Source organism: Frateuria sp. YIM B11624, assembly GCF_049727805.1.
In the GTDB taxonomy this organism is placed as follows: domain Bacteria; phylum Pseudomonadota; class Gammaproteobacteria; order Xanthomonadales; family Rhodanobacteraceae; genus Frateuria_A.
In genome coordinates, this window is sequence record NZ_JBCNYA010000011.1 from 56156 (window position 1) to 113826 (window position 57671).

At 69.6% G+C, this 57671-nt stretch carries 44 protein-coding genes and 1 tRNA gene (1 of these 45 cut by a window edge); 15 read left to right on the plus strand and 30 right to left on the minus strand.

Translation table 11 applies throughout. From position 1 onward, the window contains the following. Window positions 1-93 precede the first annotated feature (93 nt). The 3 genes from AAIL17_RS07470 to rpiA are packed head-to-tail and all read left to right on the plus strand — an operon-like array spanning window position 94 to window position 1848. Window positions 94-696 (plus strand): 5-formyltetrahydrofolate cyclo-ligase, encoded by a 603-nt coding sequence (locus AAIL17_RS07470; RefSeq protein WP_424682201.1) that lies wholly within the window; start codon window positions 94-96, stop codon window positions 694-696. Next, window positions 693-1160 carry an EVE domain-containing protein gene (locus AAIL17_RS07475; protein WP_424682202.1) on the plus strand — a complete coding sequence of 156 codons (468 nt, stop codon included), beginning with the start codon at window positions 693-695 and terminating at the stop codon, window positions 1158-1160. Before AAIL17_RS07470 ends, AAIL17_RS07475 begins: the two co-directional genes overlap by 4 nt. Window positions 1161-1212: 52 nt before the next feature. Further along, window positions 1213-1848 carry a ribose-5-phosphate isomerase RpiA gene (rpiA, locus tag AAIL17_RS07480; protein WP_424682203.1) on the plus strand — a complete coding sequence of 212 codons (636 nt, stop codon included), beginning with the start codon at window positions 1213-1215 and terminating at the stop codon, window positions 1846-1848. A gap of 73 nt (window positions 1849-1921) precedes the next feature. Here the strand turns inward: rpiA and AAIL17_RS07485 are convergent, their stop codons facing one another. Then, window positions 1922-3808 carry a chloride channel protein gene (locus AAIL17_RS07485; RefSeq protein WP_424682204.1) on the minus strand — a complete coding sequence of 629 codons (1887 nt, stop codon included), beginning with the start codon at window positions 3806-3808 and terminating at the stop codon, window positions 1922-1924. Between the two features lie 389 nt (window positions 3809-4197). On the opposite strand from AAIL17_RS07485, the gene AAIL17_RS07490 reads away from it, so the two are divergent. After that, the gene (locus tag AAIL17_RS07490) at window positions 4198-4569 is read left to right on the plus strand and encodes a hypothetical protein (RefSeq protein WP_424682205.1); all 372 of its coding nucleotides are present in this window, start codon (window positions 4198-4200) and stop codon (window positions 4567-4569) included. 93 nt (window positions 4570-4662) lie between these two features. On the opposite strand, the gene AAIL17_RS07495 is transcribed toward AAIL17_RS07490, so the two are convergent. From AAIL17_RS07495 to rplM, 4 genes are all read right to left on the minus strand, one after another. Beyond that, complete coding sequence (locus AAIL17_RS07495) at window positions 4663-6240, minus strand: MASE1 domain-containing protein (RefSeq protein ID WP_424682206.1); 1578 nt, start codon at window positions 6238-6240, stop codon at window positions 4663-4665. Between the two features lie 299 nt (window positions 6241-6539). Beyond that, a tRNA-Gln gene (locus tag AAIL17_RS07500) sits at window positions 6540-6613 on the minus strand. 54 nt (window positions 6614-6667) lie between these two features. Then, window positions 6668-7060, minus strand: coding sequence for a 30S ribosomal protein S9 (gene rpsI, locus AAIL17_RS07505; protein WP_327472728.1), 393 nt, complete (start codon window positions 7058-7060; stop codon window positions 6668-6670). Between the two features lie 65 nt (window positions 7061-7125). Next, a complete protein-coding gene (gene rplM / locus AAIL17_RS07510; protein WP_291193219.1) occupies window positions 7126-7554 on the minus strand; it encodes a 50S ribosomal protein L13 in 429 nt (142 codons plus the stop codon). Between the two features lie 142 nt (window positions 7555-7696). Here rplM and AAIL17_RS07515 point away from each other — a divergent pair, with 142 nt between their 5' ends. Next, a complete protein-coding gene (locus AAIL17_RS07515) occupies window positions 7697-8896 on the plus strand; it encodes a (Fe-S)-binding protein (RefSeq protein WP_424682207.1) in 1200 nt (399 codons plus the stop codon). Beyond that, window positions 8893-9534 (plus strand): 2-polyprenyl-3-methyl-6-methoxy-1,4-benzoquinone monooxygenase, encoded by a 642-nt coding sequence (gene coq7 / locus AAIL17_RS07520; RefSeq protein WP_424682208.1) that lies wholly within the window; start codon window positions 8893-8895, stop codon window positions 9532-9534. The genes AAIL17_RS07515 and coq7 overlap by 4 nt, the downstream gene beginning before the upstream one ends. Before the next feature lie 40 nt (window positions 9535-9574). Here coq7 and AAIL17_RS07525 read toward each other — a convergent pair whose 3' ends face one another. Next, window positions 9575-10264, minus strand: a complete 690-nt coding sequence (locus AAIL17_RS07525) for an extensin family protein (RefSeq protein ID WP_424682209.1) — start codon at window positions 10262-10264, stop codon at window positions 9575-9577. A 93-nt stretch (window positions 10265-10357) separates the two neighbouring features. After that, complete coding sequence (gene speD / locus AAIL17_RS07530) at window positions 10358-11143, minus strand: adenosylmethionine decarboxylase (RefSeq protein WP_091334588.1); 786 nt, start codon at window positions 11141-11143, stop codon at window positions 10358-10360. Between the two features lie 275 nt (window positions 11144-11418). Here speD and crp point away from each other — a divergent pair, with 275 nt between their 5' ends. Continuing rightward, on the plus strand, window positions 11419-12114 hold the full coding sequence (gene crp, locus AAIL17_RS07535) for a cAMP-activated global transcriptional regulator CRP (RefSeq protein ID WP_336806268.1): 696 nt from the start codon (window positions 11419-11421) through the stop codon (window positions 12112-12114). Between the two features lie 93 nt (window positions 12115-12207). Here the strand turns inward: crp and AAIL17_RS07540 are convergent, their stop codons facing one another. The 12 genes from AAIL17_RS07540 to AAIL17_RS07595 all read right to left on the minus strand — a co-directional run bounded on the left by AAIL17_RS07540 (window position 12208) and on the right by AAIL17_RS07595 (window position 24742). After that, window positions 12208-13161: a bifunctional helix-turn-helix transcriptional regulator/GNAT family N-acetyltransferase gene (locus AAIL17_RS07540; protein ID WP_424682210.1), complete on the minus strand. Its 954-nt coding sequence runs from the start codon at window positions 13159-13161 to the stop codon at window positions 12208-12210. 104 nt (window positions 13162-13265) lie between these two features. Further along, window positions 13266-13925: a haloacid dehalogenase-like hydrolase gene (locus AAIL17_RS07545; protein ID WP_424682211.1), complete on the minus strand. Its 660-nt coding sequence runs from the start codon at window positions 13923-13925 to the stop codon at window positions 13266-13268. A gap of 19 nt (window positions 13926-13944) precedes the next feature. Beyond that, window positions 13945-14739 carry an indole-3-glycerol phosphate synthase TrpC gene (gene trpC, locus AAIL17_RS07550; protein ID WP_424682212.1) on the minus strand — a complete coding sequence of 265 codons (795 nt, stop codon included), beginning with the start codon at window positions 14737-14739 and terminating at the stop codon, window positions 13945-13947. Between the two features lie 81 nt (window positions 14740-14820). Beyond that, entirely contained in the window at window positions 14821-15873 is a 1053-nt protein-coding gene (gene trpD / locus AAIL17_RS07555; RefSeq protein ID WP_424682213.1) for an anthranilate phosphoribosyltransferase, read from the minus strand. Further along, window positions 15870-16469, minus strand: coding sequence for an anthranilate synthase component II (locus tag AAIL17_RS07560; protein ID WP_424682249.1), 600 nt, complete (start codon window positions 16467-16469; stop codon window positions 15870-15872). Before AAIL17_RS07560 ends, trpD begins: the two co-directional genes overlap by 4 nt. A 328-nt stretch (window positions 16470-16797) precedes the next feature. Continuing rightward, window positions 16798-17928: an NAD(P)/FAD-dependent oxidoreductase gene (locus tag AAIL17_RS07565; RefSeq protein ID WP_424682214.1), complete on the minus strand. Its 1131-nt coding sequence runs from the start codon at window positions 17926-17928 to the stop codon at window positions 16798-16800. Window positions 17929-17997: 69 nt separating this feature from the next. Next, complete coding sequence (locus AAIL17_RS07570) at window positions 17998-19257, minus strand: dicarboxylate/amino acid:cation symporter (protein ID WP_424682215.1); 1260 nt, start codon at window positions 19255-19257, stop codon at window positions 17998-18000. Continuing rightward, the gene (locus AAIL17_RS07575; protein ID WP_424682216.1) at window positions 19254-20018 is read right to left on the minus strand and encodes a L,D-transpeptidase family protein; all 765 of its coding nucleotides are present in this window, start codon (window positions 20016-20018) and stop codon (window positions 19254-19256) included. The genes AAIL17_RS07570 and AAIL17_RS07575 overlap by 4 nt, the downstream gene beginning before the upstream one ends. Window positions 20019-20127: 109 nt before the next feature. Further along, a complete protein-coding gene (locus tag AAIL17_RS07580) occupies window positions 20128-20979 on the minus strand; it encodes a MurR/RpiR family transcriptional regulator (RefSeq protein ID WP_424682217.1) in 852 nt (283 codons plus the stop codon). Continuing rightward, a complete protein-coding gene (locus AAIL17_RS07585; protein WP_424682218.1) occupies window positions 20979-22076 on the minus strand; it encodes a dipeptide epimerase in 1098 nt (365 codons plus the stop codon). Before AAIL17_RS07585 ends, AAIL17_RS07580 begins: the two co-directional genes overlap by 1 nt. Window positions 22077-22172: 96 nt before the next feature. Then, window positions 22173-23573: an SH3 domain-containing protein gene (locus tag AAIL17_RS07590; RefSeq protein WP_424682219.1), complete on the minus strand. Its 1401-nt coding sequence runs from the start codon at window positions 23571-23573 to the stop codon at window positions 22173-22175. 17 nt (window positions 23574-23590) lie between these two features. Further along, window positions 23591-24742: a DUF819 domain-containing protein gene (locus tag AAIL17_RS07595; protein ID WP_424682220.1), complete on the minus strand. Its 1152-nt coding sequence runs from the start codon at window positions 24740-24742 to the stop codon at window positions 23591-23593. A 262-nt stretch (window positions 24743-25004) separates the two neighbouring features. On the opposite strand from AAIL17_RS07595, the gene AAIL17_RS07600 reads away from it, so the two are divergent. The 7 genes from AAIL17_RS07600 to AAIL17_RS07630 all read left to right on the plus strand — a co-directional run bounded on the left by AAIL17_RS07600 (window position 25005) and on the right by AAIL17_RS07630 (window position 35753). Further along, entirely contained in the window at window positions 25005-26513 is a 1509-nt protein-coding gene (locus tag AAIL17_RS07600) for a transglutaminase-like domain-containing protein (RefSeq protein ID WP_424682221.1), read from the plus strand. A 63-nt stretch (window positions 26514-26576) separates the two neighbouring features. Continuing rightward, window positions 26577-29579, plus strand: coding sequence for a TonB-dependent receptor (locus AAIL17_RS07605; RefSeq protein ID WP_424682222.1), 3003 nt, complete (start codon window positions 26577-26579; stop codon window positions 29577-29579). 69 nt (window positions 29580-29648) lie between these two features. Then, window positions 29649-30935 (plus strand): diaminopimelate decarboxylase, encoded by a 1287-nt coding sequence (gene lysA / locus AAIL17_RS07610; protein ID WP_424682223.1) that lies wholly within the window; start codon window positions 29649-29651, stop codon window positions 30933-30935. 14 nt (window positions 30936-30949) lie between these two features. Beyond that, the gene (locus tag AAIL17_RS07615) at window positions 30950-32164 is read left to right on the plus strand and encodes a dipeptidase (protein WP_424682224.1); all 1215 of its coding nucleotides are present in this window, start codon (window positions 30950-30952) and stop codon (window positions 32162-32164) included. Then, on the plus strand, window positions 32151-33755 hold the full coding sequence (locus AAIL17_RS07620; RefSeq protein WP_424682225.1) for a serine hydrolase domain-containing protein: 1605 nt from the start codon (window positions 32151-32153) through the stop codon (window positions 33753-33755). The genes AAIL17_RS07615 and AAIL17_RS07620 overlap by 14 nt, the downstream gene beginning before the upstream one ends. A gap of 233 nt (window positions 33756-33988) precedes the next feature. Continuing rightward, window positions 33989-34654, plus strand: coding sequence for a M15 family metallopeptidase (locus tag AAIL17_RS07625; protein ID WP_424682226.1), 666 nt, complete (start codon window positions 33989-33991; stop codon window positions 34652-34654). 52 nt (window positions 34655-34706) lie between these two features. After that, entirely contained in the window at window positions 34707-35753 is a 1047-nt protein-coding gene (locus AAIL17_RS07630; RefSeq protein ID WP_424682227.1) for a serine hydrolase domain-containing protein, read from the plus strand. A 176-nt stretch (window positions 35754-35929) separates the two neighbouring features. On the opposite strand, the gene recD is transcribed toward AAIL17_RS07630, so the two are convergent. From recD to trpE, 9 genes are all read right to left on the minus strand, one after another. Then, window positions 35930-37762, minus strand: coding sequence for an exodeoxyribonuclease V subunit alpha (recD, locus tag AAIL17_RS07635; RefSeq protein WP_424682228.1), 1833 nt, complete (start codon window positions 37760-37762; stop codon window positions 35930-35932). Further along, window positions 37759-41319, minus strand: coding sequence for a UvrD-helicase domain-containing protein (locus tag AAIL17_RS07640; protein WP_424682229.1), 3561 nt, complete (start codon window positions 41317-41319; stop codon window positions 37759-37761). The genes recD and AAIL17_RS07640 overlap by 4 nt, the downstream gene beginning before the upstream one ends. Beyond that, a complete protein-coding gene (gene recC, locus AAIL17_RS07645; RefSeq protein WP_424682230.1) occupies window positions 41316-44780 on the minus strand; it encodes an exodeoxyribonuclease V subunit gamma in 3465 nt (1154 codons plus the stop codon). Before recC ends, AAIL17_RS07640 begins: the two co-directional genes overlap by 4 nt. 62 nt (window positions 44781-44842) lie before the next feature. Further along, entirely contained in the window at window positions 44843-45145 is a 303-nt protein-coding gene (locus AAIL17_RS07650; RefSeq protein ID WP_424682231.1) for a hypothetical protein, read from the minus strand. Continuing rightward, complete coding sequence (locus AAIL17_RS07655) at window positions 45142-46398, minus strand: hypothetical protein (RefSeq protein WP_424682232.1); 1257 nt, start codon at window positions 46396-46398, stop codon at window positions 45142-45144. The genes AAIL17_RS07650 and AAIL17_RS07655 overlap by 4 nt, the downstream gene beginning before the upstream one ends. 41 nt (window positions 46399-46439) lie before the next feature. Beyond that, a complete protein-coding gene (locus AAIL17_RS07660) occupies window positions 46440-49559 on the minus strand; it encodes an efflux RND transporter permease subunit (protein WP_424682233.1) in 3120 nt (1039 codons plus the stop codon). Then, window positions 49556-50725 (minus strand): efflux RND transporter periplasmic adaptor subunit, encoded by a 1170-nt coding sequence (locus tag AAIL17_RS07665; protein WP_424682234.1) that lies wholly within the window; start codon window positions 50723-50725, stop codon window positions 49556-49558. Before AAIL17_RS07665 ends, AAIL17_RS07660 begins: the two co-directional genes overlap by 4 nt. Further along, window positions 50715-52238 (minus strand): efflux transporter outer membrane subunit, encoded by a 1524-nt coding sequence (locus AAIL17_RS07670; protein WP_424682235.1) that lies wholly within the window; start codon window positions 52236-52238, stop codon window positions 50715-50717. Before AAIL17_RS07670 ends, AAIL17_RS07665 begins: the two co-directional genes overlap by 11 nt. Before the next feature lie 282 nt (window positions 52239-52520). Continuing rightward, entirely contained in the window at window positions 52521-53996 is a 1476-nt protein-coding gene (gene trpE / locus AAIL17_RS07675; RefSeq protein ID WP_424682236.1) for an anthranilate synthase component I, read from the minus strand. Between the two features lie 378 nt (window positions 53997-54374). Here trpE and AAIL17_RS07680 point away from each other — a divergent pair, with 378 nt between their 5' ends. Further along, on the plus strand, window positions 54375-55559 hold the full coding sequence (locus tag AAIL17_RS07680) for a pilin (protein ID WP_424682237.1): 1185 nt from the start codon (window positions 54375-54377) through the stop codon (window positions 55557-55559). Window positions 55560-55610: 51 nt separating this feature from the next. On the opposite strand, the gene AAIL17_RS07685 is transcribed toward AAIL17_RS07680, so the two are convergent. Continuing rightward, the gene (locus AAIL17_RS07685; RefSeq protein ID WP_424682238.1) at window positions 55611-57635 is read right to left on the minus strand and encodes an ATP-binding protein; all 2025 of its coding nucleotides are present in this window, start codon (window positions 57633-57635) and stop codon (window positions 55611-55613) included. Window positions 57636-57667: 32 nt separating this feature from the next. Continuing rightward, window positions 57668-57671 carry the 3' end of a hypothetical protein gene (locus tag AAIL17_RS07690; protein ID WP_424682239.1) on the minus strand. It continues 587 nt past the right edge of the window, so only the last 4 of its 591 coding nucleotides appear in the window; its start codon lies beyond the right edge, outside the window; the stop codon is at window positions 57668-57670.

A 57671-nucleotide genomic window follows, 5' to 3' on the forward strand; every position in this document is an offset into this window, starting at 1 on the left:
ACCCCTTTCCCCGCCCCGGCCGACGTTGACGCAACGCCGGCCGGGCGCGCGAGCGGCGCCGGTCGCGCCGTCCTGAGCAGGAGATGCGCGATCGTGGACACCGCCCAACGCCGCGAACTGCGCCAGCATCTCTCCGCCCAGCGCCGCGCGCTGACGCCGGCCCAGCGCATCGCCGCCGCACAGGGCCTGCGCCACAGCCTCGAGCAGCTTCCCGAATACCACACCGACACGCGCGTGGCCGGCTACTGGGCCTGCGACGGCGAGCTGCCGCTCAACCTGGTGATCCCGCCGCTGGCCGGTCGCGGCCAGCGCTTTCTGCTGCCGGTGCTGGGCGAGGACCGCCAGCTGCGGTTCGCGCCGTGGAACGCCGGCGACGAAGTGCAGCCAAACCGTTACGGCATCCCCGAGCCGGTCGCGCCGCGCGAATGGTTCGCGCCGTTCCAGCTCGACCTGGTGCTGGTGCCGCTGCTGGGCTTCGACCGCCACGGGCATCGGCTGGGTTACGGCGGCGGCTGGTACGACCGCAGCTTCGCCTTCCTCAACGACCAGGCGCGACCCACCGAACCCCTGCTGGTCGGCATCGCCTACGATTTCCAGGAACTGCCGGCGATCAAGCCCGAGCCTTGGGACGTGCCGCTGGACTACATCGCGACCGACCGCGAACTGATCGACTGCCACCCGGAAGCCTCCCGATGAGCGAGCGTCCCTACACGCACTGGCTGATGAAGTCCGAGCCGGACACCTTCTCCATCGACGACCTCAAGCAGCGCAAGCGCGAGCCGTGGGACGGCGTGCGCAACTACCAGGCGCGCAACTTCATGCGCGACGGCATGCGCAAGGGCGACAAGGTGTTCTTCTACCATTCCAACTGCGCCGAGCCCGGTATCGCCGGCATCGCGCAGGTGGCCAGCGAGGCCTACCCCGATCCGAGCCAGTTCGATCCGAAGAGCAAGTACTTCGATCCGGCCAGCTCGCGCGACAATCCGCGCTGGATGCTGGTGGACGTCAAGTACGTGCGCAAGCTCAAGCGCGTGATCACGCTCGACGAGCTCAAGAACCAACCGGCGCTGGCCGACATGGCGCTGGTGCGCAAGGGCAACCGGTTGTCGGTGATGCCGGTGAGCGCGCAGGACTGGGAGTTCGTCCTGGCGCTGGAATGACCGATACAACGCCCGCTCCGCCGGAGCGGGAGCCCAAGCTCGAGGAACCTGCATGAGCAACGAAAAACGCCTGGCCGGCGAGGCCGCCATCCGCTACGTCGAGGATGGCGCCGTCGTCGGCGTCGGCACCGGCTCGACCGTGGCCTTCTTCATCGAGGCTCTGGCCGGCATCAAGCACCGCATCCACGGCGCGGTCTCCAGCTCCGAGCAATCGACCGCGCTGCTCCGGCAGCACGGCATCGAGGTGCTCGACCTCAACGCGACCGGGCCGCTGTCGATCTACGTCGACGGCGCCGACGAATGCGATCCGCACAAGCGGTTGATCAAGGGCGGCGGTGCCGCGCTGACCCGCGAGAAGATCATCGCCGAAGCCAGCACGCAGTTCGTGTGCATCATCGACTCAGCCAAGCGGGTGGACCTGCTGGGCCGCTTCCCGCTGCCGATCGAAGTCATCCCGATGGCGCGCAGCCTGGTCGGGCGCGAGATCGTCAAGCGTGGCGGCCACCCGGTGTGGCGCGACGGCGTGGTCACCGACAACGGCAACTGGGTGATCGACGTGCACGGCTGGCAGATCACCGATCCGGTCTCGCTCGAATCCGAACTCAACCAGATTCCCGGCGTGGTCACCGTCGGCCTGTTCGCCCGACGCCCGGCCGATATCGTGCTGGTCGGCGACAAGGAAATGTGACCCGCGACGCGGGGTAGGTTCGCCCCCTCTGAACACCCTGGCGGTAGGCCGAAGCCCACCGTCAGGCGTCGTATCAGGCCGTGCGCATGCCGTTCCTGCCGAAGCGCAGGTGACGGCTGGCCTGACGTGCCTCCTGCAAGCGGCGCTTGTGCGCGCTCAGCAGGTCGCCCCGGGTGATGATGCCGACCATGCGGTGCGGCGCATCCTTGCTGACCACGATCAGCCGGCCGACCTGCTCGGCGACCATGTGGTCGGCGGCTTCGCGCAGCGAGTGGTCTTCCTTCACCATCATCGGCGGACGGGTCACCAGGTCGGCCAACGGCAGCGAATAGGACCATTGCGGGTCGAGCAGGCTGCGCCGGGTCAGCACGCCCACCACCTGCTCACGCTCGTCGATCACCGGGAAGCCCTGGTGCTGCGCTTCCGGCGAGCCCTCGCCAAGCCAGTGGCGCACCTCGCCCAGCGTCTGCGTCGTGCGCAAGGTCACCACGCCGCGCGAGCAGGCGTCGCCCACCGCCACCTGGTCGAGATAATCGGCGGCGTACTCGGAAGGCACGCGCACGCCGCGGCGGGCGATCTTCTCGGTCATGATGGTGTTGCGCATCATCAGCGCCGAAATCAGGTAGGCCGCGGTGCAGCCGCCCAGCAGCGGCAGCAGGCCGGCCGGCTGCCCCGTGGTCTCGAAGGCGAACACCACCGCCGTCAGCAGCGCGCGCGAGGCGCCGGCGAAGATCGCTGCCATGCCGACCAGCGCGGCGATGCGCGGATCGATGCCGAATTGCGGCAGCATCGCCGCCAGCGCCAGGCCGATCAGCGCGCCCAAGGCGCCGCCGATGGTGAACAACGGCGCCAGCGTTCCGCCGGAGGTGCCGCTGCCCAGCGCGATCGACCAGGAGATGAACTTCATCAGGCACAGGAAGAACAGCGTGTGCAGGGTGAACTGCCCGCTGACGATGCCCTCGATGTTGGTGTAGCCCACGCCCAGGGTCAGCGGCGCGAAGTAACCGACCACGCCGACCGCGATGCCGCCCAGCGCCGGCCACCACATCCAGTGGATCGGCAGCCGCTCGAACGCGTCCTCGATGCCGTAGACGATGCGCGTGACACCCACGCTGATCAGGCCCAGCAACGCGCCGACGCCCACGTAACAGGCCAGCGCGACGGCGCCGGGCTCGGCCAGGTGCGGCATGGCGAATACCGGCGCGGTGCCCTGGAACGCGTAGCGCACGGAAGTGGCCGCCACGGTCGCCAGCGCGACGGGGATGAGTGAGCGCGGGCGCAGCTCGAACAGCAGCAGCTCGACCGCCAGCACCACCGCCGCCACCGGCGAGGCGAACACCGCCGCCATGCCGGCCGCGGCGCCCGCCGCCAGCAGCACCTTGCGCTCGCCGCCGGTCACGCGCAGCAACTGGCCGATGAACGAGCCCAGCGCGCCGCCAGTGGCGATGATCGGGCCTTCGGCGCCGAACGGCCCGCCGGTACCGATGGCGATCGCCGAGGACACCGGCTTGAGGAAGGTGATCCGCGGCGGGATCTTCGATTCGTTGAGCAGCACCTGCTCCATCGCCTCGGGAATGCCATGGCCGCGGATCGCACGCGAACCCCAGCGTGCCATCGCGCCCACCAGCAGACCGCCGATCACCGGCACCACGATCACCCATGCGCCGAGGTGGTGGCCGGCCGGCGAGGAAAAGGCGGTCGACACGCGGCCATAGAAGGCCAGGTTGGTGACCAGGCCGATCAGGCCGGTCAGCAGTTGCGCAATGAACGCCGCCGCCACGCCGAGGACGACCGACACCGCAGTAATGCGCAGCACGCGCCGGTCGACCAGGGTGGACCGCCTCGGCATGCGGGTCGCATCGAGACTGACGCCCAGCGCAGGGGAAAGGGGCAAGGCATCCGTGCTGCCTTCCAGGCGCACGGCCGGCGGATAGGCCGGCTTGTCGATCGGGGGACTCATGGGTGTACCGCGAAGGAAAACGGGAATTTTACGCCGACTGGCTACAGAACCGAAGCGGAAGCCTGCAGCCCACGCCGGCGGCGTTCGCCCGCGCCCGGCGTCTTCGGCTCGCCGTAGCGGGCACCCGACCCTCGCCCAACCGGCGAACCAGAAACCTTAACTGGCGCTCAGATTCGGCGGTTGCCTTCGCAAAAGCATCACTTTTCCTGCTGGTAGAGTGCGGTGGCTCAATCAGTGGGCACTCCAATTAAGGGGACATGGCTATGATCAAATTCCTGCCGCGCCGCGCCCTTTGCGCCGGCTTGGTCGTCATGGGTCTCTCGGCTTCCGCTATGGCGGCGACACCCCGCGGCACCGGCTTGGGTCAGGCATGGCCCAACGCCCGGGACGTGAGCGCGAGTACGCATTGGCATGTCTATGTGTTCGGCAACGATGGCGTGCAGTACGTCCAGGTGAACGACCGTTACGGCAACGTGCGCGTCGCCTTCGCCAACGTCGACGGCCAGTTGCTGGTGCTGCCGATGGGTCGCGATGCCCGGCGTATCTCCACCCCGCAGCAGACCGCCGTAATCAGCTCCGTGGCGGTACCGCTCACCTCCTACACCGAGACGGTCTATCGCGACGGCACGCTGCAACTGAGCGCGGTGCCGATGAGTGACGGCACCACGGTTTTCAACGCCACCACCACGACGACGACCACCTCCAGTCCTACCGTCACGCCGTGCGACGACCCGGAGGAGTGCAGCAGCCACTCGCCGTGAGCGGGAGAGACAGGAACAGAAAAACCGCCCTCAAGGGCGGTTTTTTTTATGGCAGGAACCGGAGGGAAACCGTCCGAAGGACGGCCCTGGCGCTCAGGCGAGTTCGGGATCGAACAGGATCATGCTGATGCGGTTGCCGTTGCCGCGCGCACGCGCGTGGACCTTGCCCTCGAAGATGCCCGCCCGATCCTTGAGTGCGCCCAAGCCCATGCCGGTTCCGCCGAGCGCCGACAGCAGGTCGTCCCAACGCACCCGTGCCAGCCGGTCGTAGTCGACGTCGCTGTCCACGCACAGCACTGCCCAGCGGCGGCCGCGGGAGCGACCAGCGCGCAGGCTCACACGGATCTTGCTGACGTTGCGCCTGGAGCAGGCAACGCCGATGGCCTCCGACGCCAAGCGATAAAGCGCCATGTGGACGCTGCCCGACAACTGCTCGACATCGCCCTGGATGTCGCACCAGTAGATGATGCCGCCTTCGTCCAGCGCGCGCGGAATGGATCCCTCGCGCAGCGCCGTCGGCAGCCCGCGGTCGCGCCACGTGAGCGGATACAGCGAATCGGCCAGACGGTACATCTGGTGCTGCGCCACCGCTGCCTGGCGATAGTAGCTGCGCTCGTCGCTGCCCGGCAGCAGGGAGCGCATCCGTCCCAGCAACTGGTTGTAGGAACTCTGGATCGCTCCGCTCATCTGCTCCAGCGCGTACGAGGTCTGCCGCAACTGCAACTCACCCAGGTAGACGTTCCGCTGCGCCATGGCCAGGGCCAGGCGCGAATCCATCCGCTCCTGCCGCTCACGCTCGTGCAGCAGCGCGATGCGCGCGCCGAGCATCAGCATGGTGGTGATGGTGAAGGCGATGAAGACCTGGGCCTGCACGGTTTCATGGTCGTGCCGGACGGGCATCGTCAGGATCACCGCGATGCTGGCCGCCGTGCCGCCCACGGCGGCGCCGCGCCAGCCGTGACGCAGCGACAGCCACGCCACCGGCAGGAACATGGCCATCCGCGCGGCCTGCGTCGCATCGCCGGCGACGCCCGAGGCCAGCCAGACCAGCAGGGCCAGGGCCGGCAGCAACAGCGACACGGTTTCGAGTACCAGGCGGCTTTCCGGCACGTCGGCCAGGATCTGCCTGAGCGGCTTTTCGGCCAGTTCCTCGCGCACCGCCAGTACCAGCGGCACCACGGTGAGGATGCCGATGTAGCAGCCGAGGAAATAGCGGCCGGCGGCCGCGCGGTAGTCGTAAGGGGTGTGCAGGGTGGCCAGTATCAGCGCCACGGTATCGGCAAACGCCCAGACGACCGAAACAAGCAGCGAACAAAGCAACAGGACGTTGATGCTGGTGATCGAGCGCGTAGGGAACAGGCGCCGCTGCTCGCGGCAGAAATGCACGATCGGCATGGCCAAGCCGATCGGAGGCACGAGCATCGCCGCCGACCACATCCAGCCGAACTCGTCCAGGCAGGCCAGGCTGATGTAGCCGAGCGGCACCAGCTCGCCCACCAGCAGCGCAGGCCAGTAGCGGTAGGGCATCAGCATCAGGACGCCCAGCCGCAGGCCCGCGAACAGCACCCAGTGGGAAAAGGAGATCTCGCGAAGCAGGACGTACCCGGCGGCATAACCTGCCGCGACGGCCAGGTGCCGGAACCAGATGTATTCCCAGATCCTCGTAAGCATCGTCCCTCCCCCTTGGCACAGTGGCCTGGGTCACCCCAACCCGGCGACGCGCCAGCGTGGGCGCGATATTCCGTCAATCCAACAATTTTCTGCGTGAAAAACCAGTGAAACCAATAACCTACCAGCCCCTTTCCGGTCCTGCCATCGTAGCGCAAGCGAGCCCGGATGCCGTGCTGGCAGCCGCCTGCCGATGTGCCGTGCGTCGCAGGATTCGCTTCCAGTGCGTCGGCGCCCGCCAGTCTTCCGCCGCCTCCGATCGACAAGCAAAAAAGAGGCCCGCCAATGGCGGGCCTCTTGGTTGGCTGGGAGACTAGGATTCGAACCTAGATAAACGGAGTCAGAGTCCGTTGTCCTACCGTTAGACGATCTCCCAAAAAAACCTTCGGAACGATGCGCTCTGACCGGATGCATCGCCCCTCGAAGCGAATTAGCGCTTCGAGAACTGGGTAGCGCGACGGGCCTTGTGCAGACCGACCTTCTTGCGCTCGACCTCGCGGGCGTCGCGGGTCACGAAGCCGGCCTTGCGCAGCGGCGACTTCAGGGTTTCGTCGTACTCGATCAGCGCGCGGGCGATGCCCAGGCGGATCGCGCCGGCCTGGCCGGTGATGCCGCCACCGGCGACGGTGACCTTGATGTCGAACTTGTCGGCGCTCTGGGTCAGCTCGAGCGGCTGGCGCACGATCATGCGCGAGGTCTCGCGGCCGAAGAACTGGTCGAGCGGCTTGCCGTTGACTTCGATCGCGCCGCTGCCCTTGCGCAGGAACACGCGGGCGGCGGAGGTCTTGCGGCGGCCGGTGCCGTAATTCTGCTGGATTGCCATAAGTGTCCGGGTCTTATTCGTAAGTGCGGCCACGGGTGACCGCTTTTGCACGCAGTGACTGCGTATTACAGCTCCAGCGCCTGCGGCTGCTGGGCGGTATGCGGATGTTCGGCGCCGCCGTACACCTTGAGCTTGCGGTACATCGCGCGGCCCAGCGGGTTCTTCGGCAGCATGCCCTTGACGGCGATCTCGATCACGCGCTCCGGGTGCGTGGCCAGCATGTCCTTCAGGTTCATGCTCTTGAGGTTGCCGACGTAGCCGGTGAAGCGGTGGTACATCTTGTCGTCCAGCTTGGCGCCGGTGACCGCGACCTTCTCGGCGTTGACCACGACGATGTAGTCGCCGGTGTCGACGTGCGGAGTGAATTCCGGCTTGTGCTTGCCGCGCAGGCGACGGGCGATCTCGGTGGAGAGACGGCCGAGCGTCTTGCCCGTGGCGTCGACCACGTACCAGTCGCGCTTGACGCTTTCCGGCTTGGCGCTGAACGTTTTCATTTGAAGAATACCTGTCTGCCGCCACGGAGGCGGTTAGCGGAATCGATGGAACAAAGGCGCGAGATGATAGCGGAGCCGTCATCGATCGCGCAAGCCTGCCGGGTCGGCTCGGCTGCGAGCTGGCAATGATAGCATGCCGGTCATGCCCGAGAACAAGTCCGAGCGCCTCGCCGCGCTGGCCGACCAGTGCGTGCAATGCGGTCTGTGCCTGCCGGTGTGCCCGACCTATGCGCTGGACGGCAACGAGGCCGAGTCGCCGCGCGGGCGCATCGCCATTGCCGCGGCGCTGGCGAAGGGACAGGTGCCGGTCACCGACGACCTGCGCGAGCCGCTCGATCATTGCCTGGGCTGCCTGAGCTGCGAACGGGTCTGCCCCGCCCAGGTGCGCTTCGGCGAACTGCTGGTGGAAACCCGCGCGCTGCTCGGTCCCGCGCCGCGGCGGCCGCGTGTGCTGCTCGCGCTGGCCACACGCCCTGCCTGGCTGCGTGCAGCCCGCCGCCTGGCCGGCTGGATCGGCCTGTCGCGTCGGCAAGCGTGGCTCGCGGGCCGGCTGCCCGAACGCTCCGCCTGGGGGGCCGCCCTGTCGCTGGCGGCAACGCCGCTGCCATCGACGCCGTCCGGCTTCTCCGCCGTATCACGAGAGGCGCCCACGCTCGCGCCGGTCGCGCTCTTTCCCGGATGCGTCGGCAGCGTGGACGACGAAGACGCGCAGCAGGCCGCCACCGTCCTGCTGGAAGCGGCCGGCCACCCGGTGATCCGGCTGCCGGCTTTCTGCTGCGGGGCATTGGACGCCCACGGCGGCCGGACGGCGGCGGCCGCCCGTGCCATGCAACGCGTGCGCAACGCCGTGCAGGCCAGTGGCGCGTCCATGCTGGTGACAGTCACGCCCGGCTGCCTCGGCCAGCTTCGCGCTGCCCTGCCCGGCGTGCGGGTGAGCGATCCCTATGCATTGCTTGCCGACCGGGCCGGAGAGCTTGGGTTCCGCCCGTTGCGCCAGCGCGTCGCGCTGCACCTGCCATGCACCCAGCTCAACGTGGCACGCAGCGGCGAGGCCTTGCAGACGTTGCTCGCACGCGTGCCGGAGCTCGAGATCGTGCCGTTGCCGCCGCGCTGCTGCGGCGCCGCCGGCAGCCACCTGCTGGAGTTCCCCGAGCGCGCCGCCGCATTGCGCGTGCCCACGCTCGAGGCCATCGACACGCTGGCACCGCAGGCGCTGCTGTCGTCCAATATCGGCTGCCGGCTGCACCTGGCCGCGGGCCTCGCCGAACGTGGCAAGGCCGTGCCGACCCTGCATCCGCTGGTGCTGCTGGCGCAGCAACTCGTCTCTGGAAGCCCGCCATGAACGTACGCACGCTCTCTCCGCTCGACCGCCTGCTGGCGGGCATCGAGCGCGCCCTGGAAACCGTCGCCGGCGCACCGGAAGCCGCGCGTCCGTCGCCCGCCGCGGCATTGGACGAAGCCCCGCTCGACGCACAGGAACGCCGCCACGCTGCCGGCCTGATGCGCATCAACCACACCGGCGAAGTCTGCGCGCAGGCGCTGTATGACGGCCAGGCCGCACTGGCGCGCGACGAAGCCACCCGCACCCACCTGCAGCACGCCGCCGCGGAGGAAACCGACCACCTGGCCTGGTGCGCGCAGCGCCTGCGCGAACTGGAAAGCCGCCCGAGTCTGCTCAATCCGCTGTGGTATGCCGGCAGCTACGCCATCGGCGCCGCGGCCGCGCTGGTCGGGGACAAGGTGAGCCTGGGCTTCGTGGTGGAGACCGAGCGCCAGGTGGAGGCGCACCTGGAGGACCACCTGGAACGTCTGCCGCCGCAGGACGAGCGCTCGCGCGCGGTACTCGCACAGATGCAGGCCGACGAGGTACGCCACGCCGAGAACGCCAAGGCGCGCGGCGGCATCGACCTGCCTTTCCCGATCCCCGGCCTGATGCACCTGAGCTCGCTTGTGATGAAGGGCGTCGCCTACCGCGTCTGACGCCGGCCATCCGGCGCGTGGTCGCGGCACCCGCCACGCGCTACCGGCAATAGCCCCAGCCGCCCGCCTCCACATGGAAATGGCTGCGGTGTTCGGCGTTGTAGTCCGGCCCCAGCACCATCCCGGACACCTTGCAGGCACGGTTGTGCACGCGATGCAGGAAATCACCCGCCCTGCCTTGCGTGCGCCAGTCGCGGGCGATGTCCAGCTCTTGCCCGTCCGCCAGCCGGAAGCCGGTCAGGTCGATCGCCGCCGCCCGCGCGTGGCGGCTCAGCGGCGCGGCCGGGCGGCCATAGACATTGCGGCAGGCGTAGCTGCCCACGTGGTCGATCCGCGCGACGCTGCTGCGGTAGAGCTCGCGCGACGCCGGTTGCAGCACCTGGCGGTCCAGTAGCACCAGGGTGGCCGCGAGCGGGCAGGTGACGATGGCCGGACGCTGCAGCACCGCCTGGCCGGTGCCACGCAGGCGCACCGCGTCGGTCCAGCCGCACGCGCCCGGGCCCGCGCGATCCGGCAAGGGATCGAAGCGTGCGCCGGCCTGCGCCAGCGCCGCCTTGCAGGCTGCCGGCTCGCGGGCGAGCCGGTCGAGCTTGTAGCGGAAGAACAGGTCCGGCGGCGCACGCAGGTCCAGCGGCGCCCACGGGTCGTAGCGGTCCGGCGGCCGCCAGCCGCGCGACCACACCAGCGCCAGCAACGCGAGCAGCAGCAGGAACAGCAGGAAGGCGCGCATGCGGCGAACCTAGCCGCGCCCGCGTGCGCACTACGAAAAACCCCGCCTGGCGGCGGGGCTTTTCCATCGCACGTGCTCAATCGGGCGTGGCGATTACATCAGGTTGCGGCCGTGGAACAGTTCCTCGATCTCGCGCTTGAGCAGCGATTCGATGCGCTGGCGCTCCTTGAACGAGAGGTCGTCCGCGTGCGCCTCGAACAGGTAGGTGTCCAGGTCGAAGTCCTTGATGTGCATCTTCGTGTGGAAAATATTTTCCTGGTACACGTTGACGTCGAACATCTCGTACTTCTGGCGGATGTGCCGCGCCAGGTAGTCCTGCACCGAGTTGATCTTGTGATCGATGAAGTGCTTCTTGCCCTTCACGTCGCGGGTGAAGCCGCGCACGCGGTAGTCGCACACCACGATGTCTGACTCGAAGCTGTCGATCAGGTAGTTCAGGGCCTTCAGCGGCGAGATCACGCCGCAGGTGGCCACGTCGATGTCCGCGCGGAAGGTCGCGATGCCGTTGTGCGGATGCGTTTCCGGATAGGTGTGGACGGTGATGTGGCTCTTGTCCATGTGCGCCACCACGGCACCGGAGATGGTGTCGCGGCCGAGCTTCTCCACCACCGGTTCCTCGGAGATGAGGATGGTGACCGAGGCGCCCTGCGGGTCGTAGTCCTGGCGTGCGATGTTGAGGATGTTCGCGCCGATGATCTCCGCCACGTCGGTGAGGATCTGCGTGAGGCGGTCGGCGTCGTACTGTTCGTCGATGTACTCGATGTAGCGCTGGCGCTGGTCTTCGGACACCGCGTAGCAGATGTCGTAGATGTTGAAGCTCAGGGCCTTGGTCAGGTTGTTGAAGCCCTGCAGGCGCAGGCGCGGGAGCGGTTTCACCACGGCGACTCTCCATGGCCCCGGACGGGCCAGCAGATGAGGCGGGTTAGCAGCAAGGGTCCCCGCGAAAAGAAAAAGACGCGCCAGGACCCTTATCCTGCGCGACCCGAGGATTCCGACCGATGGACAGCCTGGCGGAAAGACTGCGAAGTATGCGGCAAAACCCCGGAAAACAGAACTCACGAGGATCGGCGCGCGTCATCTCTTGATCAGGCGAGACGCGTGTTGCATGGTAACGCCTTGGCGGCAGCGCCGTGGCTCACCAGCGGATACTCCTCGTGGCGCAACTCAAATACCAATTGCAGCAGGCATTCGAACGGTCCCAGGCGCCCTTGAGCTTCGCGCCCGACCCGGCATCGATGGAGCGCTTCCTGGCGCTGTGCCACCGCCGGCGCTATCCCGGCAAGACCGCGATCATCCGTCCGGGCGATCCGGCCAACACGCTCTACTACATCATCGAGGGCTCGCTCGCCGTCTGCACCGAGGACGAGCAGGGCCGCGAGCTGATCCTGGCCTACTTGAACCGCGGCCAGTTCATCGGCGAGATGGGCCTGTTCGTGGAGCAGGCGCAGCGCGAGTCGATCGTGCGCAGCCGCACGCCCTGCGAAATGGCCGAGATCAGCTACGAGCGGCTGTTCCAGCTGATGGAAGGCCCGCTGCGCGAGGAGTGCCCGAAGATCCTCTTCGCGATCGGCTCGCAGCTGACCAACCGCCTGCTGCGCACCTCGCGCCAGGTCAGCCGCATGGCCTTCATGGACGTCACCAACCGCATCTCGCGCACGCTGCTGGACCTGTGCCAGGAGCCGGACGCGATGACCCATCCGGACGGCACCCAGATCCGCATCTCGCGGCAGGAAGTCAGCCGCATCGTCGGTTGCTCGCGCGAGATGGTCGGCCGCGTGCTCAAGCAGCTCGAGGAGCAGGGCATGATCAACGTGTCCGGCAAGACCATCGTGGTGCGCGGCACGCGTTGATGCTTCATCCGTCTCCCGCATGGCGGGAGACGGGGCGTTCGCTTCGGATTCCCGAGCCAACGCCTGGCCTCGTTGCCGTCACGAACGAACGGCTTACCCGTCCTGCCGATAGATCATGTACACGTCCGCCCGCTCGTAATGCGAGCCGGGCCGGATGGTTGGCTGCATCACGAAACCGGCCTTCTCGTACATCCGCACCGCGGTCGTGAGGCGACTGTTCGATTCCAGGAACAGCGTGTGCCCGCCGCGCCGATGGAACTCGGCGATGCATGCATCGAGCAGGCGCCGGCCGGCACCGAGTCCGCGAAAGGTTTCGTCCACGCCCATCTTGGTCAGCTCGAACACGCCCGGCGATTCCTGCAGCAAGGCGCACGTGCCGATCACCTCCTCGCCCAGGCGCGCGAAGAAGATCGCACCGCCCGGTCGCAGGATGTGGCGCTCAGGGTCGCTCAGCACGGCGCGGTCGATGTCCTCGATGCGGAAGTGGCGCTCCAGCCACTGCGCGTTCAAGCGATAGAAGTGTTCGCGCAACGCAGGGGCGAAAGGCACGATCTCCAATGGCGTCGCCTTGATCGCGGCGTGCTCGGCCAGGATCGCCGCGGCGACTGGACGCTCCTGCAGCGCTCGCTCGCAGGCCGCGACGGCATCGAGCAGGCGCGCGGCATGCTCGTCCAGCGAGGCGTCCACGCCACGCCGCACGGCGCACCAGATCGGGCCAAGCCCGGCGAGTGCGTCATGCGCCCTGCCCGTCAGCGTCAGCACCGTGCGCCGTCCGTCCGCCGGATCGCGCAGGCGTCGGACCATGCCGGCACGCACCAGCTTGTTGGTGAGCTGGCTCACGGCAGAGTGGGTCTGGCCGATCGCGCCGGCCACGTCCGTCACCGTGCCGGGGCCGGAATCCCACAGGTAGCGCAGCACCGGCAGCCAGCGCGATTCGATCGGGGCGCCGAGGGTTCGATAGACCTCGTCCGCCGCGCCGTAGAAGTGATCGCTGAGCGCCTTCAGGCGGCTGCCGAGGGCCAGTTTGCCGAGGGAAGCGATATACACGGGGCCGCTCCGGAGAAAATACGTAAGCACTAACGTATTTCGGAAAATGGCTGCTCCGCAAGTCCCGACCGACTCATGCGCGGGCGCCGGGCCCACCATCGCCCTCAGCGCCAGGCCACCCGCTCGAGCGTCCGCCCCAGGGCCCGCTCCATCCGCTTGCACAGCTTGGGCGTGCCGTTGACCAGCACCGGCTCCGCCGCGGCCTTGAGCGTGTACAGGTCATGCAGCGAGTCGCCATAGGCGCGCCGCCATGCCGGCACGCCATGCGTGGCGAGCGCCTTGAGCTTGCCTGCGCCGACGTTGTGGTGGGCGACCCGCAGGCCCAGCGGGCCGGGCTTGAGCCTGGATGCGACCAGCTCGACATCCACCAGCCCGAGCTGCGCCAGCAGGCTCTCCACCAGCGTGTGCTCGCAACCGGTGACCACGATCACCCGCTCGCCCGCCGCCTGATGGCGGCGCAACGCCCGCACGCCGTCGCGGCAGAAATGGCCAGGGCGGCGTACCAGTTCCGCGGCGAAGGTCTCCACCGCCGCCCGATAGCGCTTCTCGTCCAGCCCCAGCAGCGCGATGTGCACCAGCGAACGCTGCAGCCGGCGCGTGAGCGGCCACAGCACCAGCAGCCAGGGCAACGCCAGCAAGGCGAGCAGCTTGCGCCAGGCCGAGCGCGCGTAACGCTCACGCACGAACAGCTCGAACGTATCGGCGTGGGTCAGCACGCCATCGAAATCGAACAGCACCACCGCAGGCGCATCGGCGGCGGACATCCCCTGGCCTTCCATGGCATCAGGCCGCGAACAGCCGGTCGAGCGCCTGGCCCGGATCGTCGGCACGCATGAACGCCTCGCCGACCAGGAAGGCGTGGATATCGGCCGCGCGCAGCCGTGCCACGTCCTCGCGCGTGTGGATGCCCGACTCGGCCACCAGGATGCGGTCGTCGTCCGCCATGCGCGGCTTGAGCGCGAGCGAGGTGTCCAGCGTGGTCTCGAAGGTGCGCAGGTTGCGGTTGTTCACGCCGATCAGCGGCACCGGCAGGGCCAGCGCGCGCTCCAGCTCCTCGCCGTCGTGTACCTCGCACAGCACGTCCAGGTCGAGCTCGGCCGCCAGCAGCGAGAGCTCGAGCAGCGCCGCATCGTCCAGCGCGGCGACGATCAGCAGGATGCAGTCGGCACCGATCGCGCGCGCCTCGTAGACCTGGTAGGGGTCGATCACGAAGTCCTTGCGCAGCACGGGCAGCGCACAGGCCTCGCGCGCCTGCTCGAGGTACGCCTCGCTGCCCTGGAAGAAGTCGCGGTCGGTCAGCACCGACAGGCACGCCGCGCCGCCCGCCTGGTAGCTGCGTGCGATCGCGGCCGGATCGAAGTCGGCGCGGATCACGCCCTTGCTGGGGCTGGCCTTCTTCACCTCGGCGATCACCGCCGGCAGGCCGGCGGCGAGCTTGTCCTCGATGGCGGCGGCGAAACCGCGGGTGGGCGGCAGGTCCTCGATGCACGAGGCAAGTGCGGCCAGCGGCTGCGCGGCGCTGCGCTCGGCGACCTCCTCGGCCTTGCGGGCCAGGATGCGTTGAAGAATGTCGGTCATGGCGTCGAACGGTAGGAGCGCACCTGTGCGCGGAAAGCCAACGGAGCGGCAAGCGGAATCGCCGCGCGCGAAATACGCCCCTTACGGCGAACCGGCGAGCCTGCACGTCGCGGCGACGAATTCCGTCATTTTCGCATGGGCAGCGCCGCTGGCGATCGTCTGGCGCGCCAGCGCGATGCCTTCGTCGATGTCGCCCGCGATGCCCGCGGTATAGAGCGCCGCGCCGGCATTGAGGCAGACGATGTCGTGCGCCACGCCATGGCGGCCACCCAGCGCGTCGAGCAGCATGGCGCGCGACTCGTCCACGCTCTCCACCCTGAGGTTGCGGCTGGAAGCCATCGCCAGGCCGAAATCCTCCGGCTCGATCTCGTACTCGCGCACTTCGCCGCCGCGCAGCTCGCCGACCAGCGTGGCGGCACCCAGCGAGATCTCGTCCATGCCGTCGCGCCCCCACACCACCATCGCGTGGCGCGCGCCCAGCGCCTGCAGCACGCGCACCTGGATGCCGACCAGGTCCGGATGGAACACGCCCATCAGGATGTTCGGCGCGCCGGCCGGGTTGGTCAGCGGACCTAAGATGTTGAACAGCGTGCGCACGCCCATCTCCCTGCGCACGGGCTGGACCACCTTCATCGCCGGATGGTGGTTGGGCGCGAACATGAAGCCGATGCCGGTCTCCGCCATGCACCGCGCCACCTGTGCGGGCCCGAGGTCGATCGAGGCACCGAGCGCCTCAAGCACGTCGGCACTGCCGGACTTGGACGACACGCTGCGCCCGCCGTGCTTGGCCACGCGTGCGCCGGCGGCCGCGGCGACGAACATCGAGGCGGTGGAGATGTTGAAGCTGGAAGCGCCGTCGCCGCCGGTGCCGACGATGTCCAGGAAATGCGGATGCGCCGGTGCCTCGACCTTGGCCGACAGCTCGCGCATCACCCGCGCCGCGCCGGTGATCTCGCCGATCGTTTCCTTCTTCACGCGCAGGCCGGTGATGATCGCCGCGGTCATCAGCGGGCTCACCTCGCCGCGCATGATCTGGCGCATCAGCGCGATCATCTCGTCATGGAAGATCTCGCGGTGCTCGATGGTGCGCTGGAGCGCCTCCTGCGGCGTGATCGAAATCTCCCGCGGGCTCATGCCGCCAGCTTCCGCCGCGGCAGGCCCAGGAAGTTGGCCAGCATGTCGTGGCCGTACTGGGTCAGGATCGACTCCGGATGGAACTGCACACCCTCGACCGGCAGCGTCTTGTGGCGCAGCCCCATGATCTCGTCGAGCGAGCCGTCCGGATGCTCGGTCCAGGCCGTCACCTCGAGGCACTCCGGCAGCGAGCCCTGCTCGACCACCAGCGAGTGGTAGCGCGTGGCCTCGAACGGATCGGGCAGCCCGGCAAACACGCCCTGCCCACGATGGCGCACCGGCGAGGTCTTGCCATGCATGATCTGCTTGGCGCGGATCACCCTGCCGCCGAACGCCTGGCCGATCGCCTGGTGTCCGAGGCAAACACCGAACACCGGAACCTCGCCGGAAAGCTCGCGCAGCACGTCCAGCGACACGCCCGCGTCATCCGGCGTACCCGGCCCCGGCGAAATCATGATGTGCGAGGGCTTCAGCGCGCGGATGCCGGCCACGTCGAGCGCATCGTTGCGCACCACCTTCACCTCCTGCCCCAGTTCGCCCAGGTACTGGACGAGGTTGAAGGTGAAGCTGTCGTAATTGTCGATCATCAAAAGCATGGCGGACACGCGGGTGGCTCTGGGCGAATCGGCATGATAGCGGGCCAGGGCAACCTGCGCCTCAGGACGATCCGGAGCAAAGACCTGGACGTCCATACGTCCCGGCGCCCGGCAGGCGCGCGGCCAGTCTGGCCACGGCGTGCCCGTGCAAATGCCGATAGCGCCGCGCGTGGACCCAGAGCAGACAGGCGACCAGCGCCAGCGCGCCCGGCAACAGCAGGGCGCTGAGGCCGCCGATGGCGAGCGCCGAACATCCATTCCGCATGGGCCGTTCCGGAAGGTGACGATGACTCCTTCCTGATCGGCCGCCGGGCCGGAATCTGGAGCGTCAGCGCAAGCGGTCGGGGGCCAGCATCCGCGCCTCGATGCCCGCGTCCTGCAGGTGGCCGGGCAAGGCACGGCCGAGCGCCAGGTTCGCGCAGGCCTCGCCCATCGCGGCGCTGGTCTGGATGCCGTAGCCGCCCTGGGCGGCGACCCAGAAGAAGCCGGGGGCGTCGGGGGCGAAGCCGCCGACCAGGTCGCCGTCGGCGACGAAGGAGCGCAGGCCGGCCCAGGTGCGGGTCGGGCGGCGGATCTCCATGGTGGTCGCCTGCTCGATGTTGTGGATGCCCAGCGCGATGTCGTACTCCTCCGGCTGCACGTCGTGCGGGTCGACCGGGTCGGCGTTGGCGGCCGAGCCCAGCAGCAGGCCGGCGTCGGGCTTGAAGTAGAACGTCTCGGCGATATCGCAGACGAACGGCCAGCGGTGCACGTCCACGCCAGCGGGCGGCTCGAACACGAATGCCGAGCGGCGCTTGGGTTGCAGGCCCAGCGGCACGACGCCGGCCAGCCGCGCGACATGGTCGGCCCAGGCGCCGGCGGCATCGAGCAGCAGCGGTGCGTGGTAGACCGCATCGCCGGCATCGACCTCCCAGCCGGTGGCGGTGCGCGAGATCGCGCGGATCGCCACGTCCAGGCGCAACTGGCCGCCGCGCGCGCGCAGGCCGCGCAGGAAGCCCTGGTGCAGTTCGTTGACGTCGATGTCCGCGGCGCCGGGCTCGTGCATGCCGATGACGGCCGCCTCCGGCCGCAGCACCGGCACCGCCGCGCGCAGCCGCGCGGCATCGTGCAGCTCGAGATCGCGCGTGTAGGGCAGGATCGCCTCGTATTCGGCACGCACGCGGTCGGCATCCGCGGCGGTACCGATCACGGTGGCACCGCGCGGCGTCAGGATGGGTGCGCTGGCGAAACCTTCCGGCGGATGGTCCAGGAACGGCCGCGTCGCGCGGGTCAGCGCGCGCACCTGCGGCGAGCCGTAGGTCTCGCTGAACAGCGCCGCCGAACGGCCGGTGGAATGCATGCCGGCGTAGGCCTCGCGCTCGAGCACCAGCACGCGCGCGTGCGGCGCGAGGAAGTAGGCCACCGAGGCGCCGGCCATGCCGGCGCCGATCACGATCACATCGGTTTCGATCGATTGCATGCGCAGACTCGTCTCAAAGGTTCCCTCTCCTGTTGCAGGAGAGGTCGGGGAAAATTGTGCGGGCGAGAGTTATCCCTTGCTCGCTTCTTGCGCTGCGGCCACGTCGCGCGATTGCCGCGCCACCACGCTGGTGGCGGTGACGTCGGCGGTGACGTTGCCCAGGGTGGCGAAGGCGTCAGGCAGCGTGTCGACCGCAAGCATCAGGCCCAGCGGCCCGACCGGCAGGCCCATCGACTGCGCCACCGGCAGGTTGGTCGCGATGAAGGTGACCGCGCCGGGCAGGCCTACCGAGCCCAGGCTGATCACCACCGCCAGCACCGCGCCGGCAATGAGCTGGGTGGCGGAGAGGTCCACCCCATAGGCCCAGGCGATGAACGCGGCCGAGGTCAGGTACTGCACCGGGCTGGTCAGGCGGCACAGCGTCACCGCCATCGGCAGCACTAGCGCGTTGACCTGCTTCGGGTAGCCCAGCCGCTGCTCGGCGCTTTCCAGCATCGCCGGCAGCGACGCGAGCGAGGATTGCGTGCTGATCGCCACCGCCTGCGGCGGCAGCAGCGCGGCGACGAAGCGGGTGAACTTCTCGCCGCCCCAGATCACGGCCACGCCGTACATCATCGCGGTGACCGCCAGGTACAGCAGGATCTCCGCCAGCACGTACACGCCCAGCGCGCTCAGCATGCTCAGGCCCGAGCGCGCGCAGACGCCCAGGATCAGCGCGAACACGCCCAGCGGCGCCACCCACAGCACCCAGCGCACCACCACGATCATCGCGTCGGCGATCGCCTGGAAGAACTCCACCAGCATCGCGCGCCGTGCCGGCGCGATGCGCGTCAGCGCGAAGCCGAGGAACAGCGCGAACACCACCAGCGGCACCATGGCGCTCTGCGCGGCCGCCATGATGGCGTTGCTGGGAATCATCGCGATCAACGACGCCGACCAGCTCACCGGACCGGCCTCCGCGGCGCCGCTCACCACGGCGTGGTCCAGCGCGCTGCGCAGCGCCGGGTTGTGCGGGAACAGCGAGAAAAGCGCGGGCGCGGCCGCGGCGGTGAACAGCGCCCCGAGCAGCAGCAACAGGATGAACACCACGATCGCGCGCCGCGCAATACGGCCCGAAGCGGCCGCGTCGCTGGCGGTGTTGACGCCGACGACTACCAGCGCCAGCACCAGCGGCACCACGGTCATCTGCAGCGCGTTCAGCCAGAGCTTGCCGACCGGTTGCACCACGTCCGCCACGTGCGCGGCGGCAAGCGGATTCCACGCTGCCAGGCCCAGGCCGAGGATGGCGCCGGCGGCCAGGCCGCCGAGCACGCGCGCGGTCGGGCTCATCGCGCGGCCTCGCTCAACGCGGGCAAATGCCACTCGCCCTGCAGCTTCTCGTAGGCGGGTCGGGGCAGCAGCACGAACACCGGGTGCTCGTCCGGACGCAGCCACGCCAGCAGGCGGTGCATCAACGAGGGATCCATCGCGGTGCAGCCGGTGGTGGCGTCGACCGGCGACTTCCACAGGTGGGCGAAGATGCAGCTGCCGCCCTGGGCACGCTGCTGCGGGTTGTGCTCGATCACGAAGCCCTGCCGGTAGCGCTGGTCGCCGTTGACGTGGATGTCGCGGCGCATCGGCTCGGTGGAACCCTCGACCGCCTGCTCGCCCACCACCTTCGCATCGACGATGCGGTTGTATTGCGGCGAGCCGCTGACGTCGACGCAGTAGTCGGTGGCGCTCAACGCGCGATACGGCATCGCCGTGTCGGCCTTGGCCGCATAGCCGAACGCCTCGCCGATGTCGAACACGCCGGCCGGGCTGCGCAGGTCGCCCTCGCGCTTGACCGGGCCGTCGTGGCGCGGTGCGTTGAGCCCCAGCCCCCAGCCGGCGCCGGCCTTGCCGATGGTGACCGCGGCGGGCTGGCCGATCTCCTTCCAGCCGTCGGCGCTGCGCGCATAGGTGCGCAGGGTGCCGTGGTTGACGTTCCAGCCGGACGTGGTGACCACGACCATCTGGCGGGCATCGGACCAGGCGTTGGCTTCGCCGGCGAGGGCAGTGCCTGCACCGGCAAGGAGCAGCATCAGGGACAGGAGCAGGCGAAGCGACATCGGAACCTCACGCGAAGCGGTGCGTAGGGTGGGGGTCAGCCCACCGTGGTGGATCCGGCGGACCGGGCCTGGCGGGTTGAAGCCCGCCTACGGGGCGATCGGCGCGCATTCACGGCTCCAGCATCAACTGGATGCGGTCGAGGTTGGCCAGCAGTTGCGCATGGCGGTCGTCATGGCTTTCGCACAGCAGCACGAACACGCAGTCGAGCAGGTGCTGCAGGGCCGACTGGTAGAGCAGCGGCTGGATGTACGGCCGCTCGTCGTGCGCGCTGACCAGCAACTGGATGTCCGCCAGCGCGCGCATCGGGTTGGCGGTGTGCCGGGTGACGCTGATCACCTTGCCGCGCCGCTCGCGGAAGTAGCGCGCGATCTTGCACAGCGCCGGATGGTTGCCGTGCTCGGAGAACACCACCAGCACGTCGCCGGCACCCGCGGCCGAGACGTTGGCGGTCATCCGCGCGGTGTCGAAGTTGTGCACGGTGAGGATGCCCAAGAGCGACAACCGCAGCGCGAAGTTGCGCGCGTAGATGTCGTCCTCGCCCAGGCCGATGATGAACACCTTGCCCGCGCGCCCCGCCTGCTCGATGGCCGCGGCGATGGCGTGGATCACTTCCGGCGGGTTGATCAGCCGGGTAGCCTCCTCCGCCTCGGACTTGCGCCGCCACAGCGCGCCGGGGCCTTCCTCCTCACCCTCGCCGGCGTGCGCCAGCGCCGGCGCGTCGCCGTTGTCGGCGCGCGCGATCGCCTCGCTGACGGAGTACTTGAGGTCCGGATAGCCCTTGAAGCCCAGCTTCTGGGTGAACTTGACCACGCTGGACTGGCTGATCCCCAGCGCGTTGGCCAGTTGCTGCGAGGAGTAGTCGCGCAGCAGGTGCGCGTTTTCCAGGATGAAGTCGGCCACGCGCCGCTCGACCGCGGACATCTGGTCGCGTTCCGAGCGGATTTTGACCAGCGGCGACATCAGTCGTCGATCCTCTCCAGGCCCCTGATCTCGCGGATGCCGAGGCCCGGGGCGTCGGTCACGGAGATTTCCGATTCGTTGAAGATTACCCCACCGTCGACCGGGTTGAACTGGGCCAGCGACGGGCCGTCCAGGTCGATCTTGCTGATCGCCTCGGCGCGCGCCACCGCCACGTGCACCGCGGCCGCCACGCTGATCGAGGACTCCAGCATGCAGCCGATCATGCAGTCGATGCCGTGCAGTTGCGCGATGTCGGCGATCTTGATCGCGTTGGAGATGCCGCCGGTCTTCATCAGCTTGATGTTGATGATGTCGGCCGCGCGCATGCGGATCAGCTCGATCACCTCCATCGGACCGAACACGCTCTCGTCGGCCATCACCGGCGTGTGCACGCGCTCGGTGACGTAGCGCATGCCTTCCAGGTCGCGCGCCTTGACCGGTTGCTCGACCAGCTCCAGCTTGATGCCGGCCTCTTCCAGCGTCTGCAGCGCGTAGACCGCCTGCTTGGCGGTCCAGCCCTGGTTGGCGTCCAGGCGCAGCAGCGCACGCCCTTCGACCGCCGCGTAGATCGCCTTCACGCGCTCGATGTCGACGCCGATGTCCTTGCCGACCTTGATCTTGAGCGACTCGAAGCCGCGCTCCACAGCGGCCACCGAGTCGGCCACCATCTTGTCGATGTAGTCCACGCTGATGGTGATGTCCGTGGTGATCACCGGGTCACCGCCACCCAGAAGCTTGTACAGCGGCGCGCCGTAGAGCTGGCCCCACAGGTCGTAGATGGCGATCTCCACCGCCGCCTTGGCGCTGGAGTTCTTCTCCATCGAGCCCTGCACCAGATGGGTCAGGCGGTTGAGGTTGGCGATCTCCTGGCCGATCAGCCGGGGCGAAATGTAGTGGCGGATCGCATCGACGATCGAGCCGTGCGTGTCGCCGGTGATCACCGCGGTGGCCGGCGCCTCGCCGTAGCCGACCTGGCCGGTGTCGGTATGCACCATCACCACGATGTCCTCGACCTGGTTGACGGTGCGCAACGCGGTCTTGAAGGGTGTCTTCAGGGGCACCCTCAGCATGCCGAACTGGATGTCTGTGATCTTCATGGGTTGCTTGTTCTTCTGTGGTCCGTAGGGTGGGCTTCAGCCCACCGGCCCTGTCGCGGGAACGTCTGGTGGGCTGAAGCCCACCCTACGGGTCGCTCATGGCCGCATGCGCACGTTGCTGGTCATGTGGTCGATGAACGTGGAGTCCTTGCCGGCGAGCATCGGCAGCAGCGGCGTCACCGAGACCGCATTGAGCTTGACGTGCCTGATCGAGCCGTCGGCGGTGCGGTAGCTCATGCCCAGCACGTCGTGGATCACCCACGGCTGGCCCTTCCACTGGCCCAGCGACAGCATGACGTGGCCCGGGATGTAGACCAGGTCGCCGAGCTCGAGCGCGTGCGCCGCCTGCAGGCGCTCCTCGTGCGAACTCGACTTGGTGAACGTGCGCTTGGCGAAGGCCGGGCTCACGCCCTGGCTGGAGGTGTTGCGCGGCATCTGCACGCCCATCGAGCGGTAGACGTCCGAGACGAAGCCGGAGCAGTCGCGCCCGTCGTAGGCGTGGCCCCAGCCGTAGCGCTCGCCGAGGAACTTGAACGCCTGGGTGATCAGGTTGCGCGGGGTCAGCGGCAGGTAGTCGGGCGCGGTGTCGGCGTTCTTCTGGATCAGCGCCGGGCTGAAGGCGAGCGAGCCGTCGGCCTTGCGCACCGGCAGTTCGACCACGTGCGCGGCGTAGGGCGTCTGGCCGTTGACCGCCTGGTCTGCGGCCAAGTCGGTGAGCACCGGCACGCGCGTGCCCATGTCCAGTTCCATCTGCGACACGGCCGGCGCCTCGCGCGTGTAGACCGTATAGACCTTGGCGCCCGTGACGATGCGGTACGGCGTCTTGTCGGCGTAGCCGAGCACGGCGTCCCTGCTGCCTTCGGCGATGTTGCTCGCCTCGGTCCAGGCGGCGTAGCGCGGGCTCACCACGAACAGCCAGCGCCCATCGCGGCTGGCATGCGCGATCACCACCGGCGTACCGGGGAACTCGGCGGTTTCCTGGAAGCGGTCGATGTCGGTGTCGCCCGGACGGCTGAACACGCGCAACGTGGTGGGGAAGGTGCGCAACGCGGCGCGGCGCACCACCATGCCGTAACGCGTTTTCTGGCTGGCCGGGATCGTGTCGAGCGCGCGAGCTGCGACGATGCCCTCGAGCGTCGCCTGCGGCACCGGCTTGCCGTCCACGTCATAGAGCGGCTTGGTCGGCGCGTCGGCCAGGTCTTCGATCCAGCCGCGCACCTGCGCGGCGCCCAGCGTCGCGGGCAGCTTGCGCAGGTCGTGCATGGACTTGTCCTGCGCGAACAGTGCGGCGTTCTGCGCCTCGATCTGCCGGCGGCTCATGATCTCCCGGTCCGGCTGCGACTGCAGGCCGATCCAGAACTGAGGCGTCAGCTGCGCATCGCCGACGCCGAGTACGCCGGAGGGCGGCACCGGCAGCGTCGAGACCTGGTCGCGCGCTTGCACCGGTGATGCTGCCAGCAGCAGTGCCAGCAATGCGGAAGAAAGCAGGATTCGCATGTTCGTGGTCCTCATGGCTAGGGCCCGGCCAGCGCAGACATGACCGAGGCCACCAGCAGGCCGAAGCCGGTACCCAATATGTAGCCCAGCAGCGCGAGCAGGATGCCGACCGGCACCAGCGCGCGCGAATAGCTCGCCGCCAGGATCGGCGTGGCCGCCACGCCGCCGATGTGCGCCAGCGAGGAGATCCCGCACAGGTACAGGTCGAAGCGGAACAGCTTGGCGAAGCCGGTCAGCAGCACCGCATGCAGTGCGATGATGGTGACGCCGCAGAGCAGGTAGAGCGGCGCCGCGGCGATGCCGTGGAAGTTGCTCTGCGAGGCCAGCACCGCCACCACGCCGAGCAGCAGCGCGCTGGAAATGGTACTCGCACCGGGAAAGCGCGCCAGCGGCGTATGCGCCACCACCAGGCCCGCGCCAGTGGCGAGCAGGATGGTCCAGGTGGTGGCGCTGACCATGGTCGAGGTCGGCAGGTAGCGCGCCACCCAAGCCGCCAGCGCGGCCGCCAGCAGCGCGAACCCCAGCCACAGCAGCACGCTGTCGTTGGTGGCCGGGCCGGTGCTCTTTGTCTCGGCCACCTTGAGGTCGCCGCTGGAGGTCGCGCGCGTCCAGCGGTTGAACGCCGGCGCCAGCCGCGCGACCGAGAACAGCACCACCACCCACATCGAATAGCAGATCGCATCGGTGAGCAGGCTCATCGCCAGGTGCTGGTCGGACATGCCGATGCCCTGCTTCACCGCGATCATGTTGGCCGTGCCGCCCACCCAACTGCCCGAGAGCGCCGCCAGCGGATGCCAGTCGTCGCCCGGCAGCCAGCGGTGGTAGATCAGGAAGGTGGCGATGAAGGCGATGAACAGGCTCACCGTGGTGCAGGCGAACACGCCGAGCACGCGCGGCCCCAGCGCGAAGATCGCGCGCAGGTCGCAATTGATCATCAGCAGGAACAGCAGCGCCGGCACCATGTGCGCGATCAGCACCGACTGCGCGCTCTTGATCTCGTCGGTGAGCTGCCACAGCCCGGAGACGGACAGCGCCGTCACCATCAGGTAGATCAGCACGATCGGCGGCAGCACGTTGAACACGCGCCAGCCGAAGCGCCGCTCCATCGCCGGGAACACGCCGGCCGCCAGCAGCATCACGGCCAGGTACGGCCATACCGTGTGGATCACTTCGCTCCCCTCGATGGGCGCCGCACCGGGCCACCTCTACTCATGCTTCATCCCCCGCGACGCCCCTGCCCATGATGATCCTGCCGGCAAGGGCCCGGAAGGCATGCGCCGCGGCGGGAAAAACGCCCCCGGATATACGCAGTTCCTTCACCATCGGGAATAGGTCATTCCTCATAGTTTGAACTGAAGCATAAATTATTGACCGCCTTTTGCAAGCGTGTTACACAAGGCCTTGATGCCAACTGGCGGGGGCGGTCGCGACATGACGAGGGTGCCAGGCAAGCAACGCAAACACGACGCTGCGCGGCGCACGCTCGCGGGCGCCGTGCTGGCCGCCCTGCTCGGCTGCGCGACGCCGACGCTGGCGAGCCTGCCGCCGCCGGGGCCGCCGGCGATCGTGGCGCAGATCGACCACGGGCACTTCGATGCCGCCCGCGCCGCCATCGCGCAGGCGCTGGCCCAGCCCGGCCTCACGCCGGAGGCGCGCGAGGCGCTCGAGTTCCAGCGCGAGCGCATGCATCGCATCCTGCTCGACTTCAAGCTCACCGCGGATGACGCGAAGGCGCGCATCCGCAAGCAGATCCCCGACCTCACCGACGCCGAGTTCGCGCGCTGGGACGATGCGGGGCTGATCGAGCACATGGTGATCGACGGCCGCACGCTCTATTTCAACCGCGCGCCGTCCAACCTGTTCCTGCTCAGCGCCGAAGCGCGTGACCGCCGTGGCGCGCCGCCGACGTCGCCTCCCAACGGACCGAACGAAACCCTCAACGACCACCACCGCGCCGCTTTCCGCGAAGCGCTCCAAAGCGGCAAGACCGGCGTGCTGCCGATGCGGGTGCGCGTGACCCAGACCCTCACGGTCGACCCCGACGCGGTGCCGGCGGGCGAAACGCTCAAGGCCTGGATTCCCTACCCGCGCGCCATCCCCGGTCAGCAGGACGACATCGAGCTGGTCGCGAGCCAGCCGGCCGGCGCACGCGTCGCTCCGGCCGACACGCTCCAGCGCACGGCCTACATGGAGGCGCCAGCGAAAGCCGGCCAGCCGACGGTGTTCAAGCTCACCTACGAGCTCACCCTGCGCGCGCAATACCACCCGATCGATCCGGCCAAGGTGGTCCCGGCGACCATCACGCCGGAGCTCAAGCCCTTCGTCGAACCGCGCCCGCCGCACATCGTGTTCACCGACGACATGCGCGCGTTCTCGCGCAAGGTGGTGGGCAACGAGAAGAATCCGTACCGCATCGCGCAGAAGCTGTTTGCCGCCGTGGACAGGATCCCGTGGGCCGGCGCGCGCGAGTACTCCACGATCACCAACATCGGCGACTACACCCTGCACGCCGGCCACGGCGATTGCGGCGAGCAGACCCTGCTGCTGCTCACGCTGCTGCGCATGAACGGCATCCCGGCGCGCTGGCAGTCCGGCTGGATGTTCTCCGACGGCACGTACGACAACATCCACGATTGGGGCCAGGTCTACTTCGCGCCCTACGGCTGGGTCCCGGTCGACGTCACCTTCGGCCAGCTTGAGCCCAAGCCGGGCGACGATCCGCGCCTGCGCTGGTTCTACCTGGGCGGCCTGGACGCCTACCGCATCGCCTTCAACGACGACTACAGCCGCCCGTTCGTGCCCGCCAAGCAGTTTCCGCGCTCGGAAACGGTGGATTCGCAACGCGGCGAGGTCGAGTGGCGCGGCGGCAATCTCTATTTCGACAAGTGGGATTACCACTTCGACTGGCAGTTCCTGCACGGACGCGACAACAAGAAGTAACCAACAACACAAGCAACCAACGTTTCAACTGACATCGACCCGGCGTCGAGGGGAGTAGGGGAAATGAGCAGCAAGGTTTGGAACATGCGCAGGACCGTGCTCGGCACGGCACTCGGACTGGCGCTCGCCGCCTTCGGCGCGCCGCCGGCGCACGCCGCCAACAACGACGGCGCCGTCGCCGGCCACACCCAGGCCGGCGCCACGGTGACCGTGACCAACCCGAGCACGGGCCTGACCCGCTCGGTCGTCGCCGACAGCGAAGGCAGCTACCGCCTGCCGTTCCTGCCGGTGGGCCAGTACACCATCAGCGCGAGCAGCGGCGGCCAGCAGGTCGGTCCGACGCGCAACGTCACGGTGGCGCTGGGCACCACCACCACGGTCGACCTGGGCGCGGTGAACGCGACCAGCCTGGCCACCATCAACGTCACCAGCTCGGTGCTGCCGGTGATCGACGTCAGCTCTACCGAATCGGCCACGATCGTCTCGCGCGCCGACCTGGTGCGCCTGCCGGTCGACCAGAACGTCACCTCGGTGGCGCTGCTCGCGCCAGGCGTGGTCAAGGGCAACGCCGGCTTCGGCGGCATCTCCTTCGGCGGCTCGTCGATCGCCGAGAACGCGTTCTACGTCAACGGCCTCAACGTCACCGACTTCTACAACCGCAACGGCTTCTCCGAGGCGCCGTTCGCCTTCTACGACCAGTTCCAGGTCAAGACCGGCGGCTACTCGGTCGAGTTCGGCCGCACCACCGGCGGCGTGGTCAACGCAGTGGCACGCTCGGGCACCAACGAGTTCAAGGCCGGCGCCGAGCTGACCATGGAGCCGGGCAGCTGGCATTCGACCGCGCACGACCACTACGACGCCGACGGCCGCCGCTACTACACCGCCAGCCGCGACCGCGACTCGCTGGTCAAGGTCAACGGCTGGGCCTCCGGTCCCATCGTGAAGGACAAGCTGTTCTTCTTCGCCATGTACGAGGCGCGCGGCAGCTCGCCGCGCAACACCGACAACACCGGCACCTCGATGACCGTCAACGGCGCCAACACCGGCTTCTGGGGCGGCACCATCGACTGGAACATCACCGACAACAACACGCTGTCGCTGATGGCCTTCTCGGACAAGAACCACAACGTCGGCGACCAGTACGGCTACGACTTCGACACCGACACCCGCAGCGATCGGATCAACCAGGTCTACAACGATACCGGCGGCCGCAACTGGGCGTTGACCTGGTCCAGCTACCTGACCAACGACCTGTCGATGAAGCTGATGTACGGCCGCAACGAGCGCCAGTCGCGCACCAGCTCCCTGCTCGACGCGCAGTGCAACTACGTGTCCGCCACCAACGGTTTCCTGTCGATCCACGATCCGGGCGTGCAGTTGGGCTGCACCAACAGCTCCACCGTGTACAACCGCGAAGACATCCGCAAGCAGGGCCGCGCGGACTTCGAGTGGACGCTGGGCGACCACCTGCTGCGCTTCGGTTACGACCACGAAGTCGACAGCTCCTCGCTGGACCAGTACTACGCTGGCCCCGGCGCGTACTACTACAACCTGTACGCGGCCGACGCCGGCTCGACCATCTCCAACGGCGGCGTGGTGCCGCCGGGCTACGACGCCTACATCCGCGCACGCCGCTACCAGATCTCCGGCGACTACGAGACCAACAATTCGGCCTGGTACCTCGAGGACAACTGGTCGATCACGCCCACCTTCGTGCTCAACGTGGGCCTGCGCAACGACAGCTTCGACAACAAGGACGGCGCGGGCAACACGTACATCAAGATGGACCGGCAGATCGCCCCGCGGTTGGGCTTCTCCTGGGACATGAAGGGCGACGGCAGCACCAAGCTGTTCGGCAACCTGGGCCGCTACTACCTGCCGGTGGCCAACGTCATCAACATCAAGCAGGGTGGCGCACTGCTGGATGAGCGCACCTACTACGCCTTCGACGGCTGGGAGTACCAGACCATCAACGGCGTGCAGTACGTCGTGCCCAAGCTGGGCCCGCAGATCGGCGACGTGGACGTCTCGCAGGGTGACGGCACCGTGCGCGACCAGCGCGCCGCCGTCGACCACGACATGGACCCGGTCTACCAGGACGAGGCCATCCTTGGCTTCCAGCAGATGCTCAACCAGAACTGGTCGTGGGGCGTCAGCGGCACCTACCGGCGCCTGCACAACGCCATCGACGACATGGAGATCAGCGCCACCGCGCAGTGCGGCGGCGACGGCTACATCGGCTGGGTGATGGCCAACCCGGGCAAGAAAGTCACCGTGTGGGGCGATACCAACTGTGACGGCACGCCGGACGGCTACCTCACGGTGGACACCTCCAAGGAAGGCTGGGCCATGTATGACGCCGACGGCAACTACCTGGGCCAGCGCGGCTGGGTGAAGCCCAAGCGCACCTATACGGCAGTAGAGTTCCAGCTCGACCGCGCCTGGGACGAGAAGTGGGCGTTCAATGCCTCCTACGTGCTGGCCTGGAACCGCGGCAACGCCGAGGGTCCGGTCAACTCCGACACCAACTTCTCCGATACCGGCCGCACCGAGAACTTCGACGACCCGTGGGTGAACTTCGGCGGCGACGGCTACCTGCCCAACGACCGTCGCCACCAGCTCAAGCTGCGCGGCACCTACGCGCTCAGTTCGCACTGGCAGGTGGGCGCCAACGCGGACATCCAGTCCGGCGGTCCGATCACCGGCTTCGGCGTGGGCAATCCGTTCGACGCAACCAACTACCACAGCTACTACATCTGCGTGGAAAACTGCGATTCGAGCACGTCGGAGGACCGCGTCTACGTGCGCTCGCCGCGCGGCAAGTACGGCAACATGCCCTGGACCTACACCCTGGACGCCAGCCTGAGCTACATCCTGCCGTTCGAGGGCGGCGGCAACCTGCGCGTGAAGCTGGCGGTGTACAACCTGCTCAACCAGCAGCGCACGGTGCGCGTGGACCAGGACCTGCAGACCGACATCTCCAACGAAACCAACCCGACCTTCCGCCAGCCGATCGGCTTCCAGGCGCCGCGCTTCACGCAGTTGACGGTGAGCGTGGATTTCTAAGGCCTCCCCGCCTGACGGCCCGCGGAACACCGCGGGCCGTCCTTTTTTTCCAGGTTGTCGATGACCCTGATGAACGTTTCTTCCCGCCACGACAAACCCTTCGTGGCGACATCCCAACCCGAATTCGATGGCGTGGACCTGCAGGCATTGGCCAGCCGCCTGGGCACGCCGCTGTACGCCTATTCCGCCAACGCGATCCGCCAGCGCATCGACGGGCTGAAGACGGCGCTGGACGGGCTCGACGCCACCATCTGCTACGCGGTCAAGGCCAACAGCAACCGCGCGATCCTCCAGCTGATGGGCGAGGCCGGGCTCGGCGCGGATATCGTCTCGGCCGGCGAGCTGCGCCGCGCGCTCGACGCCGGCATCCCGGCCGCGCGCATCGTGTTCTCCGGCGTAGGCAAGACCGAGGATGAAATCGACACGGCGCTCGCGGCCGGCATCGCCCGCTTCAACGTCGAGTCGCTGGACGAACTGCACGCGATCGAACGCGTGGCCGCGGTGCGGCAGGTGATGGCCAACGCCGCGGTGCGCATCAACCCCGACGTCGACGCGCTGACCCACGCCAAGATTTCCACCGGCCGCGCCGAGAACAAGTTCGGCGTGAGCATCGCCGAGGCGCGCCGCTGGTTCGCCGAACGCTCGCAGCTCAAACACGTGCGGCTGGATGGCCTGCACGTGCACATCGGCTCGCAGATCCTCGACCTCGATCCGTTCCGGCTGGCGCTGCACCGCGTCGCCGCGTTCTGGCGCGAATTGGCCGCGGCCGGCCATCCGCTTGCCAGCATCGACGTCGGCGGCGGCCTGGGCGTGCGCTATCGCGCCGGTCAGGACCAGCCGATCGACGCCACCGACTACGTCCAGGTGATCCGCGAGGCGCTGGCCGGCTTCGACGGCCGCCTGCTGCTCGAACCGGGCCGCTACCTGGTCGCCGAGGCCGGCATCCTGCTGACCCGCGTGCTGCGCATCAAGGAAGGCACCGAACGGCGGTTCCTGGTGCTCGACGCGGCGATGAACGACCTGCTGCGGCCCAGCCTCTACGACGCCTGGCACGACATCGTGCCGGTCTCGCCCGAGCCGCGCCCGACGGCCACCTACGACGTGGTCGGCCCGGTCTGCGAGACCGGCGACACTTTCGCCCGCGGCCGCGCACTGCCCGAATGCGCGCCCGGCGACCTGCTCGCCATCCAGGGCGCCGGCGCCTACGGCATGTCCATGGCGTCCACCTACAACTCGCGCCCGCTCGCCGCCGAGGTGTTGCTCGACGGCGGCCGCTACGCCGTCGTCCGGCGCCGGCAGACGTTCGAAGAGATGGTCGCCGGCGAACAACCGGCGCAGGATTGGCAGGCCCCCTGACTCTAGGAGCTAGCATGAACCGACTTCGCCACCTCGTCCTGCTCGCCCTGCTCGGCGGCAGCTTCCCCGCGCTGGCGCAGACGGCTCCGCCCGATCCGCCGATCACCATCGACACCCACGTCGATATCCCGTTCACCTATATGCGCGAGCCGCGCTTCGACGTCGGCAAGGACACGCCGCTGCTGGTGGACCTGGGAAAAATGGAACGCGGTGGCCTCAACGCCGCCTTCTTCGTGATCTGGGTGCCGCAGCACAAGCTCGACGCGGCCGGCTACGCCAAGGCGGTGAACCAGGCCGAGCAGAAGTACGAGGCGATCGGCCGCATGCTGATGATGTATCCGGACCGCATCCGCCTGGCCACCTCGCCCGAACAGGCGATGGCCAACCGCAAGGCCGGCCTGCTCTCGGCGATGATCGGCATCGAGAACGCCTATTCGCTGGGCCATGACCTCAAGCGGCTGGATGCCGCCTATGACCGCGGCGCGCGCTACGTCGGGCTGGTCCACGTGGGCAACAACGACCTGTGCACCAGTTCGCTGCCGGACAAGGACAACGGCGAGGCGGCGATGAACAGCAAGGGCGACCATGGCATGACCGACTTCGGCCGCCAGGTGGTCGCGCGCGCCAATGCGCTGGGCATCATGGTCGACATCTCGCATGCCTCCGACGCCTGCGTGCGTGACGCGCTGGCAGTGTCCAAGGCGCCACTGATCGCCTCGCATTCCGGCGCCCGCGCCGTGCTCGACCACCCGCGCAACCTGCCCGACGACCTGCTGCGCGCGATCGGCGCCAAGGGTGGCGTGATCCAGGCGGTGGCTTACAAGGAGTTCCTCAAGAACGACCCGGGCCGCGAGGCTGCCGAGAAGAAGCTGCAGGCCGAGGTCGCCCACGCGGCGGGCGACAAGGAATACGACAGCGACAAGCACGACTACCTGCCGGCGATGGCCGCGGGCATGGCGAAGATCCAGCAGCAATTCCCGCTGCCGACCGTGGACGACTACGTCAAGCAGATCCGCCACATTGCCGATGTCGCCGGCATCGACCACGTCGGCATCGCGTCGGACTTCGACGGCGGCGGCGGCATCACCGGCTGGAAGGACGCCAGCGAGACGCGCAACGTCACCGCCGCGCTGCGCCGCGCCGGCTTCAGCGACGCGGACATCGCCAAGATCTGGGGCGGCAACCTGCTGCGCGTGTGGCGCGAGGTGGAGCGCGATGCGCGGCACTGAGCGGAGGGCGTCTGCTCTCCAGGGCCATCATCCGTCGGGCAGGAAGCGCCTCGGCCTCGCCGCGCTGGGCATAGCGCTCCTGGTCGCCGCGCTCGGCGCCACGGCGCAGCCGGCAGATCCGACCTACGACCCGATCGTCGATGCCGTCGTCGCGCGCTACCACCTGCCGGGCATCGCGGTCGGCGTGATCGAGAACGGCCAGGTCGTCTACGCCGCCACGCGCGGCGAGACCGTGGCCGGTTCGGGACAGCCGGTCACGCCCGAGACGCTGTTCAAGATCGCTTCCAACAGCAAGGCGATGACCACCGCGCTGCTCGGCCGGCTGGTCGACCAGGGCAAGCTCGCCTGGGACGATCCGGTCACCAGGTACCTGCCCGACTTCCGCATGGCCGACCCGTGGGTCACGAAGAACATGCGCGTGGCCGACCTGCTCACCCACTCCAGCGGCCTGCCCGAGGGCGGCGGCGACCTGATGCTGTGGCCCGAACCCAATGCCTTCACCCGCCAGGACATCATCCACGGACTGCGCTACATCAAGCCCGGCTACAGCTTCCGCTCGCAATATCAGTACGACAACCTGCTCTACGTGGTGGCCGGCGAAGTCGCCGCTGCGGCGGGCGGCGCGCCGTACGAAACGCTGATGCACCGCGAAGTGTTCGAACCGCTGGGCTTGTCGCGCTGCCAGGTCGGCACCTGGAGCCGCGACGCCGTCGGCAACGTGGCCCAGCCGCACTATCGCAAGGACGGCCGCAACCGGGTCATGCGCGAGGACGGCCCGACCATCCCCGCAATCACCTCCGACCCCGCCGGCGGCATCCGTTGCGACCTCACCGACATGCTGAGCTGGGCAAAGAACTGGCTCGCGCCCACGCCGGCGCAATTGCAGTGGCTCTCCTCCACCCAGCGCCAGGTGCTGCAGTCCCCGCACATGCTGATCCCGGTGTCCAGCCAGCGCCGCGCCTGGGACCGCACGCACGTGATGGCCTACGGCTACGGCTGGCGCATGGCCGACGTGGACGGGCAGTGGGTGGTCTGGCACACCGGCACGCTGGGCGGGATGTACTCGATGCTGGCGCTGCTGCCCGATCGCAGGAGCGGTTTCGTGTTCATGATCAACGGCGAAGCCGAGGACGCGCGCACGGTGCTGGGCGAGGTGCTGACCAAGCACTTCACCGCGCCCGGCGACGGCCACGGCGTGGGCTGGTACGCCGACGCGCTCGACCACGAGGCGGCGCAGCGTCCTGCCGCCGCGCGCGCGCCGGATACCTCCGCAGCCGCCACGGTCGCGCCGGGCGCCTTCGCCTGGAGCGGCCGCTATCGCGATCCGTGGTTCGGCGAGATCACGCTCTGCCCGGTCAACGGCACCGTGCAGTGGGCCGCGCGCAAGTCGCCGCACATGCACGGCAGCGTCAAGCAACTTGGCAAGCGCTACCTGGTCCACTGGGACGACCCGGCGGTCGACCTCGACGCCTGGCTGGACCCGCACGCCGGCTCGCCGCCCACGCTCAGCATGGCCAAGCTCGACCCGCTGGGCGATTTCAGCTCGGACTATGAGGACCTGCACTTCGAACGCATCGGAGACTGTCCATGAGCCACGAACCTATCCTTTCCCCTACGTTCGGCGCAGCCCACAATCCGAGCCTTTCCCCGCTCGCGGGGGAAGGTGCCCGAAGGGCGAATGGGGGGAGCCCGGGGCGGGCGCTTTCCAGCTCGCAAACCTTCCGCCAGGAGCGCCCCCGTCCGCCTGCGGCACCTTCCCCCGCAAGCGGAGGAAGGATCACGACGGGGCTGCTCGCGGCGGCGTGCCTGCTGCTGGCCGGCAACATGGTCCATGCGGACGAGGCCGTCACGCTGTCGCCCGCCAGGACCGCCGCCGAAGCCGACCTGGTCGACATCCGCACGCTCGTCCCCGACATGGCCGAGGACATCAAGTACGCCGGCCACGACAACTTCGTCGGTGCGCCGGTGGACGGCTATCTCGCGCCCAAGTGCCTGCTCAAGCGTCCGGTCGCCGAAGCCATGGCCCGCGTCGAGCACGATCTGCGCAAGCAGCATGCGCGACTGAAGATGTGGGACTGCTACCGCCCCGCGCGCGCGGTGGCGAACTTCGTGCGCTGGGCGCACGACCTGTCCGACCAGCACACCAAGGCCGAACACTACCCGCGCCTGGACAAGAGCGTGCTGCTGCACGGCTACATCGCACCGGTCTCCGGCCACAGCCGCGGCGGCACCGCCGACCTCACGATGGAGCAGTGCGACGACCACGGCAGCCATTGCAAAGAACTGGACATGGGCACGCACTTCGACTTCTTCGACGTGCGCGCGCATACCGACACGCCGGACGTCACGCCCGCGCAGCACGCCAACCGGCTGCGCCTGCGCGCGGCGATGGAACGCGAGGGCTTCAAGAACTACACGATGGAGTGGTGGCACTACACCTGGGCCAACGAACCCACGCCGCACACGATCTACGACGTGCCGGTGAAGTAATACCCCACTCCCGCCGGAAGAAAGGCTCGAGTCCAACGCACGGAGATACGCCATGCGCCTTGCCCTGATCTTCGCTTCGCTCATCGCCGCCGGTGCCGCCTGCGCCACCGACGCCGTGCAGAACGCCGATCGACTGATGCAGAAGTACCAGGGCGACGTCCCCGGCGCCGCGCTGCTGGTGCTCAAGGACGGCAAGCCGCTGCTGCGCAAGGGCTACGGCCTGGCCGACCTGGAGCGGCACGCCAAGGTCACGCCGGATACCGACTTCCGCCTCGCCTCGGTGAGCAAGCAGTTCAGCGCCGCCGCGATCCTGCTGCTGGCCGAGGACGGCAAGCTCAAGCTCGACGACTCGATCCGCCACTGGCTGCCCTCGCTGCCGGCCACCACCGACAAGGTCACGCTGAAGCAGCTGCTCGACCACACCGGCGGGCTGATCGACTACGAAGACCTGATCCCGCCCAACCAGACCGCGCAGCTCGACGACCAGGACGTGCTGCGCATGCTCTCGGCCACGCCGCGCAGCTACTTCCCGCCGGGCAGCGCCTACCGCTACAGCAACACCGGCTACGTGCTGCTCGGGCTGGTGGTGGAGAAGGCCTCCGGCCAGACGCTGCAGGACTTCCTGAAGCAGCGCATCTTCACGCCGCTGCACATGGACCACACCCTGCTCTATGTCCATGACGCGAAGACCGTGCCCCACCGCGCCTACGGCTACAGCTGGACCAAGGGCCGCTGGCTGCGCACCGACCAGAGCCTCACCTCCGCCACCCGCGGCGACGGCGGCATCTACTCGAACATCGACGACCTGAGCCGGTGGGACGCGGCGCTCTACGACGACCGCCTGCTCAGCGACGCCTCGCGCAAGGCCGCCTTCAGCCCGCACGTGAAGGTCACCGGCGAGCCCTACGAGGCGAGCTACGGCTACGGCTGGCGCATCACTGGCGACACGCTGTGGCACTCGGGCGAGAGCATCGGCTTCCGAAATGTGATCGTGCGCTGGCCGAAGCAGCACCTGACGGTGATCCTGCTCAGCAACCGGAACGATCCAGAGCCCTACCAGACGGTGCTGAAGATCGCGCAGCCGTTCCTGGGGAAATAGCGCCGGCACCGCGCGCGGCTTGTTTCCCCTTTGACGTCATTCCCGCGAAAGCGGAGATCCATTTCGTCGGGGAAGCGTCCGCACGCGACACCCTCGTAGGGTGGGCTTCAGCCCACCATACGCGATGCGGCGGGGCGCGGTGGGCTGAAGCCCACCCTACGTCGCCCCGTTTGGGCCTACAGCAGCGAAAGCTGCTGCGGCTCGTCCACCGATGGCGCACTCGCGAGCCGGTCGGCCAGTCCACCGGCACGCTGCACCGGCCTCGCCAGCGCCGCGTCCAGCGAGGCCTCGGACGACCACAGCAACGCCGTCCGCCGCGCACGCGACAGGCCGGTGTAGAGCAGTTGGCGCGACAGGATGCGGCTGTCCGGGTCCGGCGGCAGCAGCACGGCGACCTCGTCGTACTCGGAGCCCTGGCTCTTGTGGATGGTGATCGCGAACGCGCCCTCGTGCGCCGGCAGCGTGCCTGGGGCGAAGCTGCGTGCCGCCGGCTCGCCGTCGGCGGTGGTGGTCTCGAACCACACCCGCAGCGCGCCGTCCGCATCGGCCAGGCAAAGGCCGACGTCGCCGTTGTACAGGCGCGTGGCGTAGTCGTTGCGCGTGACCAGCACGGCGCGGCCCGGGTACCAGACGCGGTCCGCGGGCACGTCCCAGGCCTGCTTGAGATGCTGCTCGATCCACGTATTGAGCACGAGCGCGCCGAAGGAGTCCTCGCGCAGCGCGCACAACAACTGGCGCCGGGCCAGCGCGTGCAGCGCCTGCACGGCGAGCGTGCTGCGTTCGGAGCCGGCCTCTTCCGGCCCCGCGTGGTGCGCGGGAAGGCCGGGACGTATCGGCATGCGGGCCAGTTCCTCGACCCAGTGGCCCAGCTCCCGGCGCAGCCGCGCCACGTCGTCGACCGCTGCCCAGCGCGCGCGGTCGCCGGCGTGCGCCACGGCCTCGCGGAAGGCGGGCGCGTTGCCGGCGCGCACCGCGCGGTTGACCGGCACGAGTTGCTGCCCGGCGCGGAAGCTGTGCTCCAGCCGCACGATGTCCGGCGCCCGTTCGGCCTCCATCACGGCCACCACGTCCATCAGCACGGAACCCGCGGCCACCGAGGTGAGCTGGTCGGCATCGCCAACCAGCACCAGGGTCGCGTCCGGACGTACGGCTTGGAGCAGCGCGCGCAGCAGCGCCAAGTCGATCATCGAGGCCTCGTCGACCACCACGATGTCGGCAGCGAGCGGATGCGTGGCGTCGCGGGCGAAGCGGTTGCGGCGCGGATCGTAGGCGAGCATGCGGTGCAGGGTGAGCGCCTCGCCGTCCGGGATGCATTCCAGATATGGCCGCCACGTGTCGGGCAGCGACGCCTGCAGCGCCTGCTTGCCCTGCCGCAGCGACTGCACCAGCCGCTGCGCCGCCTTGCCGGTGGGCGCGCCGACCTGGATGGTCGGCACCTTGCCGGGATCGAGCTGCTGCAGCCGCAGCAGCATGCGCAGCACGGTGGTGGTCTTGCCGGTGCCAGGCCCGCCGGTGAGCACGAACAGCCGTCGCCCGCCGACCTGCGCCACCGCCTGGCGTTGGCGCGCGACCGCTTCGCCACGGACGCCGCCGAACAGTTCGTCCAGCACCGCCTCGTCCGCGGCGATGCCGTTGCCCGCTTCGCGGCGCATGCGCAGCTGCTGCGCCACCGCGACCTCGTCGGCGTGGTTGCGCCACAGGTAGAACCGGCCCGGCGCATCGAGCACGAACGGTGCGGGCGTGCTGCCGTCGCTGACCAGCGGATCGGCAGCCATCATCGCCAGTTCGTCGGGCGACAGCACCGGCGCACCGTGACGGCCGGCCTGCGGGCCGTCCAGCGGCAGCGCGGTGTCGCCCTCGCCGTCGGCGAAGCTGGCCCACGCCGCCAGCCGCGCCACCAGCGGCGAGCCGCCATGCGCCAGCGCCCAGCGCAACAGCGCGCGATCGAGCGGCCGCCAGGGCGCGTCGGCCAGTTCGGCGGGAGCACGCTGGAAACGGTAGGCGTTCATGCGACGAGCTCCAGTTCGCGTCCCGCCAGCACGTTGTCCACCGCCTCGATCAGCGCATCGTCGAAGCGATGCCGCCACACGCCCGCCTCCGGTGCCAGGCCCACCGCGCGCACGAACAGGTAGATCGCCTCGCCCAAATGCCGTTCGCGGGCATAGCCGGGCAGGCGCTGGCGCAGCATGCGGTCGAGCGCCACCGTGTAGAGCAGCGCCTGGAAGCGGTAGTGGTGCGCGTCCATGGCCGCGGCAAGCGCCGTCGGCTGGTAGTCCTCGACGTGCTCGCCCAGGTAGTTGCTCTTGTAGTCGAGCACGCGGTAGCGGCCGTCGTGTTCGAAGATCAGGTCGATCTTGCCGGTCATGCGCCCGCGCAGGTGGCCACTGCTGGCGAAGGGCACCAGCGCCGGCTCGCCCAGCGCCGCGCACGCTTCGCGCAGCGCGGCCATCGAGGCGTCGTCCAGCGCGTAGTGGAATTCCATTTCGGCCAGTTGCCGCTCCGCCGGCAGTTCGCCGAGCCGCAGGCCCGGCAACAGCGCTGCGTCGAGGTTGCCCTGCAGCCGGTGCGCCAGCCGCGCGATGAAGGCCTCGCGCCCGGCATCCTCCAGCCGTACGCCGAAATCGCGCAGGCAGCGGTCGATCAGGCCCTTCTGCCGTTCCATCGGCTGGCCGATGGCGCGCAGCTCGAACATCGCATGCATCGCGTTGCCGATGTCCGCGCCACGCACGCCGGCCAGTGCGAGCAGTTCCGGGTGCGGCGCCGAACGCGGCGCAGGCGCCGCGAGCGCGTCGTCGGCCGCTGCGGGCACGGCCTCGTCGCTGGCGGCCTGGTCCTCCAGCGCGCCGGCGTGTGCGCCGCGGGTGAGGTTGGAGAAGCTGTAGACCTGGGCCATCGGCCGCACCATGGGCAACGGCCGCGCCTGGCGGGGAGGCGCATCGTCCCGGGCCTGCGCCAGCGGTTCGGCCCGCCAGGGCCAGCCGGCGGTCGACCAGGCCAGCCGCGGTGCGATCGCAGACAGGTCATCGCCGGCCTCCAGCCGTTGCAGCAGGCGCTCGATCGAGGCGTCCAGCGGTGCGCGCTCCGGATCCTTTCGCGCCGCGCTTGGCGTGCCGTCCTTGTGCCGTTTGCCGTCGGCAGGACGATCGGGCGGCAGCGCGTAGACGTGGCAGGCGTGGATCGCGCGGGTCAGCGCCACGTACAGCACGCGGAAGCGCTCGTCCTGGCCCTCCGCGTCGTACTGCGCCTTCGCTGCCTTGCCGAAGCCGACCACGCGCCGGTCGCACAGCGGCTCGTGGATGACGACGTCGGTGTCCTTGTCGTTGCGGCAGTGGTTCCACATCAGCGGCAGGAACACCACCGGGAACTCCAGGCCCTTGCTGGCGTGCAGGGTCATCAGGCGCACCCGGCGCGCGTCGGATTCGATGCGCAGCTGGCGTTCCTCGGCCGCGTCGCCGCCGGCATCCTCGCCGTCGCGCTGGCGCGCCAGCCAGTCGAGCAATTGCGCCGCGCCGGGCGTCGCCTCGGCCTGCGCCTGCAGCAGTTCGCCCAGGTGACGCAGGTCGGTGAGCGCACGCTCGCCGTCGTCGCCCGCCAGCAGCCGAGGTGCGGCACGCTCGATCAGCGCGCGCACCACGGCGAGCACGCCCTCGCGCTGCCAGCGCGCACGCCAGGCCGCGAACTTCTGCTCGTAGGCCAGCCACGCGTCGGGCTGTTCGCGCAGCGCCTTGAGCGCGGCGTAGTCCAGGCCGTACAGCCGGGTGGAGAGCGCTGCGCGCACCGCGCCCTCGTCGCCGGCGTGCTCGACGGCGTACAGCAGCACGTGCAGCTCGCGCGCCGCCGGCACGTCGAACACGCTGCTGCGGCCGGCGCCGACGCAGGGCACGCGGTAGCGCTGCAGCAGCGCGCGCAGCGCGGTGACGTCGGCGTTGCCCGGCAGCAGCACGGCGATGTCGCCCGGCGCCAGCGGCGCTTCGCCGATACGGTGGCGACCGTCGCCCAGCATGCCGGCGATCTGCGCGGCGCAGGCTTCCAGCGCGGCGCGGCGGCGGGCCGGCGCGCTCTCGGGTACGTCGGGGTTGAAGTGCAGTTGCAGCGGCTGCGCCAGCGGCATGCCGTCGACGGTCAGCGGCGCCTGGTCGCGGCGGCCGGCGGCGCGCACCTGTTCGTAGCGGATCGGCGTATCGGGCAAGCGGCCCAACGCCTCGCCGACCAGCGCGTAGAACTGGTTGGTCGCCTCGACCAGGCCGCTGGCGGAGCGCTGGTTCACCCTCAGTCGCAATTCTTCGTCGGCGGCTTCTGCAGCGGCGAGGTAGGCCTGGATGTCGCCGCCACGGAAGCGGTAGATCGCCTGCTTGGGATCGCCGATCATCACCAGCCGGCCGCGCGCGGCGCCGTCGCGGTCGCGGTCGCGGTAGATGGCGTCGAGGATGGCGTACTGCTGCGCGTCGGTGTCCTGGAACTCGTCCACCAGTGCGACCGGCCATTGCGCGAACAGGCGCTCGGCCAGCCGCCGGTCCGGCCGCGCCAGCGCGGCGCCCACGCGCGCAATGAGTTCGTCGAAGGTGAGCTGGCCGCGCGCGGCGAGCCGCTCGACACGCCAGGCGTCGACCTGGGCCAGCCAACCCTGCCACGCGCGCACATGGTCGGCGTGCAGGGCGTAGCCGAGCACGCGGCAGGCGTCGGTCACGAAGCGCAGCAATCCGGCGTCGTCGGGATGGCCCGGCACGTGCGGCTGCAGCTGGTCGTCCCACGGCGCCGCCGCGAGGTTCTTGAGCGTGGAGTCCTTCAACTCCTGGCTGCGGTCGCGCAGCCAGCCGGCGAAGGCGCGCAGCGCGTTCTTCAGCGCCGACTTGCGCGGCTGGAACACGTCGGCGCGGTCGGCGAAGGCCTCCAGCGCATCCGCGCGTTCGACCGGCAGCAGGCGGGCCAGCTCGTGCTCGTCCGGCGTCCACAGCGCCACGCCCGGCTGCAGGTAGGCGCGAAGCAACCGGCGCAGTTCGGCCAGCGAGGACGGTGCGGCCGGCGGCGGTGGTGCATCGCCCTGCTGCAGCTGGCGCCAAAGATCCTCGGCCCATTCGTCCAGCAGGGCCTCGGACGAGACCAGCTCGCCCGCCTGCAGGCTGGCGCCGCTCTCGAACGGGAAATCGTCGAGGATGCGCTTGCACAGGCCGTGCAGCGTGGTGACCGGCGCGCGGTCGAGGTCGGCCAGGGCCAGACGCAGGCGCAGGCGGTCGCGCCCGGCCTGCGCGGGATCGGCGCGCCAGCGCGCGTGCAGCCAGTCGAGGTCGGCCGGTGCGTCGGCCTGCGTATCGACCGGCCAGGCGAGCGCCTGGTCCTCGGCCCACGCCAGCCGCGCACGCAGGCGCTCGCGCAGTTCCTGCGCGGCGGCATCGGTAAAGGTGGTCACCACGACCTGCGCGGGCGAAAGGCCCTGCTCCAGCAGCAGGCGCAGGTACAGCACCGAGATCGTCCAGGTCTTGCCGGTGCCGGCGCTGGCCTCGATCAGCGTGCGGCCGGGGCTGGCCAGGTCCAGCTCGGTCCAGTCGCGGACGACGGTGGCGCTCATGCGGCCACCGCCACGTCGAGGTGGATCAGATGCAGGAGCCGGGTGGCGAAGGCCTGCAGTTCGGCAAACGCAGGTTGGTCCGGCGAGAAGTCGGCGTCGCTGGCGAGCAGCCACGCATAGCCGGGTGCGTAGTCGCGCTCGCCCGGATGGCCGAAGCTGCCGGCCCAGGTCTGCTGCGCCTTCTCCGCACGATCGTCCAGCGCGGCCCAGCTGGTCTTGGGAAAGTACGGCAGCGGGTAGCGCTGCGCCTGGCGCCACAGGTCGAACAACGCGGCAACGCGCGCAGCGAGATCTTCGTACATGGCCCGCGACTGCCCGGCATCGGCCGCGCGATAGGCATCGTCCCAGCCGTTGAACATCGCCTCCCACGCGTGCTCGGCGCCCTCGGTGAGCAGGCAGGCGCGCACGGGTGTCGATGGTTCGGCGGACAGGCGCAGCAGCGCCCATTCGAGGAAGAACGGCACCCGCTCGCGGAAGCCGAGCTTGTCCTCGGCCTTGCCGGGATACACCTCGAACTGCCAGCGCGCGTCGCCCGTGCTCCACACGCGCTCGAGCGTCCCTTCGACCGCCAGGCCTGCCACCGTCTGGAGCAACGGCACCGCCGTGCGATACGGCAGCGCACCGGCGAACAGCGGGTGGTCGGCGGCCAGTGCGAGCAGGGTCTGTACCTTGGCGCGTTCGGCCGTCCAGGCGTCCATGCCGATGCGCCCCGGCGGCAGCACGCCGCCCAGGCGCAGCCATGCGGGCGCCTGCTCGGGCAGTTCGAAGCGTCCGTCGCCGACCGCCTCGAAGAACAGCCGCTGCGGCACGCGCTCCAGCGCCGACACGCTGGCCTGCAGCGCTTCGCGGCCCTGCAGGCGGTCGTCCTCCAGCGCATCCAGGCGCACGTGCAACTGCCCCGCCAGAAGCTGGCGCGAAGGATCGCGGAACCAGGCTCGCACCTCGCGCAGCGGGATCGGCCCAGCGTCGGGCGCCGCTTCCTGCGGCGTCGGCCCGTTGAGGAATGGCCGTGGTGCCTCGCCTCCCGCGCGCATCGCGGCAAAGCCCGTGTCGTAGCAGCACAGTCGCGGGTCGCTGCCGTCGAAGTACCGCGCGTCGAACGGCTGCAGCGGATGGCGCACGCGCCAAGGCCGGCGGAACGTGCGCGCCGTGCCCGGCGGCAGCGGCTGCTCGTCGACGTCCGCCGCCTCCGCGCGCAGGCCGGCCTGTTCGTCGAGGAACTGCATCAGCTCGGCCAGCGGCGCGGCGCTGTTGCGTGGCTTGCCGTCGCGCACGCCCTCGGCGAGGTAGGACAAGTGCAACACCTCGCGCGCGGCCATCACCGTTTCCAGGAACAGGTAGCGGTCGTCGCTGCGCACGTCGCGGTCGCCCAGGCGGCGGTGGCGCGCCATCAGGTCAAGGCCCGCATCGCTGGCATTGCGCGGGAACTCGCCGTCGTTCAAGCCCAACACGGCGACCACCCGGAACGGGATCGCGCGCTGCGGAACCATGCCGCAGAAGGTGACGCCGCCGAGCAGGAAGCGCTGGCGCTCCGGCGTCGCGGCCAGGCGTTCGCGCAGCACGTCGCGCACCACCGCGAAGTCGAGCAGCGGATCCAGTCCGCAGTCGGCGGTTTCCGCCGCGGTGGCCTGGATGAAGCGGCGCAGCAGCGACAGCGCCTCGACGGCCTGGCCGTCGCGCGGGTCGATGCGGAACAGCGCGTCGAGCAGCTGTTCCAGCCGCGTGGCCCAGGCCGACGCGGTGCGCGGTTGCGCGGCATCGCGCTGCAGGGCGGCCAGTTCCAGCAGCAGGCGGTCGAGCGCGCCGAGCACCTGCGCCTGCGGGCCGTGCACGCCTTCGACCGGCCACAGCTCGCCGTCCGGCAGCGACCAGGCTTCGCCCTGCCCCGCGGCATCGTCGCCCATGGCGTAACCGGCGAGCAGCCGGTCCATGCCCCAGGCGAAGGTGGTTTCCTCAATCGGCGGCACGCCGAAACGCGCGCGGTGTTCGCCGTCGAGCGCCCAGGCGACGCGGCTCTGGCGCAGCCAGCGGGTGAGCGTTTCGCGGTCGTCCTCGTCCAGCGCCAACGCGCGGGCGATCTCGGGAACCTCGAGCAGGTCGAGCAGTTCGGGCGCGCCCAGGCGGGCGTCGGGCGTGTCCAGCAACCGGCTGAAGGCTTCCAGCAGCGGATGCGTGCGCGCCACCGCCACGTCGGCCAGGTGGTAGGGCAGCGGACCCTGCGCGCGGCCGGGCTCGCCGAACACCACCGGCAGCAGCGGTACGTAGGCCTGGATGTCCGGCGCCATCACGACGATGTCGGAGGGTTTCAGTTCCGGGCGCTCGGCGAGTTCGTGCAGCAGCACGTCGCGCAGCGCTTCCAGCTCGCGCAGGCGCGTGTGGCACAAGTGCACGCGCAGGGAGCGGTCGGCCATGGCCGCGTCGTAGCCGGCGGCGAGCGGTGCGACGCGCGCCGGCTCGAGTTGGCGCAGGCTTTCCTGCAGGCGCTGCAGCACGCCGCCGCCTTCGTCCGGCCGCTCGTCCTGCCAGTGGCGCACGTCCATGCGGACGCCGTCATCGACGTCCTGCAGGTTCAGCATGAAGTGCTGGCCCATGCGGCCCCAGTCCGCCAGCAACGGGTGACCGAGTTGCTGGAAGAATTGCTCGGAGTCCTCGGTGAAGTCGGTGCGCCTCGCCAGTTCGCGCAACTGCGCGCGCTCGCCGCGCAGGCCGGCCCAGTATTCGCGGCAAGGATCGGGCACGTAGAGCACGACCGGGCGTATGCGGGCCACCGCGCGCAGCAGGGCCAGCTCCGCCGGCGCCAGATGGCTCACGCCGAAGAGGTGCAGCGGTTCGAAGGTGGCCTGCGTTGCCGGGTGTTTCGCCAGCTCGCGCACCAGCGCGTCGACGCGCTCGCCGCGGTGCGGCGTGCCGATCGCCGCATGCAGTTCGCGCCACAGCGGCGCCATGAAGGTGGGCTCGGGCACGTCGTCGCGGCCGCGCTCCCACGCCTGCAGCCAGTCGGGCCGGTAGGTCAGGTACTGCGTGTACAGCCGCGCCAGCCGGTCGGCCAGCTGGTAGCGGCGGCGCGCGGCATCGCCGCTGGCGAGGTAGGCGCGCACCTGGGGATCGTCGATGCCGGGCAGCAGCTCGTGGATGCGCCAGCGCAGGCGGTCACGCCGATAGGGCGTCAACGCCACCGCGGTACTGCCGAGCACGGCAAGCGCCAGCTCGTCCAGCCAACTGCTCGGCAGGGTGATGCGCAGGTTGGCGACGACGCCGCCCGGGCCGCGCCTGCGCGCCAGTGCCCCGGCCAGCCAGTGGCGCATGCCCGGGTGCGCGGCGATCACCGTCTGCGGCGCCAGCACGTTGGCCGGTCGCGCCGCGTCGAGCAGCGCTACCAGCGGCTCCAGCAGCGCCTCCAGGCGGCTGGCGCGGATCACCGTCAGGCCGCTTGAGAGGTCGTCGATCGGAGCGTTCGGCATGGGGGCGATGATACCGGCCTGGCGTCGCAGCCAGTGCGACGGCGCAGCCCTCGCGATGGCGCTCAGGGCTGCGCGTCGAAGCGGATCTCGTAGATGTCCGAGCGGCCTCGCGACAGCTCGGGCCGCTTGCCGGAGAAGAGCAGCACGCCCGGCCGGCGCGGGTCGGTCGCCGGGCCCATCGCCCAGCCGCCGGCGGCGTTGATGCGTGCGTCCAGGCGCCGCAGCTGGTGGTAGCCGCCGTCGGCGCCGCGCACGGCGAACCACAGCTCGGCCGGATCGTTGTCCACGTCGGGGGCACGCGTGTAGATGAGCACGCGGCCGCCGTCCACGAAGGTGGCGTCGAACTCGTCCTGGGCGGTATTCACCTCGCCCGGCAGCGGCACGGCGGCCCGCCAGGCGCCCTCGTGGCGCGCGGCGAGAAAAAGATCGTGGCGCCCCGCGCCGCCGCGGCCATTGGTCGAAAACAGCAGATGGTTACCGTCCGCGGATGGTTACCGTCCGCGGAAGGCGACGGCGCCCATTCGTCGCCGGCCGAGTTGATCGCCGGACCGGCGTTGCGCGGCGTGCCGAAGCGTCCGCTCGCCGGGTCGAACGGCGCCGACCAGATGTCGTCCCCGCCCAGCCCGCCGGGGCGGTTGGAGAAGAACCACACGGCGCGCCCGTCCGCGCTGAAGGCCGGATCGAATTCGTTGGCCGGCGTGTCGAACGACACCGGCATCGGCGCGCTCCAGCGGCCTTGTTCGCGGCGGACCATCCAGATGTCCCAGCCACCCGGGCCACCGGGACGGTCGACGCTGCCCCACAATTCGGTGTCGCCGTCGGGAGACACCGCCAGGCGCACTTCGGAATACCGGGTCGAGACCCGGTCGGGCAGGTGCAGCGTGGCCTCGCCGCTCAACGCCAGCCCGGGCGTGGCCGGTGCCGCTCGGAACGCCAGCACCTGGTCGGTGTAGGTCTCCACCAGGGCGCTGAACGGATGGCCGGACGCGTCATAGAGCAACGCCCGGTGTTGCAGCACTTGATGCGGTATCGCCAGCGTGCCCGCGGCGTCGGTCGGCGCTGGCGCAGCACGCATCTCCCAGCCGGCGGGCAGCGGCGACCACAACAGCGTGGCCGCCAGCGTCTTGCGGCGGAAGTGCAGCGACCGCACCACTTTGCCGAATGGCGTATCGCTGCTGTCGAGCTCGCGGTTCATCGCCGCGGTGAGGCGACCTGGCAGGTACCAGTTGTCCGCCTCGGACAACACGTGGTCGCCGCAGGCCAGTTGCACGCGGCGGTAGCGCACCGGCTCGTGTGCACCGATGGCCAATTGCGCGCGCAGGTCCGGCGGCAGCGGCTTGTCTTCGCCATGCACGCGACGCGCGAACACCGTGGCCGGCGAAGCCATGCGGTGCGCGCTGCACCAGCGCTCCAGCGTCAGAGTGGCGCTGTCGTGGCTGAGCAGGTCGGCATTGAGCGTCTGCAGCAGCGCCAGCGCCTCGGTGCGGGCCAGTGGCGTGTCCGGCCAGTCCACGGCAACGGCAGCGGCCGGGACCAGCAGGCCCAGCAGCAGCGTGGCCAGGCGTCGGACGCCTGGCCTGCGGAGGGCGCTTCGCCTTGGGGCGCAGTCGCGGTGCATGTGTCTTCCCGTGCAGTGACCGGACTGCGAGTGTAGCGGGGCTACACCTCCAGCCGATCCTGCGGCCGCGCCACCACGGCGTACAGCGCCGGCATCAGGAACACGCTGATCAGCAACCGGGTGAACAGGCCGCTGACGATCACCAGCGCGAACGGCCGCTGCGTGTCGGTGCCCACGCCGGTGGCCAGCGCCGCCGGCAGCAGGCCGAGCGCGGCGACCAGCGCGGTCATCATGATCGGGCGCAGGCGCAGGATCGCCGCCTCGCGGATCGCCTCGTCCAGCGGCGTGCCGTTGCGGCGCAGTTCGTTGACATAGGAGATGTACACCACCGCCGTCTGCACCGAGACGCCGAACAGCGCCAGGAAACCGATCCCCGAGGACACCGAGAACGGCGTGCCGGTAAGCCACAGCGCCACCAGACCGCCGACCGGCGCCGACAGCACCACGCCGAGCACGGTGATGAACGGGAACTTGAAGTTGCTGTACAGCGTGAACAGCAGCAGGAAGATCAGCGCCAGCGTCAGCGGCACGATCACGTTGAGCTGCGCGCGCGAGGCGGTGTACTCGGAGTACTCGCCGCCCCAGTCGGCGCGGTAGCCCTGCGGCAGCTTGACCTGCTTGCCGACCTGCGCCATCGCGTCTTCCACCGCGCCGGCCAGGTCGCGGCCTTCCACCGAGAACTGCACGCCGATGTAGCGCGAGTTGTTCTCGCGGTAGATGAAGGAAGCGCCGTCGGTGACGTGGATGTCCGCCAGCGTCCTGAGCGGGATCTGCTGGCCGCCGGGCGTGGCGACCAGGATGTCCCCGATCGCCTGCGGATCGTCGCGGTAGGCCTTGTCCAGCCGCACCACCAGGTCGAACTGCTTCTCGCCCTGGATTACCTGCGTGGCCACGTCGCCGCCGATGGCGGTGGTGATCAGCCCGTTGAGGTCGTCCACGTTGAGGCCGTAGCGGGCGATCGCGGCGCGGTCGATGACGATGCTGAGGGACGGCTGCCCGAGCTCCTGCACCAGCGACACGTCGTGGATGCCGCGCACGTGCTCGAGCACGTGCTTGATCGCCTTGCCCTTCTTCTGCAGCGTGTCCAGGTCCGACCCGAACACCTTCACCGCCAGCGCGCTCTTCAGGCCCGTCTCGGCCTCGTCCACCGCGTCCTCGGCCGGCTGCGTGTAGTTGAAGATGATGCCGGGGAAGGCCTGGAGCTTCCTGTTGATCGCGGCGATCAGCTCGGGCTTGGTGCGGTAGGCGCCGCGCCACTCGGAGTACGGCTTGAGCGCGACGTAGAACTCGACGTTGAAGAAGCCGGTGGCGTCGGTGCCGTCATCCGGGCGACCCAGCTCCGAGGCGACCGTGGTGACCTCCGGGAACGAGTGCAGGATCTCCCGGATCTGCGGGGTGATTTTCGCCGACTCGTCGAACGAGATGGTGTAGGGCATGGTCGCGCGCACCCACAGCGCGCCCTCGTCCAGGTGCGGCATGAACTCGGCGCCGATGCCGGGGATCAGCAGCAGCGAGGCGCCCAGCAGCAGGGCCGAGGCGACGATGGTGCCGCGCGCGTGCGCCAGGCAGACGTCGAGTCCCCTGGCATAGGCCGACTTGATCGCCTCGAAGATCGCGTTGCGCCGCTCGCGCACGCCCTTGCGCATGAACCAGGAGCACAGCACCGGCAGCAGCGTCAGCGTGACGATCAGCGAGCCGACCAGCGCGAACACCATGGTGTCGGCCATCGGCTTGAACAGCGTGCCGGACGGGCCGGACAGCACGTAGATCGGCAGGAAGCTCACCACGATCACCGCCACCGCGTAGAACAGTGGCCGGTCCACCTCGGCGGCCGCGTCGCGGATGATCTCGACGACGTCGAACTTCTCGCCCTGCCGGTCGGCGAGCTGCCGGTAGATGTTCTCCACCATCACCACCGCCGCGTCGACCAGGATGCCGAAGTCGACCGCGCCGATCGACAGCAGGTTGGCCGAGGCGCCCTGCAGGTCCAGGCAGGTGAAGGCGAACAGCAGCGCGAGCGGGATGGTGGCCGCCACGATCAGGCCGGCGCGCACGTCGTAGAGGAAGAAGATCAGCACCACGACCACCAGCAGCATGCCGCGCACCAGGTTCTCGCGGACGATACGCGTGGTCAGCGCGACCAGGTCGCTGCGGTCGTAGAACGGGTGGATCCTGATGTCGCTCGGCAGGACGTGTTCGTTGAGCTCCTTCGTCTTCGCCTCGACGCGCCTGAGCACGTCCTGGGTCTTCTCGCCGGTGCGCAGCGAGATCACGCCTTCCACCGCATCGTCCTGGTTCTCATAGCCGAACTCGCCCAGCCGCGGCGCGATGCCGATGGCGACGCGGCCGACGTCCCTGACCAGCACCGGCTTGCCGTCGTGCACGGCCAGCACCACGTTGCCGATGTCCTCCAGCGAGCGCAGGCGGCCTTCGCCGCGCACGTAGTAGAACTGCCCGCCCTGCGAGTAGAAGCCGCCGCCGGCATTGGCGTTGTTCGCCGCGAGCGCGGCCTGCACCTGCGTCGCGGTGAGTCCGGTGCCGGCGAGCTTCACCGGATCGAGCAGCACCTGGTACTGCATCGTGCCGCCGCCGAAGCCGGAGTCGTCCGCCACGCCGGGCACGGCGCGGTACTGCGGTTCGATCACCCAGTCCTCGAAGGTTTTCAGTTCCGCCGGCGTGCGGTCGGAGCTCTCGAGCACGTAGCGGTAGATCAGCCCCGAGGGCGAGGACATCGGCGAGACCGACGGCACGGTGCCGTCGGGCAGTTCCAGGTCGCCGATGCGGTTGAACACTTCCTGGCGGTCGAGCTGGTAGTCGCTGCCGCCGGCGAAGTTGAGCGTCACGTCCGACAGGCCGTACAGCGACACCGAGCGCGTGCTGGTGGTCCTGGGGATGCCGGTCATGCCGCGCTCGACCGGCACCGTGATCAGCCGCTCGACTTCCTCGGCGGTGTGGCCGGGCCACTGCGTGACGATGTCCACGCTGGGCGGCGACAGGTCCGGATAGGCGTCCACCGGCAGGCGCTGCAGCGCGCGGATGCCGGCGCCGACCAGCACCAGCGTCAGCAGCGCAACCAGCAGGCGCTGGCCCAGCGAGGCACCGACCAGGCGGTTCATCAGCGACGCCGAGCGTGGCGGCATCGGAGGCAGGTGATCGCTCATTGGCTTTGCATGAACTGGACGAACAGGCCGCCCTGCGCCACCACCTGTTCACCGGCCTTGAGGCCCGCGGACACCTGGTAGCGGTCGCCGGCGCGGTAGCCCAGCGTCACGCGGCGCCGCGCGAAGCTGCCGTCGCGCTGCGCGACGTAGACGAACGGCAGGTTCTCATCGTCGCGCAGGACCGCCGACACCGGCACCAGCAGGCCGCGCTCGGCCTGGCGCGACCGGATGCGCACGCGCACGTACATCTGCTTCTTGAGCAGCCCCTTCGCGTTGTCCACGCGCACGCGCACCGGCACCGCGCGCGTGTCCGGGTCGACCACCGCGCCGATGTTGTCCACCGTGCCCTGCAGCGCGCCGGCGCTGCCGGCCTCGATATCGGCCGGATCGCCGAGGCGTACTGCGGCCAGTTCGGCGGGCGACACCTGCGCCATCACCCACATGCGCGAGAGGTCGGCGACGGTGAAGCAGGCGGTGCTGCCGGCCTGCAGCAACTGGCCGGGCGTGATCAGCTTCTCCGCCACGGTGCCGGCGACCGGCGCGCGGATTACCGCCTCGACGTGTGCCAGCGGCTTGCCGGACTGGAGCGCCTTGATCGTCTGCGGATCGGCGTCGAGCGCGAGCAGCGCCTGCCGTGCGGCGTCGCGATCGGCATCGGCGCTCGCAGCGTCGGTCAGGGCTTGCTCCAGTTCGCGCCGTGGCAGGCCTTCGTGCGCGCCCAGGTCGCGGTCGGCATCGGCCAGGCGGCGCGTGTTGCGGGCGGCGACCAGCGCCTTGGCGTAGGCGCCGACGGCGGCGGCGTAGTCGGGCGAATTGACCCGCGCCAGCGGCTGTCCCTTGTCGACGTGCTGGCCGGCGCTCACCAGCAGTTGCGTGACCGGGCCGGAGAACGGCGCCAGCACGCTGGTCGCCTGGTCGTTGTCGAAATCGACCACGCCGGTCGCCTCGATCGCCTTGTGGAACGGTGCCGCGGCGATCGCGGCGAGCGTGACGTGCTGGCGTTGCGCGGCGGTCAGCGTGGCGTTGTGCGGCGTGTCGGCAGACGGCGCGGGCTTGTCCGTGGACGAGCCGCAGCCGCCGAGCAGGCCGGCCATGGCCAGCATGGTGGCGGCGATGAGCGCGCGTACCGGACGCCGCGGCAACCTGCGAGCGCGGTCAGTGTTCATGGTCACCCCTGGTTGAAGTCGTATCGGCCGCGGTGACGGGAGCGTCCCCGTCCTGCGCCAGGTCGGCGCGGTGCCACCAGCCACCGCCGAGCGCCTGGAACAGCGCCACCGTGTCGGCGTAGCGGCTGGCCTGTGCCTGCACCAGGCCGATGCGCGCCTGCAGCGCGGCCTGCTCGGCGCCGAGCACGGCGAGGTAGCCGGCATAGCCGTCCTTCCATTGCCGTTGCGAGAGATCCAGCGTGACGCGCGCGGCCTTGTCGGCGGCCGTGGCAGCCTGCAGCGCCTGCGCGTCCTGCTGCAGCGCGGTCAGCGTGTCGGCGACATCCTCGAACGCGGCCAGCACCGTGCTGCGGTATTGCTCGGCCGCCTGCGTGTAGGCGGCCTTGGCGGCGCGCTCCTGATGCTTCAGCGAGCCGCCCTCGAACACCGGCGCGGCCAGCTCGGCGCCCAGCCCCCAGAAGCCGGTGCCCGACTTGAACAACTGGCCGATCGCCAGCGCCGTGCTGCCGGCGTCGGCGCTCAGCGTGAGGTTGGGCAGCCGGTTGGCGATGGCGACGCCGACCTGCGCACTGGCCGCATGCAGGTTGGCCTGCGCCTGCAGCACGTCCGGCCGCTGCGCGACCAGCGTCGAGGGCAGGCTGAGCGGCAGCTCCTGCGGCAGTTGCAGGCCGGCGAGGTCGAACGTCACGGCCGCGCCCTCGCTGGGAAAGCGGCCGGCGAGCACGGCCAGCCGGTGCTGCTGCTGCGCCAGTTGCGTGCGCAGCGCCGGCAGCGAGGCGTTTACCTGCGCCAGCTGGGTTTCCTGCGCGGCCACGTCCAGCCGTCCGATGTAACCCTTGGCCAGTTGGTAGCGCATGATCGAGAGCACGTGCGCATTGATGCCGGCCAGTTCCTGCGTGGCCTTGAGCTGCTCGCGCAGCGAGGCGACCTGGATCGCGGTGACCGCCACGTTGGCGCCGAGCGCGATGTCGGTGGCGATCATCTCGTAGCGCGCGGCCTGCGCCTGCGCTTCGAGTGATTCGACCGTGCGCCGGTTCAAGCCGAACACGTCGGGCATGTAGGACACGCTCACCTGCGCCGTGAGCAGGTTGTACAGCGAGGCGTTGGAGCTGGGCACCGGTGCCAGTGCGCCGGGCGGATCCTGCTGGCGGTTGGCCGAGACGCCCACGCCGACGCTGGGGTAGTAGGCGCCGCGGCCGGCCAGCGCGGTTTCCCGCGCCGAGAGCAACGCGGCCTGCGCGGCCTTGAGATCCGGGTTGCTGGCCAGCGCCTGCTTGATCAGCGCATCCAGTGGCTGCGAGTGGAACAGTTGCCACCACTGGGCGGGCATGTCGCCGCCGCGCTCGAAATGCTGCGACTCGCCGCCCTGCACGCCCGCGCTGGCGGCCGTCGTTTCCACCGGCGTGGCGGTGTAGCTGCGGACGGACGGTGCCGCGGGACGCTGGAAGTCCGGGCCCACTGCGCATCCGGCCAGCAGCAGCGAGGCCAGCACGGCAGCGGACGGCTTGATCATGCGGCGGATCTTCGGAGGGATAGAAGTCCGAAACGATATAACGTTGCAGGGTGGTCACGGCATGCCGGAAGTCATGCGTGTGAGCGAAAGTTCTTGCGTGGCGCGGCATGGTGAGGCCGCCAAGGAAGCGAATCTGCCGATGGTGACCCTATAAAGCAGAGTCCGCTTGGATTGGGCGTCGGGCGAGCCCCGGCCCCTCACCCCAACCCTCTCCCCGGAGGGGAGAGGGAGCTAGCTCTGGGCATGCGTGGAGTTTCCGGCCAGGCGGCGCGGCGGCGGCTTTCAGAGGCCCTTGGCCGCCTGCGCCACGGCGCGGAACAGTGCTCGTCCCTTGTTCATCGTCTCCTCCCATTCGGCCGCCGGATCGGAGTCGTAGACGATGCCTGCGCCGGCCTGCACGTGCAGGCGGCCGTCCTGGATCACCGCGGTGCGGATGGCGATGGCAGTGTCGGCGTCGCCCCACCAGCCGATCCAGCCGATCGCGCCGGCGTAGATGTTGCGCTTGTAGGGTTCGAGCTCCTGGATGATTTCCAGCGCACGGATCTTCGGCGCGCCGGAGAGCGTGCCGGCGGGAAAGGTGGCCTTGAGCACGTCCATGTAGGAAAGGTCCGGGCGCGCCCTGCCCTGCACCTGCGAGACGATGTGCATGACGTGCGAGTAGCGCTCGATCACGAACGACTCGCTCACCTCGACCGAGCCCGTTTCGCTGATCCGGCCGATGTCGTTGCGTCCCAGGTCGATCAGCATGACGTGTTCGGCGCGTTCCTTCGGGTCGGCCAGCAGCTCGGCCTCCAGCGCGCGGTCCTCTTCCTCCGTCGCACCGCGCTTGCGCGTGCCGGCCAGCGGACGCACCACCACCTTGCCGTCCTTCAGGCGCGCCAGGATTTCCGGCGAGGAGCCGACGATCTGCGTGGCGCCGAGGTCGACGAAGTACATGTACGGCGAGGGATTGAGCGCGCGCAGCGCGCGGTACACGTCCACCGGCCGCGCGTTGAAGCCCACCGAGAGGCGCTGCGAGGGCACCACCTGGAAGATGTCGCCGGCGCGGATGTACTCCTTGGCCTTCTCCACCATCGCCTCGAACTCGGGCCTGGTGAAGGAGGACGTGAAGTCGCCCTCGTCCAGCGCGACGGACTGGTTGAGCTGCGGATACGACGCGCCGCCCTGGCGCAGGCGGTAGACCAGCGCGTCGAGCCGCCGCTGCGCCTGCGCGTAGGCCTGCGGCTGCGAAGGGTCGGCGTGCACGATCAGGTACAGGCGCCCCTTGAGGTTGTCGAACACTGCGACTTCCTCGGCCAGCATCAGCAGCACGTCGGGCGTGCCCAGCTCGTCGGGACGGTCCCACTGCGCCAGCCGCGGCTCGATGTAGCCGATCGTCTCGAAGCCGAAATAACCGACCAGGCCGCCGGTGAAGGCCGGCAGTTCCGGCAGGCGCGGCACGTCGTACTGCGCGCGCAGCTTTTCGATCTCGCCCAGCGGATCGTCGAGGTGGCGCCTCTCGACCACTTCGCCCGCATCCTCCACCTCCAGTTCGTGCCCGCGCAGGCGGTACACGCGCTTCGCCGGGAGGCCGATGATCGAATGGCGTCCCCAGGTGGCGCCGCCCTCGACCGATTCGAACAGGAAGGTGTACGGGCCGTCGGCAAGCTTCAGGTACACCGACAGCGGCGTGTCGAGGTCGGAGAACACCTCGCGCACCAGCGGGATGCGCGTGTGGCCTTCGGCAGCCAGCGCGTCGAACGATTCTCGGGAGATCACGGGCGCGATTCGCGATGGGAACGGCCCATCAAGATAGCAGTCCATCGCCGCCGTTGGCATCGAGGCAGGCGAGGCTTGCGGCGCGAAAAGCCGTCCGCTTAATCTTGCGGACAGGGAAGGGGGAACAGCGTGGATCGTTGCGACATGAAGCTCTCCGGCTTACGGGCCGGGGCGATGGACGGCGGCGCCTCGTCGCGCGCCGCTCCGACGTCTTCATCCATGAACGGGCGCGTGCAACACCGCCCGCTCTCCGGCGCGCGCGGCGCCGCCGGAACCGGCTGAAACCACCGACCTGCACCGCCCGCGACACACGCAGGCGCGGGCGGCTGCGCGCCAACGAACGGGAAGTTCAAGCAACCACACCACGAGGGGAATCCGATGGAAGAAGGTATCTGGGTAGGCCAGGACGGCAAGCAACAAGGCCCCTATGGCGAGGCCGAGGTGCGCCGCTGGGTGGCGGAAGGCAGGTTCGGCCGCGACGCCGTCGCCTGGCGCAAGGGCATGCCCGACTGGGTGCCGCTGGCGACGCTGCTTGGCGAGCGCAAAGCGGCCCCGCCGCCGGCGCCGCCGCCCATGGCCTCCCACCCCGCATCCTTCAGCGGCACTGCGCCGCAGTCGGACGACTGGGCGGCCGCCATGGATGCGCGCCGCCGCGACCAGCAACAGGCCTATGTGGACCGCAGATCGTTGCCGACACCGCCGTCGCTGCACTGGGGCCTGGTGGTGCTGTTCACCATCCTCACGCTGGGCATCTTCGGCATCGTGTGGCCGTTCATCCAGGCCAACTGGGTGCGCCGCATCGACGGGGAAAGCAACGCCAAGCTGATGCTCGGCCTTTCCATCACCTGCTATTTCCTCGGCTACTTCCTGGTCCTGGCGGGCACGCCCTCGCCGCAGGGCGACGGTGCGCATCCAGGCATGGTGGGCTTCGGCAGCCTGCTGATGCTCGCCTACTTCGTGCTCTACGTGGCGGCCTACTTCTCGATGGCCGGCTCGATCAAGCGGGAGATGGAAGGCTACCGGGTGCCGGTGGAGATCGGCGGCGTGACGCTGTTCTTCTTCAACACCCTGTACCTGCAGGGCCAGTTGTCCTGGCTGGCGCGCTGGCAGCGCACCGGGCAGACCGCGCCGAAGGCCTCCAAGGGCGTGTTCTGGCTGCTCCTGGGCATCCCCTTCACGATCGGGATCCTGGCGGCCGTAGCGGTTCCGTCCTACCAGGACTACGCGCTGCGTGCGCAGGTCGCCAGCGTGCTGTCGCAGGCCGAACCGCTCAAGGCGCAGATCGTCGAGGCCGTGGGGCGCAACCGCGCATGGCCGCAGAGCAACGCGCAGGCGGGGCTTCGGGACGCCGACGAATACGCCAGCGGCAACTTGGCCGGCTTCACCGTGCTGGCCGCCGACGAAGGCACGGTGTTGGTGGCCACCTTCGGCGAGCGAGCGCCCGTGCCCCTGCGCAATGGGCGACTGGCGCTGATTGCCCATGGGCAGGATGGCGCGATCGTATGGACCTGCGAGAGCCCGGACATCGACAGCCGCTATCTGCCCTTGCAATGCCGTTCCTGATCCTGGGGTTTCCGGCGGGCGCCGCACGCGGCTGCCGGAAGCGTCGCCTGCTCAGGCCACGCCCAGCCGCTGGCGCGGCATGTTGCGCAAACGCAGGGTGAAGGCCACGCCGCTGCCATCCTCCAGGTTGCCGGCGCTGGCGCTGCCGCCGTGGCGTTCGGCGACCAGCCGCACCACGTACAGCCCCAGGCCCAGGTGCGGCGCGTCGCCCGGAGTGGCCTTGTCGCGCAGGCTGACCAGCGAGTCGAACAGGCGCGCCTGCATCGCCGCGGGCAGCGGCGGGCCCTGGTTGGCGAGGGTGATTTCGGCGCCATCCTCGCGGGCGAGCAGCGTCAGGCGCAGCCAGCCGTCGGCCGGCGTGAACGAGAGCGCGTTGTCGAGCAGCTTGTCCAGCGCCTGGGCGATCAGCTCGGGCGCGCAGTGCATCGGCAGCGGCGCGTCGGGCAACCGGCAGGAAAGCTCGCGGGCGCCGATCAACGGGCGGTAGGCCTCGGCGCAACCGCGCACCACGGCGCGCAGGTCGACGTCCTCGGCTTCGGCGGCGGCGATGGCTCGCTCCATGCGGCTGGCCTCGCTCATCGCGCGCACCAGCGTGCCCAGCCGCGCCACGCCATCGTGCGCACGCGCCAGGTACGGGCGCGCCTCCGGCGGCAGCGCATCGTTGGCCTGCAGTGCATGCTCGAGGTTGTCCAGTGAACTCTTGACGATCGCCAGCGGCGTGTTGAGTTCGTGCGAGAGCTTGGAGGCCAGTGTGCGCAGGTAGTCGGTGTAGCCGCCGACCGCTTCGAACAGCCGCTCGAAGCTGCGCGCCAGGTCGCCGATCTCGTCCGGCGCCGCGGTGAGCGGGAAGCGGCCCTGCGCGAACAGGCCTCCGACGCGGCCGTCGGCCATCTGCGCGCGCTCGGCGGCGTCGCGCAGGCGGCCCAGCCGAAGACTCAGGCGCGTGGCGAACCACAGCAGGATGCCGCCGGCCACCAGCAGCACGCCGAAACTGGTCAGCAGCAGGGTGAGCAGCGCGCGGTTCGCCAGCAGCGGCACGGTGGTGCTGGCCTGTTCGAGCAGCAGCACGCCGCGCACATGGCCGGGCGCGCCGATCGGCACGGCCGCGGCGAGCACTACGCTGGCGCGCGTTTCGCCGTCACGCCATGCGATGGCCGGCTCGCCGGCGCGGGCGCGGGCGATTTCCGGCAGGTCCAGGCGCGGTGCATCCTGGGCCCAGGGCGCAGCGTCCTCGACCGGATTGGCGAGCAGCGCGCGATACACCAGCGCGGCGAACCAGCCCGGCTGTGGGCCGCCGGCCTGCAGGCGCCCGCTCTGCGCCAGCAGCCAGCCGGTGGGCGCAAGCACGCGGGCCCGGGTCTGCTCCGGCGCCAGGCGGTCCAGCTCCTGCGCCAGTGTCGGCGAGTAATGCCACAGCGGGCGCGCCTCGACCGCCAGCGGATCGCCGCCGACCGTGCCGTCGTACAGGCCCAGGCCCAGCCGGTCCGCCACCAGCGGGCGCGGCAGCCGCAGCTCCAGGCGCCAGCCGCCGCCGTCTTCCTGCCACTGGCCGGCGAGGTGGTCCGGCCAGTCGGCCACCGGCGGATCGAGCAGCCGCGCGGTGAAACTCCCCGGTGCGGCACTGGCCAGCAGGTAGCGCAGGCGCGTGTCGCCACGGTCGAGTTCGAGGATCACGTGGTCCGCGCGCAACGCGCCGGGATCGTCCGCGTCGGCGCGCACGCGGCGGGTCTGGCGCTGCTGCACGTAGAGGTAGAACCCGTTGGCGTCCTCGGCCAGCAGCACGCTGCCACGCGGGCCCAGCGGTTGGCTCCAGGGCGTCAGCGGCGCCCAGTCGTCGCCGTAGCCGTCGATGGTGATCGGCGTGGCGGCCTGCTCGACGTACCAGCCGTGCGCGTCCTGCGGCAGCGCGGCGCCGGTCGCCACCAGGCTGCGCGCCACCGCCCGCGCAGACGCCACCAGCGCCTGCGCCTGCCCTTCGCGCAGCAGCGTTTCCATCTGCCGCACGTACAGCCAGCCTGCCACCGGCAGGGCCAGCGTGCACAGGGCGACCAGCAGCAGCTTGCGGCGCAGGTTCATTGCGTCAGCTTGGGGGAAACCGGCGTCGTGGGCTAG

Coding starts and splice junctions, on each gene's coding strand:
- AAIL17_RS07475 (WP_424682202.1), top strand. CDS start 693: ATGAGCGAGCGTCCCTACACGCACTGGCTGATGAAGTCCGAGCCGGAC.
- rpiA (WP_424682203.1), top strand. CDS start 1,213: ATGAGCAACGAAAAACGCCTGGCCGGCGAGGCCGCCATCCGCTACGTC.
- AAIL17_RS07485 (WP_424682204.1), bottom strand. CDS start 3,808: ATGAGTCCCCCGATCGACAAGCCGGCCTATCCGCCGGCCGTGCGCCTG.
- AAIL17_RS07495 (WP_424682206.1), bottom strand. CDS start 6,240: ATGCTTACGAGGATCTGGGAATACATCTGGTTCCGGCACCTGGCCGTC.
- rpsI (WP_327472728.1), bottom strand. CDS start 7,060: ATGGCAATCCAGCAGAATTACGGCACCGGCCGCCGCAAGACCTCCGCC.
- rplM (WP_291193219.1), bottom strand. CDS start 7,554: ATGAAAACGTTCAGCGCCAAGCCGGAAAGCGTCAAGCGCGACTGGTAC.
- AAIL17_RS07515 (WP_424682207.1), top strand. CDS start 7,697: ATGCCCGAGAACAAGTCCGAGCGCCTCGCCGCGCTGGCCGACCAGTGC.
- coq7 (WP_424682208.1), top strand. CDS start 8,893: ATGAACGTACGCACGCTCTCTCCGCTCGACCGCCTGCTGGCGGGCATC.
- AAIL17_RS07525 (WP_424682209.1), bottom strand. CDS start 10,264: ATGCGCGCCTTCCTGCTGTTCCTGCTGCTGCTCGCGTTGCTGGCGCTG.
- AAIL17_RS07545 (WP_424682211.1), bottom strand. CDS start 13,925: ATGTCCGCCGCCGATGCGCCTGCGGTGGTGCTGTTCGATTTCGATGGC.
- trpC (WP_424682212.1), bottom strand. CDS start 14,739: ATGACCGACATTCTTCAACGCATCCTGGCCCGCAAGGCCGAGGAGGTC.
- trpD (WP_424682213.1), bottom strand. CDS start 15,873: ATGAGCCCGCGGGAGATTTCGATCACGCCGCAGGAGGCGCTCCAGCGC.
- AAIL17_RS07560 (WP_424682249.1), bottom strand. CDS start 16,469: ATGCTTTTGATGATCGACAATTACGACAGCTTCACCTTCAACCTCGTC.
- AAIL17_RS07565 (WP_424682214.1), bottom strand. CDS start 17,928: ATGCAATCGATCGAAACCGATGTGATCGTGATCGGCGCCGGCATGGCC.
- AAIL17_RS07570 (WP_424682215.1), bottom strand. CDS start 19,257: ATGAGCCCGACCGCGCGCGTGCTCGGCGGCCTGGCCGCCGGCGCCATC.
- AAIL17_RS07575 (WP_424682216.1), bottom strand. CDS start 20,018: ATGTCGCTTCGCCTGCTCCTGTCCCTGATGCTGCTCCTTGCCGGTGCA.
- AAIL17_RS07580 (WP_424682217.1), bottom strand. CDS start 20,979: ATGTCGCCGCTGGTCAAAATCCGCTCGGAACGCGACCAGATGTCCGCG.
- AAIL17_RS07585 (WP_424682218.1), bottom strand. CDS start 22,076: ATGAAGATCACAGACATCCAGTTCGGCATGCTGAGGGTGCCCCTGAAG.
- AAIL17_RS07590 (WP_424682219.1), bottom strand. CDS start 23,573: ATGCGAATCCTGCTTTCTTCCGCATTGCTGGCACTGCTGCTGGCAGCA.
- AAIL17_RS07600 (WP_424682221.1), top strand. CDS start 25,005: ATGACGAGGGTGCCAGGCAAGCAACGCAAACACGACGCTGCGCGGCGC.
- AAIL17_RS07605 (WP_424682222.1), top strand. CDS start 26,577: ATGAGCAGCAAGGTTTGGAACATGCGCAGGACCGTGCTCGGCACGGCA.
- lysA (WP_424682223.1), top strand. CDS start 29,649: ATGAACGTTTCTTCCCGCCACGACAAACCCTTCGTGGCGACATCCCAA.
- AAIL17_RS07615 (WP_424682224.1), top strand. CDS start 30,950: ATGAACCGACTTCGCCACCTCGTCCTGCTCGCCCTGCTCGGCGGCAGC.
- AAIL17_RS07620 (WP_424682225.1), top strand. CDS start 32,151: ATGCGCGGCACTGAGCGGAGGGCGTCTGCTCTCCAGGGCCATCATCCG.
- AAIL17_RS07625 (WP_424682226.1), top strand. CDS start 33,989: ATGGTCCATGCGGACGAGGCCGTCACGCTGTCGCCCGCCAGGACCGCC.
- AAIL17_RS07630 (WP_424682227.1), top strand. CDS start 34,707: ATGCGCCTTGCCCTGATCTTCGCTTCGCTCATCGCCGCCGGTGCCGCC.
- recD (WP_424682228.1), bottom strand. CDS start 37,762: ATGAACGCCTACCGTTTCCAGCGTGCTCCCGCCGAACTGGCCGACGCG.
- AAIL17_RS07640 (WP_424682229.1), bottom strand. CDS start 41,319: ATGAGCGCCACCGTCGTCCGCGACTGGACCGAGCTGGACCTGGCCAGC.
- recC (WP_424682230.1), bottom strand. CDS start 44,780: ATGCCGAACGCTCCGATCGACGACCTCTCAAGCGGCCTGACGGTGATC.
- AAIL17_RS07655 (WP_424682232.1), bottom strand. CDS start 46,398: ATGCACCGCGACTGCGCCCCAAGGCGAAGCGCCCTCCGCAGGCCAGGC.
- AAIL17_RS07660 (WP_424682233.1), bottom strand. CDS start 49,559: ATGAGCGATCACCTGCCTCCGATGCCGCCACGCTCGGCGTCGCTGATG.
- AAIL17_RS07665 (WP_424682234.1), bottom strand. CDS start 50,725: ATGAACACTGACCGCGCTCGCAGGTTGCCGCGGCGTCCGGTACGCGCG.
- AAIL17_RS07670 (WP_424682235.1), bottom strand. CDS start 52,238: ATGATCAAGCCGTCCGCTGCCGTGCTGGCCTCGCTGCTGCTGGCCGGA.
- AAIL17_RS07680 (WP_424682237.1), top strand. CDS start 54,375: ATGGAAGAAGGTATCTGGGTAGGCCAGGACGGCAAGCAACAAGGCCCC.
- AAIL17_RS07685 (WP_424682238.1), bottom strand. CDS start 57,635: ATGAACCTGCGCCGCAAGCTGCTGCTGGTCGCCCTGTGCACGCTGGCC.